This is a genomic window from Pseudomonas sp. NPDC090752 (genome assembly GCF_055584805.1).
In genome coordinates this window covers 224,226-279,140 of record NZ_JBVJLI010000007.1, presented here as the reverse complement: position 1 = coordinate 279,140, position 54,915 = coordinate 224,226, and the positions used below count along the sequence as shown (strand labels likewise).

The 54,915-nt window shown below is 63.7% G+C and carries 55 protein-coding genes (1 of these 55 cut by a window edge); 26 read left to right on the top strand and 29 right to left on the bottom strand.

Features of this window, described 5'->3' with window-relative positions; translation table 11 throughout:
* Positions 1–153: 153 nt before the first annotated feature.
* Positions 154–1,062, top strand: a complete 909-nt coding sequence (locus tag ACZ6YA_RS12660; RefSeq protein WP_465897445.1) for an alpha/beta hydrolase family protein — start codon at positions 154–156, stop codon at positions 1,060–1,062.
* A 24-nt stretch (positions 1,063–1,086) separates the two neighbouring features.
* Here ACZ6YA_RS12660 and ACZ6YA_RS12655 read toward each other — a convergent pair whose 3' ends face one another.
* The 4 genes from ACZ6YA_RS12655 to ACZ6YA_RS12640 form a co-directional block, all read right to left on the bottom strand.
* A complete protein-coding gene (locus ACZ6YA_RS12655; RefSeq protein WP_465897444.1) occupies positions 1,087–1,428 on the bottom strand; it encodes a HopJ type III effector protein in 342 nt (113 codons plus the stop codon).
* Positions 1,421–1,717, bottom strand: a complete 297-nt coding sequence (locus tag ACZ6YA_RS12650) for a DUF1244 domain-containing protein (RefSeq protein ID WP_465897443.1) — start codon at positions 1,715–1,717, stop codon at positions 1,421–1,423. The genes ACZ6YA_RS12655 and ACZ6YA_RS12650 overlap by 8 nt, the downstream gene beginning before the upstream one ends.
* Positions 1,718–1,726: 9 nt before the next feature.
* Complete coding sequence (gene folM / locus ACZ6YA_RS12645) at positions 1,727–2,419, bottom strand: dihydromonapterin reductase (protein WP_465897442.1); 693 nt, start codon at positions 2,417–2,419, stop codon at positions 1,727–1,729.
* A gap of 77 nt (positions 2,420–2,496) precedes the next feature.
* Positions 2,497–3,057, bottom strand: a complete 561-nt coding sequence (locus ACZ6YA_RS12640; protein WP_465897441.1) for an antibiotic biosynthesis monooxygenase — start codon at positions 3,055–3,057, stop codon at positions 2,497–2,499.
* A gap of 218 nt (positions 3,058–3,275) precedes the next feature.
* Here ACZ6YA_RS12640 and ACZ6YA_RS12635 point away from each other — a divergent pair, with 218 nt between their 5' ends.
* Complete coding sequence (locus ACZ6YA_RS12635; RefSeq protein ID WP_465897439.1) at positions 3,276–4,208, top strand: MerR family transcriptional regulator; 933 nt, start codon at positions 3,276–3,278, stop codon at positions 4,206–4,208.
* On the opposite strand, the gene ACZ6YA_RS12630 is transcribed toward ACZ6YA_RS12635, so the two are convergent.
* Together ACZ6YA_RS12630 and ACZ6YA_RS12625 are read right to left on the bottom strand one after the other, a co-directional pair.
* Complete coding sequence (locus tag ACZ6YA_RS12630; RefSeq protein ID WP_465897438.1) at positions 4,193–4,810, bottom strand: hypothetical protein; 618 nt, start codon at positions 4,808–4,810, stop codon at positions 4,193–4,195. The genes ACZ6YA_RS12635 and ACZ6YA_RS12630 overlap by 16 nt on opposite strands.
* Positions 4,811–4,869: 59 nt before the next feature.
* Positions 4,870–5,298 carry a PAS domain S-box protein gene (locus ACZ6YA_RS12625; protein ID WP_465897437.1) on the bottom strand — a complete coding sequence of 143 codons (429 nt, stop codon included), beginning with the start codon at positions 5,296–5,298 and terminating at the stop codon, positions 4,870–4,872.
* Between the two features lie 102 nt (positions 5,299–5,400).
* Here ACZ6YA_RS12625 and ACZ6YA_RS12620 point away from each other — a divergent pair, with 102 nt between their 5' ends.
* From ACZ6YA_RS12620 to ACZ6YA_RS12610, 3 genes are all read left to right on the top strand, one after another.
* Positions 5,401–5,856: a flavodoxin gene (locus ACZ6YA_RS12620; RefSeq protein ID WP_465897436.1), complete on the top strand. Its 456-nt coding sequence runs from the start codon at positions 5,401–5,403 to the stop codon at positions 5,854–5,856.
* A 197-nt stretch (positions 5,857–6,053) separates the two neighbouring features.
* Positions 6,054–6,959, top strand: coding sequence for an alpha/beta fold hydrolase (locus ACZ6YA_RS12615; RefSeq protein WP_465897435.1), 906 nt, complete (start codon positions 6,054–6,056; stop codon positions 6,957–6,959).
* Positions 6,960–7,073: 114 nt separating this feature from the next.
* Complete coding sequence (locus ACZ6YA_RS12610) at positions 7,074–7,988, top strand: SDR family oxidoreductase (RefSeq protein WP_465897434.1); 915 nt, start codon at positions 7,074–7,076, stop codon at positions 7,986–7,988.
* A 229-nt stretch (positions 7,989–8,217) separates the two neighbouring features.
* Here the strand turns inward: ACZ6YA_RS12610 and ACZ6YA_RS12605 are convergent, their stop codons facing one another.
* Positions 8,218–9,000, bottom strand: a complete 783-nt coding sequence (locus ACZ6YA_RS12605) for an IclR family transcriptional regulator (RefSeq protein WP_465897433.1) — start codon at positions 8,998–9,000, stop codon at positions 8,218–8,220.
* A gap of 114 nt (positions 9,001–9,114) precedes the next feature.
* On the opposite strand from ACZ6YA_RS12605, the gene hmgA reads away from it, so the two are divergent.
* From hmgA to maiA, 3 genes are read left to right on the top strand one after another with little or no spacing between them, the layout of a single operon-like run.
* On the top strand, positions 9,115–10,416 hold the full coding sequence (gene hmgA / locus ACZ6YA_RS12600) for a homogentisate 1,2-dioxygenase (RefSeq protein ID WP_465897432.1): 1,302 nt from the start codon (positions 9,115–9,117) through the stop codon (positions 10,414–10,416).
* A 3-nt stretch (positions 10,417–10,419) separates the two neighbouring features.
* Positions 10,420–11,712 (top strand): fumarylacetoacetase, encoded by a 1,293-nt coding sequence (gene fahA / locus ACZ6YA_RS12595; protein WP_465897431.1) that lies wholly within the window; start codon positions 10,420–10,422, stop codon positions 11,710–11,712.
* Between the two features lie 12 nt (positions 11,713–11,724).
* Complete coding sequence (gene maiA / locus ACZ6YA_RS12590) at positions 11,725–12,357, top strand: maleylacetoacetate isomerase (RefSeq protein ID WP_465897430.1); 633 nt, start codon at positions 11,725–11,727, stop codon at positions 12,355–12,357.
* On the opposite strand, the gene ACZ6YA_RS12585 is transcribed toward maiA, so the two are convergent.
* Positions 12,351–13,157, bottom strand: coding sequence for a SirB1 family protein (locus tag ACZ6YA_RS12585; RefSeq protein ID WP_465897429.1), 807 nt, complete (start codon positions 13,155–13,157; stop codon positions 12,351–12,353). The genes maiA and ACZ6YA_RS12585 overlap by 7 nt on opposite strands.
* A gap of 123 nt (positions 13,158–13,280) precedes the next feature.
* Here ACZ6YA_RS12585 and ACZ6YA_RS12580 point away from each other — a divergent pair, with 123 nt between their 5' ends.
* Entirely contained in the window at positions 13,281–14,300 is a 1,020-nt protein-coding gene (locus tag ACZ6YA_RS12580) for a Glu/Leu/Phe/Val dehydrogenase family protein (protein WP_403134656.1), read from the top strand.
* Between the two features lie 147 nt (positions 14,301–14,447).
* On the opposite strand, the gene ACZ6YA_RS12575 is transcribed toward ACZ6YA_RS12580, so the two are convergent.
* Positions 14,448–14,711, bottom strand: coding sequence for a YebG family protein (locus ACZ6YA_RS12575; protein ID WP_465897428.1), 264 nt, complete (start codon positions 14,709–14,711; stop codon positions 14,448–14,450).
* A gap of 226 nt (positions 14,712–14,937) precedes the next feature.
* Between ACZ6YA_RS12575 and ACZ6YA_RS12570 the strand changes: the two genes are divergently transcribed.
* Complete coding sequence (locus ACZ6YA_RS12570) at positions 14,938–15,408, top strand: phosphate-starvation-inducible protein PsiE (RefSeq protein WP_465897427.1); 471 nt, start codon at positions 14,938–14,940, stop codon at positions 15,406–15,408.
* Between the two features lie 113 nt (positions 15,409–15,521).
* Positions 15,522–15,818 (top strand): hypothetical protein, encoded by a 297-nt coding sequence (locus tag ACZ6YA_RS12565; protein WP_465897426.1) that lies wholly within the window; start codon positions 15,522–15,524, stop codon positions 15,816–15,818.
* 3 nt (positions 15,819–15,821) lie between these two features.
* Here the strand turns inward: ACZ6YA_RS12565 and ACZ6YA_RS12560 are convergent, their stop codons facing one another.
* The 5 genes from ACZ6YA_RS12560 to ACZ6YA_RS12540 all read right to left on the bottom strand — a co-directional run bounded on the left by ACZ6YA_RS12560 (position 15,822) and on the right by ACZ6YA_RS12540 (position 20,656).
* Positions 15,822–16,124, bottom strand: a complete 303-nt coding sequence (locus tag ACZ6YA_RS12560) for a DUF3509 domain-containing protein (protein WP_403134665.1) — start codon at positions 16,122–16,124, stop codon at positions 15,822–15,824.
* Positions 16,125–16,248: 124 nt separating this feature from the next.
* Entirely contained in the window at positions 16,249–16,596 is a 348-nt protein-coding gene (locus ACZ6YA_RS12555) for an HPF/RaiA family ribosome-associated protein (RefSeq protein ID WP_016395445.1), read from the bottom strand.
* A 179-nt stretch (positions 16,597–16,775) separates the two neighbouring features.
* Positions 16,776–19,103: a TonB-dependent Fe(3+) dicitrate receptor FecA gene (gene fecA / locus ACZ6YA_RS12550; RefSeq protein WP_465897425.1), complete on the bottom strand. Its 2,328-nt coding sequence runs from the start codon at positions 19,101–19,103 to the stop codon at positions 16,776–16,778.
* Between the two features lie 81 nt (positions 19,104–19,184).
* Complete coding sequence (locus ACZ6YA_RS12545; protein ID WP_465897424.1) at positions 19,185–20,114, bottom strand: FecR domain-containing protein; 930 nt, start codon at positions 20,112–20,114, stop codon at positions 19,185–19,187.
* Entirely contained in the window at positions 20,111–20,656 is a 546-nt protein-coding gene (locus ACZ6YA_RS12540) for a sigma-70 family RNA polymerase sigma factor (RefSeq protein ID WP_465897423.1), read from the bottom strand. The genes ACZ6YA_RS12545 and ACZ6YA_RS12540 overlap by 4 nt, the downstream gene beginning before the upstream one ends.
* A 101-nt stretch (positions 20,657–20,757) precedes the next feature.
* Between ACZ6YA_RS12540 and ACZ6YA_RS12535 the strand changes: the two genes are divergently transcribed.
* The 5 genes from ACZ6YA_RS12535 to ACZ6YA_RS12515 all read left to right on the top strand — a co-directional run bounded on the left by ACZ6YA_RS12535 (position 20,758) and on the right by ACZ6YA_RS12515 (position 26,775).
* Entirely contained in the window at positions 20,758–21,063 is a 306-nt protein-coding gene (locus tag ACZ6YA_RS12535) for a DUF3649 domain-containing protein (RefSeq protein ID WP_465897422.1), read from the top strand.
* Positions 21,060–22,634, top strand: coding sequence for a PepSY-associated TM helix domain-containing protein (locus ACZ6YA_RS12530; RefSeq protein WP_465897421.1), 1,575 nt, complete (start codon positions 21,060–21,062; stop codon positions 22,632–22,634). The genes ACZ6YA_RS12535 and ACZ6YA_RS12530 overlap by 4 nt, the downstream gene beginning before the upstream one ends.
* Positions 22,634–22,960 (top strand): DUF3325 domain-containing protein, encoded by a 327-nt coding sequence (locus ACZ6YA_RS12525; RefSeq protein ID WP_465897420.1) that lies wholly within the window; start codon positions 22,634–22,636, stop codon positions 22,958–22,960. The genes ACZ6YA_RS12530 and ACZ6YA_RS12525 overlap by 1 nt, the downstream gene beginning before the upstream one ends.
* Positions 22,961–22,964: 4 nt before the next feature.
* Positions 22,965–24,200, top strand: coding sequence for a sigma-70 family RNA polymerase sigma factor (locus ACZ6YA_RS12520; RefSeq protein WP_465897419.1), 1,236 nt, complete (start codon positions 22,965–22,967; stop codon positions 24,198–24,200).
* Between the two features lie 184 nt (positions 24,201–24,384).
* The gene (locus ACZ6YA_RS12515; RefSeq protein ID WP_465897417.1) at positions 24,385–26,775 is read left to right on the top strand and encodes a TonB-dependent siderophore receptor; all 2,391 of its coding nucleotides are present in this window, start codon (positions 24,385–24,387) and stop codon (positions 26,773–26,775) included.
* Positions 26,776–26,883: 108 nt separating this feature from the next.
* Here the strand turns inward: ACZ6YA_RS12515 and ACZ6YA_RS12510 are convergent, their stop codons facing one another.
* Entirely contained in the window at positions 26,884–27,759 is an 876-nt protein-coding gene (locus ACZ6YA_RS12510) for a helix-turn-helix domain-containing protein (protein ID WP_465897416.1), read from the bottom strand.
* A gap of 244 nt (positions 27,760–28,003) precedes the next feature.
* Here ACZ6YA_RS12510 and ACZ6YA_RS12505 point away from each other — a divergent pair, with 244 nt between their 5' ends.
* Complete coding sequence (locus ACZ6YA_RS12505; RefSeq protein WP_465897415.1) at positions 28,004–28,900, top strand: DMT family transporter; 897 nt, start codon at positions 28,004–28,006, stop codon at positions 28,898–28,900.
* Here ACZ6YA_RS12505 and ACZ6YA_RS12500 read toward each other — a convergent pair.
* Both ACZ6YA_RS12500 and ACZ6YA_RS12495 read right to left on the bottom strand, forming a co-directional pair.
* Positions 28,897–29,871: a 2-hydroxyacid dehydrogenase gene (locus tag ACZ6YA_RS12500; RefSeq protein WP_465897414.1), complete on the bottom strand. Its 975-nt coding sequence runs from the start codon at positions 29,869–29,871 to the stop codon at positions 28,897–28,899. The genes ACZ6YA_RS12505 and ACZ6YA_RS12500 overlap by 4 nt on opposite strands.
* A 162-nt stretch (positions 29,872–30,033) precedes the next feature.
* A complete protein-coding gene (locus tag ACZ6YA_RS12495) occupies positions 30,034–30,981 on the bottom strand; it encodes a LysR family transcriptional regulator (protein WP_465897413.1) in 948 nt (315 codons plus the stop codon).
* Positions 30,982–31,161: 180 nt separating this feature from the next.
* Between ACZ6YA_RS12495 and ACZ6YA_RS12490 the strand changes: the two genes are divergently transcribed.
* From ACZ6YA_RS12490 to ACZ6YA_RS12475, 4 genes are read left to right on the top strand one after another with little or no spacing between them, the layout of a single operon-like run.
* Positions 31,162–32,691, top strand: a complete 1,530-nt coding sequence (locus ACZ6YA_RS12490; RefSeq protein ID WP_465897412.1) for an efflux transporter outer membrane subunit — start codon at positions 31,162–31,164, stop codon at positions 32,689–32,691.
* The gene (locus ACZ6YA_RS12485; RefSeq protein ID WP_465897411.1) at positions 32,688–34,865 is read left to right on the top strand and encodes an FUSC family protein; all 2,178 of its coding nucleotides are present in this window, start codon (positions 32,688–32,690) and stop codon (positions 34,863–34,865) included. The genes ACZ6YA_RS12490 and ACZ6YA_RS12485 overlap by 4 nt, the downstream gene beginning before the upstream one ends.
* A complete protein-coding gene (locus ACZ6YA_RS12480) occupies positions 34,855–35,055 on the top strand; it encodes a DUF1656 domain-containing protein (protein ID WP_008097766.1) in 201 nt (66 codons plus the stop codon). Before ACZ6YA_RS12485 ends, ACZ6YA_RS12480 begins: the two co-directional genes overlap by 11 nt.
* A gap of 10 nt (positions 35,056–35,065) precedes the next feature.
* On the top strand, positions 35,066–35,926 hold the full coding sequence (locus ACZ6YA_RS12475) for an efflux RND transporter periplasmic adaptor subunit (RefSeq protein ID WP_465897409.1): 861 nt from the start codon (positions 35,066–35,068) through the stop codon (positions 35,924–35,926).
* Between the two features lie 103 nt (positions 35,927–36,029).
* Here ACZ6YA_RS12475 and ACZ6YA_RS12470 read toward each other — a convergent pair whose 3' ends face one another.
* Entirely contained in the window at positions 36,030–36,476 is a 447-nt protein-coding gene (locus ACZ6YA_RS12470; protein ID WP_465897407.1) for a universal stress protein, read from the bottom strand.
* A gap of 255 nt (positions 36,477–36,731) precedes the next feature.
* Here ACZ6YA_RS12470 and ACZ6YA_RS12465 point away from each other — a divergent pair, with 255 nt between their 5' ends.
* The 5 genes from ACZ6YA_RS12465 (at position 36,732) to ACZ6YA_RS12445 (ending at position 42,256) form a co-directional block, all read left to right on the top strand.
* Positions 36,732–37,640 carry a LysR family transcriptional regulator gene (locus ACZ6YA_RS12465; RefSeq protein WP_465897406.1) on the top strand — a complete coding sequence of 303 codons (909 nt, stop codon included), beginning with the start codon at positions 36,732–36,734 and terminating at the stop codon, positions 37,638–37,640.
* Between the two features lie 110 nt (positions 37,641–37,750).
* Positions 37,751–39,292 carry an MFS transporter gene (locus ACZ6YA_RS12460; RefSeq protein WP_465897405.1) on the top strand — a complete coding sequence of 514 codons (1,542 nt, stop codon included), beginning with the start codon at positions 37,751–37,753 and terminating at the stop codon, positions 39,290–39,292.
* A 27-nt stretch (positions 39,293–39,319) separates the two neighbouring features.
* Positions 39,320–40,381, top strand: a complete 1,062-nt coding sequence (locus tag ACZ6YA_RS12455; protein WP_465897404.1) for an HlyD family secretion protein — start codon at positions 39,320–39,322, stop codon at positions 40,379–40,381.
* The gene (locus ACZ6YA_RS12450; protein WP_465897403.1) at positions 40,378–41,829 is read left to right on the top strand and encodes an efflux transporter outer membrane subunit; all 1,452 of its coding nucleotides are present in this window, start codon (positions 40,378–40,380) and stop codon (positions 41,827–41,829) included. Before ACZ6YA_RS12455 ends, ACZ6YA_RS12450 begins: the two co-directional genes overlap by 4 nt.
* 16 nt (positions 41,830–41,845) lie before the next feature.
* Positions 41,846–42,256, top strand: a complete 411-nt coding sequence (locus tag ACZ6YA_RS12445; protein WP_465897402.1) for an SDR family NAD(P)-dependent oxidoreductase — start codon at positions 41,846–41,848, stop codon at positions 42,254–42,256.
* Here ACZ6YA_RS12445 and ACZ6YA_RS12440 read toward each other — a convergent pair.
* From ACZ6YA_RS12440 to algK, 11 genes are all read right to left on the bottom strand, one after another.
* Entirely contained in the window at positions 42,206–43,030 is an 825-nt protein-coding gene (locus ACZ6YA_RS12440) for an SDR family oxidoreductase (RefSeq protein ID WP_465897401.1), read from the bottom strand. The two genes, ACZ6YA_RS12445 and ACZ6YA_RS12440, sit on opposite strands and share 51 nt — an antisense overlap.
* Before the next feature lie 150 nt (positions 43,031–43,180).
* The gene (locus ACZ6YA_RS12435) at positions 43,181–43,645 is read right to left on the bottom strand and encodes a multidrug transporter (protein ID WP_465897400.1); all 465 of its coding nucleotides are present in this window, start codon (positions 43,643–43,645) and stop codon (positions 43,181–43,183) included.
* 96 nt (positions 43,646–43,741) lie between these two features.
* Positions 43,742–45,196: a mannose-1-phosphate guanylyltransferase/mannose-6-phosphate isomerase gene (locus ACZ6YA_RS12430; protein WP_465897468.1), complete on the bottom strand. Its 1,455-nt coding sequence runs from the start codon at positions 45,194–45,196 to the stop codon at positions 43,742–43,744.
* Between the two features lie 38 nt (positions 45,197–45,234).
* A complete protein-coding gene (locus ACZ6YA_RS12425; RefSeq protein ID WP_465897399.1) occupies positions 45,235–45,882 on the bottom strand; it encodes an alginate O-acetyltransferase AlgF in 648 nt (215 codons plus the stop codon).
* 20 nt (positions 45,883–45,902) lie between these two features.
* A complete protein-coding gene (locus ACZ6YA_RS12420) occupies positions 45,903–47,060 on the bottom strand; it encodes an alginate O-acetyltransferase (protein WP_465897398.1) in 1,158 nt (385 codons plus the stop codon).
* Between the two features lie 10 nt (positions 47,061–47,070).
* A complete protein-coding gene (locus ACZ6YA_RS12415; RefSeq protein ID WP_465897397.1) occupies positions 47,071–48,528 on the bottom strand; it encodes an MBOAT family O-acyltransferase in 1,458 nt (485 codons plus the stop codon).
* A 193-nt stretch (positions 48,529–48,721) separates the two neighbouring features.
* Complete coding sequence (locus tag ACZ6YA_RS12410; RefSeq protein ID WP_465897396.1) at positions 48,722–49,825, bottom strand: mannuronate-specific alginate lyase; 1,104 nt, start codon at positions 49,823–49,825, stop codon at positions 48,722–48,724.
* 8 nt (positions 49,826–49,833) lie between these two features.
* The gene (locus tag ACZ6YA_RS12405) at positions 49,834–51,276 is read right to left on the bottom strand and encodes an alginate O-acetyltransferase (RefSeq protein WP_465897395.1); all 1,443 of its coding nucleotides are present in this window, start codon (positions 51,274–51,276) and stop codon (positions 49,834–49,836) included.
* Between the two features lie 13 nt (positions 51,277–51,289).
* Positions 51,290–52,849, bottom strand: coding sequence for a mannuronan 5-epimerase AlgG (gene algG / locus ACZ6YA_RS12400; RefSeq protein WP_465897393.1), 1,560 nt, complete (start codon positions 52,847–52,849; stop codon positions 51,290–51,292).
* A gap of 19 nt (positions 52,850–52,868) precedes the next feature.
* Complete coding sequence (locus tag ACZ6YA_RS12395) at positions 52,869–54,347, bottom strand: alginate export family protein (protein ID WP_465897392.1); 1,479 nt, start codon at positions 54,345–54,347, stop codon at positions 52,869–52,871.
* Positions 54,344–54,915 carry the 3' end of an alginate biosynthesis TPR repeat lipoprotein AlgK gene (gene algK, locus ACZ6YA_RS12390; RefSeq protein ID WP_465897391.1) on the bottom strand. It continues 856 nt past the right edge of the window, so only the last 572 of its 1,428 coding nucleotides appear in the window; its start codon lies off the right edge, out of view; its stop codon occupies positions 54,344–54,346. The genes ACZ6YA_RS12395 and algK overlap by 4 nt, the downstream gene beginning before the upstream one ends.

Sequence of the window (54,915 nt, the reverse complement as noted above, 5' to 3'; positions counted from 1 at the left end):
CCTTCGCGGGCGGTCCGACGCCTCGGCAAGCCCGCTCCCACAGTGGAGTACCTGTGGGAGCGGGCTTGCCGAGGCGTCGGACCGCCCGCGAAGAGGCCAGTACAGACACAAGATTTTTTGCTAGCGTTGGCGCATAACAACAGGAAGCGCGCCATGAGCAGCCTCGCCCAACCGGCCACGCCCTTTCGCCAGACCGCAGCCGACGGTTACAGCCTCGGTGGTTTCTGCTGGCGCCACGCCCAGGCCAACCCCCAGCGCCCGCTGGTGATCATCAACGCTGCCACGTCCGTGCGCTGCCGTTACTACGCCCGCTTTGCCGACTACTTGTTCGCCCAAGGCTGCGACGTCCTTACCTACGACTACCGTGGCATCGGCGAATCCCGGCCACCGTCCTTGCGTGGGTTCCAGGCCTCGTGGAGCGACTGGGGCCGGCTGGATTTCGAGGCCATGCTCGCACACGCCGCGCAGGCGTTTCCTGGCCAAACGGTGGATGTCGTCGGGCACAGCTTTGGCGGTTGCGCCGTAGGGCTGGCGCCTTCAGCGGGGCAGGTCCGGCGGTTAGTGATGGTGGGCGCGCAGTTCGCCTACTGGCGCGATTACGCGGCCGATCAGCGTTGGCGGCTGTTTGGCAAATGGCATGTGGTGATGCCGTTGCTGACCCGTGCATTCGGCTACTTCCCCGGCAAGCGCCTGGGCTGGATGGAAGACACGCCGGCAGGCGTGGTGCAGGACTGGACTGCCCGTACTCCACGCTATGAGCACAGGCCCAGCGGGCAAAGCCTGGAGTGGGTGCCGTTTGCAACGGTGCAGGCTGCAACGCTGGCGATCAGCCTGACCGATGACCCGTTTGGCACGGTGGAAGCTACCGAGCGATTGCTAGCTTATGTGCAGGGTGCCGAGCGTCGGCATCTGCGGATCGCGCCTGTGGATATCTCGGTCGAGGAAATTGGCCACTTCGCGTTCTTCCATGATCGGTTCCGCGACAGCTTGTGGCCGCTTGCGCTGCAGTGGTTGCAACGCGGCAAGTTGGTGGCAGACGGGCCGGGACAGATCATCAGCTGATGGTGCCGGCCCGGCCTGTTGGCATCAGGCGTTGCGCGAAAGCGGCTGCGCGGTGAACTTCACGCCCGCCAGCCCATGCTTGATCAGCGCGCGGATGTTGCCATGGTCAGTGCCTTCTGGCGTAGCCAGCACATCGCGGTAGTGCTCGCCGAAGGCCAGCAGGGCCTCCTGATCGCTCAAACCTTCCAGCAGGGCCAGGCCCAGGGTCTTGCACGAGCCTTCGTTCTGCCCGGCGGCATTTTCCACGCCGCCATTGTTGAAGGCTTGGGGCTGGTAGCTGTAGTTGCCGGTAATGAACGCCAGGGTGTCGGCAAAGGCGTGTTCGCCGCTGGCCAAGCTGGCACGCAGAGTATTCAGATCAGTCACGAGGTTTTCCTTTTTCAAATGCCGCCTGCTGGTCGGCACTGGCTTCTTTCTGGTACTGGGCTTTCCACTCGGCGTAGGGCATGCCATACACCGATTCACGGGCGTCATCCAGGCTGATGTCGACCTGACGCTCGTCGGCCGCGGCCTTGTACCACTTGGACAGGCAGTTGCGGCAGAAACCGGAGAGGTTCATCAGGTCGATGTTCTGCACATCGGTGCGCTTCTGCAGATGGTCGACCAGGCGCCGGAAGGCGGCGGCTTCGAGTTCGAGCTGTTGTTGGGGCGTCATGGGTTTCTCTCAGGTCATGCGATTCTTCAGGTGACGGCCACCGTTGATGACCACCTGGCTGCCGGTGCTGTACTGGCTGGCAAGGAGGTACTTGACCGTCTCGATCAGTGGCCCGGCGCCGGGTTCGAATGGCAGCAGGGCCTTTTGCAGGGTCTGCTGGCGGTAGGCGTCGTCACCCCCTTCCTTGAGGATCAGCAGCCCAGGCAGGATACCGTTGACGTGCACCTTGGGCGCGTATTTTTCGGCGAACGACAGCACCATGTTCTGCAGCGCGGCCTTGGTCGCGGCATAGCCGATATGGCTCTTGCTGCCCCGTGAAGAGGTTTCGTCACAGATGTGGATGATGTCGGCCTTGTCGACCTTGGCCAGTAGATCGCCCAGGGCCAGGTTCAAGTGGTACGGCGCTTCGATGTGCAGGCGGAACATGGTCTCGAGGTTGTCCAGGCCATCGTCCAGCCACAGCGAGGCGTTGTGGATGATCGCGCGCAGCCCGTCGTAGTGCTGCTGAAGATGATCGATCAGTGCCTGGCGGTCGCTCGCCTGGCACAGGTCGGCCTGGAAGTGCACGATGTTCGGATGCGCGGACTGCGGCTGAACACTGCGGCTGGCACTGACCACATTATGGCCGGCCTCTGCCAGTTCAAGGGCCAAGGCCAGCCCGACGCGCTGGCTGGCTCCGGTAACGAGAATTGGGCTATTCATGTGCGGGCGGTCAACTTGTCTTTCCTGTCGTTGCCGTCCAGCATACCCGAACTGATTCCCTCTTGTATGGCCTGCTCTCAACGGCCGCGCAGTGCCGTGCCAGTTGGTGGCGAGGCGTGCAGCCAGCTGGCTAGCAGGCGGGTCGAGAGGGGTATGAACAGGTAGACCATCAGCGGCGTCAGGGCAAGGGTGCTGAGCATCACCCGCAGCACCAAGTCCAGGCCGGCCAGCCAATGGCCGAAAACAACATTGAACAGCAGTGATACCGGGAAGAATGCTAGCCAGATCGCGACAGCCTGCTTCCAACGCGGCGGTTTTTGCACCGTATTGGCGCCGAACCAATCATCTATGCCGCTCACGCGCCTCTCTTTGGGGCGTTCGAACAGGCCGTTGCCGCGCTGCAGCCAGGCCCGGCGCGAGGCGGAATGTTCCCACGCTTGCAGGGTGGGTTCGTCGCTGAAACGGAAGATGATCTGGAATTCATCGCCAGCGCAGGGTGGGGCGAGGATGCCCGAGCCAAGGTAGCCAGGGAAGTCGGTGGCGAGCTGTTCGCCTTCGTGCAGCCAGGCCAGCAGGTCCTGGTAACGGCCATGGGCGGCGCGGCGCGACACCATCAGGGTGACGGGTGGGGTAGACATCGTGTATCTCCTGGCGGCGGGGCTGGCGGATAGCCTGCCCCTTGACTGCGTAACCCGGGGTGATGGGCAACGTAGGCATTCATGCAAGAATCGGACGCGAATTATCGCGTAGGTGCGGTGATTGGCCAATATCTAGTGGTAAATGGTTGCTAACCTTTGACGTATCCCGTCGTAGTAGAATGCGCATTCAATTACCGCGCACAGGTTACTCAGTGCAGATGAACAAACAGGGACGTACTGCTCAAGCCGAGGCAGGGCTGGAACACCAGGACCTTTTTCCGATCCGTGAAGTTTCCCGGCTCACCGGCGTCAATGCCGTTACCTTGCGTGCCTGGGAGCGGCGTTATGGGCTGATCCTGCCTACCCGCACCGACAGCGGCCACCGGCTGTACTCGCAGGCGGATATCGACGATATCCGTCGCATCCTCGGTTGGCTCGAGCGCGGCGTTGCAGTGAGCAAGGTCGGCAGCATCCTGGCCCGCGGCCAGGCCCAAGTGCAGGACACGCTTGCGGGCGATTGCGCTGCCAGCTGGCAAGCGCAAGTGCGCGAGGCGGTGCAACGCTTCGATATCGCCAGCCTGGGCCGGCTGTTCGACCAGGTGTTCGCCGCCGTCAGCCAGGACCAGGTGTTCACTGAGGTGTTCATGCCTGTCTGGCATGACCTGGCGGCGGGGCAGGGGGCGTTCGGCCAGGCCAGTGAATGGCTGTTCCTCGATCAGTTTCTGCGGGCCCGAGTGTTCTCACGCCTGCAACTGGCTCGTGGCGGGCGCACCCGCAGTGTGCTGCTGGCGCCCTTGCCCGGGCAGTGCTTCGAGTTGGAATTGTTGGTTACCGGCCTGCTGCTGTGCAGCGACGATGTCGGGGTAACCTTGTTGATGCCCGGACAGCCGCTGGATGAACTGGCGGTGGTCTGTAGCAGGCTCAGGCCGGATGCCGTGGTGCTGTTCTCCAATCACCTCCCCACTGCCGAACTGGGCAAACGTTTGAGCCGTCTGGCCGTGGCGCTGGAGTGCCCGTTGCTTCTGGCCGGCGAGGCCGCGGAGATGGCCCAGGAGCGTCTGGCGGGCAGTCCGGTAGCCTGTCTCGGCGCGGAGGGTGCCGTGATGCGGTTGCGGTTGCGGCAATACCTCGCCGGTCAGCTCGATACCTGAGCGTGCAGCTCCGGGTGGGCCTGGCGATGGGCTTGAAGGATGTATTCACGCAGCCGTTCGATTTCTTCGTCTGCGCTGCGGCTGAGGTCGTAGGCCGCAAGGTCCGGCCCGATACGCCGGCGTAGCCTGCCGTGAAGGCTAATTGGCGGGATTCCCGCTGGCGCGAAGCGCAGGTCGAAACGCGTGGGCGCTTCCGGCAGGCCGCGGACTTCCAGCAGCGCACCTTTGAACGAAATATCGCGCACGAACAGTCCACTGACCTTGCCCCGTGCATCGAGCAACGCGCTTGGCTGGTCCATCGACAGGCGCCAGGGGCGCAACATCGGGCCGTCTTCGTAGATTTCCGGCGAGCCGATCTGCAGGTGTACGGCGTGGAATTCGTCTTCCACCAGCTGCAACGGGAAACTGATTTGCTGATTGTTGAACTGTGCCTGCAAGGTCACCTGCTCGTTGGCGACCAGGCGGGTCAACAAGGACTGGATGCGATGGTCGCCATTGACCCGTAGGCTCGACACGGGGTCGGCCAGGTTCAATTGCGGGGAATGCTGCATGTCCTGGATGAAATCCAGCTCGTCCTGGGTCAAAAGCGCATCGGCGTGCATGATCGAACTCGGTGGTGACGATTTCTTCAACGGGATTGACCGTGCCGTAGGCGCTTGGTTCAGAGGTGTTCGTCAGAATTTCGACGAGCGTTCAATTCTGCCAGTTCACGTTCCAGCTCGACCTGACGGCTGACGTCCTTCTGGATACCGATGAAATAGGTGCGCTGGTCGGCATCGCTCCTCACCGGGGTGATTGACAGCTCGTTCCAGAATGCACTGCCGTCCTTGCGGTAGTTGCGCAGCACTTCGCGGCACGGGCGGCCCTCGCTCAGGGCCTTGCGGATACGTGCGCGGCCGAGCTGGTCGCGGTCATCGGCCTGCAGGAAGCGGCAGTCCTGGTAAAGGATCTCATCACGGCTGAAGCCGGTCAGGCGTTCGAACGCAGCGTTCACGTAGATCAGGATGGTGTCTTCACCCTCCTGTTCGGCAACGACGATCCCGTCGTTGGACGCGTCGACCATGGATTGCAGCAATTGCGCGTTGATCATGCCCTGGCCTTTCACAGAGGGGGACTTTGGTAGGTGCGGCCTTGTGCCACCGTTGAATGCTAGTATCCTACGTTTTCACTCAGTTTCGGAATCCACTTCCCGATGAAAGTCGCCATTATTTCCGGCTCGGTGTACGGCACCGCCGAAGAAGTCGCCCGCCATGCCGAATCCCTGCTCAAGGCTGCAGGCTTCGAGGCCTGGCACGCGGCACGCGCCACTCAGCAGGACCTCGAAGGTTTTGCCCCTGAAGCGTTGCTGGCAGTGACTTCGACCACTGGCATGGGCGAGCTGCCGGATAACCTCATGCCGCTGTACAGTGCAATTCGCGACACATTGCCTGCCGCCTGGCGCGGTCTGCCGGGGGCGGTGATCGCCCTGGGCGATTCCAGTTATGGCGATACCTACTGCGGTGGCGGTGAGCAGATGCGTGAGCTGTTCGCCGAGCTTGGCGTGCGAGAAGTTCAGCCGATGCTCAAGCTCGATGCCAGCGAAACGGTCACCCCAGAGACCGATGCCGAGCCTTGGCTGGCAGCGTTTGCCCAGGCCTTGAAGGCCTGAGGCGAGCCAGCAGAGTGACCGTTCGTGCCACTGACTCGCTCGGTCATCAAGCTGGCTGGCAACGCAAGTTTCACCGGCATTGCGCCTGACTAGACTCAGCCTCGACATAGAGAGCACATGTATGTGCCGAGGTGACATGCAATGACCGCAGCCTTGCCCTATTCCTCCAATACCCCCTCACTACCGGGACGACTCTGATGCCTTTGGCCGAGATACCATTGTGCGTCTGGCGTACCCGGAGTCAGAGTTTCACATTCCGGGGCCAGAGCATTCGCTACTGGACCGCAGGGCAAGGAGAGCCCCTGCTGCTTCTGCATGGATTCCCAACCGCCAGTTGGGATTGGCATTACCTCTGGACGCCTCTGGCTCAACGCTTTCGGCTAATCGCTTGCGACATGCTCGGCTTCGGCGATTCGGCCAAACCGCTCAACCACACTTACAGTTTGCTGGAGCAGGCTGACCTGCAGCAGGCGCTGCTTGCCCACTTGCAGGTCAGCCAGCCCGTGCACCTGCTGGCGCACGATTACGGTGGCAGCGTGGCCCAGGAACTGCTGGCGCGACACCACGAGCAGCGCGCAGAAATCGCCAGTTGCGTATTCCTCAACAGCGGTTTGATTGCTGAAAGCTGCCGGGTATTGCTTGTGCAGAAGCTGCTGCTTAGCCGCTTGGGCTGGTTGGTGGCGCGGTCTTTCGGGCGCGATGATCTGGTGCGAAATGTCACGCAGGTTTACGGACCGTGCACACACCCCAGCGAGAGTGCGCTGGATGACTTCTGGAGTCTGATTGCGGCCAACGGTGGCACGCGCATCCTGCACAAACTGGTCGGTTTTGTGACCGAGCGCAGGCTGCATCGTGAGCGTTGGGTCGGCGCACTGCAGCGCGAGAGCGTACCGCTACGCTTCATCAATGGCGTGGTCGATCCGCTTTCGGGCGCGCACATGGTAGAGCGCTATCGGCAACTTGTGCCCAACCCCGACACCGTGCAACTGCAAGGCATTGGCCATTACCCGCACACCGAAGCGCCGGTGCAGGTGTTGCGCCACTACCTGGCCTTTCGTGAACAACCGCTGAGCTACCTGCCGCAAAAGGTGGCCTGGTCCTGAACGGGTGACATCGTTCAGCGTTATCGCCTGGCATTCAGCCTGAGTGAACTCCATTGTCCGCCGGCAGGGGCTGGCGGACACTCGACACATTCAACCTGACCTGGAGCCATGAGCATGAGCGAGCCGGTAAGTCTGCAAGACCGTGTGGTGATCATCACGGGGGCCGGTGGTGGCCTGGGCCGCGCCCATGCGCTGCTGTTCGCCGCGCGTGGCGCCAAGGTGGTGGTCAATGACCTTGGCGGTACCACCCAAGGTGAAGGCGCGAGCGCTTCGGCGGCCGATCGGGTAGTGGACGAAATCCGCGCCGCAGGTGGCACGGCGGTCGCCAATCACGATTCGGTCAGCAATGGTGCACGCATCGTTGAACAAGCGCTGGACAGTTTTGGCCGGGTCGATGTGCTGGTGAACAATGCCGGCATCCTGCGCGACAAGTCATTCCTCAAGATGGAAGACAGTGATTGGGATCAGGTCTATCAGGTCCACGTCGAGGGCGCCTACAAAGCCACGCGTGCAGCCTGGCCGCACTTGCGCGAGCAGAATTGGGGAAGGGTGATCTTTACCGCGTCGACCTCTGGCATATACGGCAACTTCGGCCAGGCCAACTATGGCATGGCCAAGTTGGGCTTGTATGGTTTGACACGCACCCTGGCCATCGAAGGGCGCAAGCACGGTGTGCTGGTCAATGCGATTGCGCCAACGGGCGGCACACGCATGACCGAGGGTCTGATTCCGCCGCAAGTGTTCGAGCGCCTCAAGCCGGAGCTGGTCAGCCCGCTGGTGGTTTACCTGGGCAGCGAACAGTGCGAGGACAGCGGCCAGCTGTTCGAGGTGGGCGGCGGCTGGGTTGGCAAGGTGCGCTGGGAGCGCAGCCTGGGTGTCGGCTTCGACCCGCGCGAAGGGTTCACGCCGGAACAGGTGGCGCAGAGCTGGGCGCAGATTGGTGATTTTGCCGAGGCGGTCCATCCGCAAGACAGCTTGCAGGCGTTGCAGCAGATGATGGCGAACCTGCAGAAGTATCCGCTGGGATGACGTTGCACGGGCAATAAAAAAGGCCGCTGCAAAACGCAGCGGCCAATCGAGACGTTAGATCAAGGAGCTTCAAAATCAACGTCGGTGAACCTCGCGGGCCTGAGGGGCGGGGGGGTAGTTGCCCTTCATGCCGGCCAGTGGGTTAAGAATAAGCGCTTGATCCCGTGGGAAAAATAGCCGCTTGTGACATTCACCTTTACGCTTGGGGCAACAGTGCCGCAGTGCCGTTTCAGGGCGCTGGCGAGTAGCCCATGCGCCAGCTGGTGTCCCGCGCCGCTGCCTGCAGGCGCTGCGCCGCTGGACCATGTTCATCGGCATGGAAGATCGATGTCGGCCCCACCACGGTCATCACTGCAGCAATCTGCCCCATCGCATTGAACACCGGCGCCGACAGCGCATCCACCCCTGGCATCAGCAAACCATGGACATGGTGCAAACCCTGCTCGCGGATGCCGGCCAGCAACGTGTCGTAGTCACTGGCGCTGTGCTGCAACACGTTCAGTTCCTTGTCACGCAGCTCAAGGGTTTCACGTTCGGGCAGGTAGGCGGCGAACACCAGCCCGGTGGACGAGCTGAGCAGCGGCAGGACTGAACCGATCTGGGTCACCACCGTGACGGCACGCACGGCAGGCTCGATGCTCACCACCGTCGCACCCTGATTGCCCCACACGGCAATGAAGCAGCTCTCGTTCAGCGCGTCGCGCAGTTGCGACAGCGGCAGCGCCGCGACTTTGAGCACATCGATGCTGCCAAGTGCCGCCAACCCCACCCGCAGTGCCTCACGCCCCAGCCCGTAGTGGTTGGTGGCCGCATCCTGCTCGGCAAAACCACTGGCGATCAGCGCCTGCAAGTATCGGTGCACCTTGCTCGCCGGCATTTGCACATGTTCGGCCAGACGCGACAGCGAAGTGGATGGCGACAGTTCGGCTAGGGCCTTGAGGATATCGGTGCCGACTTCCGCCGAGCGGACCTTCTGCTTGCCGGTGTCGGTGGGGGAGCTGGCTTTGGCCATGGGTAGGACGTTTCCGGATTTTTCGAGTCGCGCCTTTATAGCTTGACGCCTTGCTCGGAGCAAATTACGTTATTCGTAATCTGATTACGATAAAAACAAAATCCGGAGGCATCGATGAACCGCGACGCGTCGCCCGACCTTCAATACCTGAGCGGCTTCGGTAACGAATTCGCCAGCGAAGCATTGTCTGGGGCGCTGCCCGTTGGGCAGAACTCACCGCAGAAGGCTCCCTATGGGCTGTATGCCGAGCTGCTGTCGGGCACGGCGTTCACCATGACGCGCAGCGAGCTTCGCCGTACCTGGCTGTATCGCATCCGCCCGTCGGCCCTGCACCCGCGCTTCGAGCGGCTGGTGCGCCAGCCGCTGTGCGGGCCGCTGGGTGCTGTTACGCCCAATCGCCTGCGCTGGAGCCCGCAACCATTCCCCACCGAACCGACCGACTTTGTCGAAGGCTGGCTGCCGATGGTGGCCAACTCGGCAGCGGAAAAGCCGGCAGGCGTCAGCATCTACATCTATTGCGCCAACCGCTCGATGGAGCGGGTATTCTTCAATGCCGATGGCGAGCTGCTGCTGGTGCCGGAGCAGGGTCGCCTGCGCATCGCCACCGAGCTGGGGGTGATGGAGGTCGAGCCGCTGGAAATTGCGGTGATCCCGCGCGGCATGAAGTTCCGCGTCGAATTGCTCGATGGCCAGGCCCGTGGCTACATCGCCGAGAACCACGGCGCACCGCTGCGCCTGCCCGACCTCGGCCCAATCGGCAGCAACGGTTTGGCCAACCCGCGTGACTTCCTGACGCCAGTGGCGCATTACGAAGCGTCCGATGGCCCGGTTCAACTGGTGCAAAAGTTCCTCGGCGAACACTGGTCCTGTGAGCTGCAACATTCGCCACTGGACGTGGTCGCCTGGCACGGCAGCAACGTGCCCTACAAATATGACCTGCGTCGCTTCAATACCATTGGCACAGTCAGCTTCGATCACCCAGACCCGTCGATCTTCACCGTGCTGACCTCGCCGACCAGCGTGCATGGCCTCGCCAACATGGACTTTGTGATCTTCCCACCGCGCTGGATGGTGGCCGAAAACACCTTCCGGCCTCCGTGGTTCCACCGCAACCTGATGAACGAATTCATGGGCCTGATCAGCGGTGCCTACGATGCCAAGGCCGAAGGTTTCCTGCCGGGCGGCGCCTCGCTGCACGGAGTGATGAGCGCCCACGGGCCCGATGCCGAAACCTGCGAAAAAGCCATTGCCGCCGACCTGGCGCCGCACAAGATCGACAACACCATGGCCTTCATGTTCGAGACCAGCCAGGTACTTCGTCCGAGCCAGAAGGCCCTTGAGTGCCCGCAATTGCAGGCCGACTACGACAGTTGCTGGGCCACCTTGCCGAGCACCTTCAACCCGAACCGGAGATAACCCATGAGCCTGTCCGCCATTGCCCGTAGTTGGGTCGAAACTGCCAATGGGCACCGCGACTTCCCGCTGCAGAACCTGCCGCTGGGCATCTTCAGCCGCCAGGGTGAAGCGCTGCGCTGCGGCGTCGCTATTGGCGATGCGATTCTCGACCTGGAGGCCGTGCTGGCCACCGGGTTGTTCGAGGATCAAGCCAGGACCGCCGTGGAAGCCACCCGTGGTGGCGCACTGAATGCCTTCTTCGCCCTCGGTCGCAATGCTCGCGTGGCCCTGCGGGAGCGGTTGCTGGCGCTGCTGGGCGAACACAGTGAGCACCAGGCTGCACTCAAGGCCGCGTTGTATCCGGCCAGTGATTGCCAACTGCACCTGCCGGCCAAAGTTGGCGACTACACCGATTTCTACGTAGGCATTCAGCACGCCACCAACGTCGGCAAGCTGTTTCGCCCCGACAACCCGCTGCTGCCCAATTACAAGTACGTGCCGATCGGCTACCACGGCCGCGCCTCGACCTTGCGTGCGTCGGGCACCGATGTCCGCCGTCCCAAAGGTCAGACCCTCCCGGCCGGCCATTCTGAACCTAGCTTCGGGCCCTGCGCGCGGTTGGATTACGAACTTGAGCTGGGCATCTGGATCGCCCAGGGCAATGACATGGGCCAGGCGATTCCGATCGCCGAAGCTGACCAACACCTGGCGGGCCTGTGCCTGCTCAACGACTGGTCGGCGCGCGATATCCAGGCCTGGGAGTACCAGCCCCTGGGGCCGTTCCTGTCGAAGAGTTTCATCACCACACTGTCGCCCTGGGTAGTCACTGCCGAAGCGCTGGAGCCGTTCCGCTGCGCCCAGCCAGCGCGCCCCGAGGGAGACCCGCAACCCTTGGCGTATCTGTCGGATGCGCGCGACCAGGCCAATGGCGCTTTCGATATCGAACTGGAAGTGCTGCTGCTCACCGAGCGCATGCGTGAGCAGGGCCTGCCTGCCCATCGTCTGGCGCTGAGCAACACCCTGAACATGTACTGGACCGTGGCGCAGTTGATCACCCACCACAGCGTCAACGGTTGCCAGTTGCAGCCAGGCGACCTGTTCGGCTCGGGCACGCTGTCCGGCGCCACGCCTGATTCCTACGGCAGCCTGCTGGAGATCACCGAGGGCGGCAAGCAGCCGGTGGAACTGGCCAGTGGCGAGGTGCGCAAGTTCCTTGAAGATGGCGACGAGATCATCCTGCGTGCCCGTTGCCAGCGCAATGGCGTGGCCAGCATCGGCTTCGGTGAATGCCGCGGCAAGATCATCGCCGCCAACTGAGGGAGCCCGGCCATGGAGCTGTACACCTATTACCGTTCCACTTCCTCGTACCGTGTACGTATTGCCTTGGCGCTCAAGGGCCTGGATTACCAGGCCCTGCCGGTCAACCTGCTCAAGGGCGAGCAACGTGCCGCTGACTATGTCGAGGTCAACCCGCAGGGCCGGGTGCCAGTCCTGCGCATCGATGAGGGCACGTTGCTGGTGCAGTCACCGGCGATCATCGAGTACCTGGAAGAGGCCTATCCACAGCCTGCCCTATTGCCGGCCGGCGCTGCGGCAAGGGCCAAGGTGCGCGGCGTGGCGGCCATCATCGGTTGCGATATCCATCCGTTGCACAACGTCAGCGTGCTCAACCAGCTACGGCAGTTGGGCCACGACGAGGCACAGGTCAATCAGTGGATCGCTCACTGGGTCGGCCAGGGGCTGGCAGCCGTGGAGCAACTGATCGGTGATGAGGGCTATTGCTTTGGCGAGGATCCGGGTTTGGCGGATGTTTACCTAATCCCCCAGCTGTATGCGGCCGAGCGTTTCAACATCGAGCTTGGCAGCTATCCGCGTATCCAACGGGTGGCGCAGTTGGCCGCTGGGCATCCGGCATTCGCCAAGGCGCACCCCGCCTGCCAGGCGGATACCCCGGCTCAGTGAATCGAACGGTTGGCCAGCGGTAGCTTGCCAATCCGTTCAGACAGCTTCAGGCGCTGCACCGGGTCGTCGGTCAGCAGCAAGGCATGTTCCAGGTCGAAGCGTTCGGCCTGTGGGCAATCCAGGTGTTGATAGAGCGATGCGCGGGTCGTGTAGTCGCTGACCTGCACCGGACCCAACTGCATGACCCGCTCGGCATCGATCAGCGCAGCCAGGTGGTTGTCGTTGCTGATGTGCAACTGGCGCAGGTTGCGCGACAGGCGCTGCAGCATTTGCGTTGGCGTGGCCGTGCGCAGGTGCTCGGCGGTAAGCGGCACATGTGGGCCAAACTGGCGAGCGAGCAGCTCGCGGCAATCATTGGGGTACAAGCGCCGGCCGCCGCAAGGGTCGAGCAGGTGATCGGCGCCGGGCACCCGCAGCAAGAAATGGCCAGGAAACGCCACCCCTTCCAGTGGAATGGAGAGGCACCGAGCCAGTTCCAGGGTCATGATCGCCAGTGCAAGCGGCTGGCCGCGTCGGCGTTGCAGCACTTTGTCCATCAGTGCCGCCTGCGGGCGCAGGGGATGATATTCATCCTGCTGGAAACCCAGCGTGTTCAATTGGCGAAGCAGGGGCTGGGCCAGTTCGCCCACGGGTAGCATGGGCAGGCTGGCACTGATCTCAGCGTACAAGTGCTGCAAGATGACAAGGCTGGCAGCGGGCTCGACTTTCCGATCGTGCTCTACGGCTATCCACAAGGTAGCTTCCAGCAGGGCGACCGGCTCGCGTTCCAGGCAGGCCAGGCAGGCTTGGCGTGGGTTCATCGGGGTATCTCCACATGCTTGAGTAATAGCTGTGGCGCCGTGATTCGTCCAGTGGTCCGGTTGCCCGGTGCTGTGTAAGCCGATGCCTATACTAGAGAAAGCACCTCGCAGGGGAGCCCGCCGATGTTCGCGCTGATGCAAAGCACCCGCACCCAGTCGCTGCACCTGTTCACCGATCCAAAAACGGGCCTCAAGGCTGTGGTGGCTATTCACAGCGAGATCCGAGGGCCGGCATTGGGTGGTTGTCGCTACCTGCCCTATGCCGACGATGAAAGCGCCATGGCCGATGCCATTCGCTTGGCTCAAGGGATGAGCTACAAGGCGGCCCTGGCCGGGTTGGCGTTGGGCGGTGGCAAGGCGGTGATCATGCGCAACCCGCATGTAGAAAACCGCGCGGCGCTGTTCGAGGCGTTTGGCCGCTTCATCGACACCCTGCAGGGGCGCTTCATCATCGCCGTGGACAGCGGCACCTCGACCCTGGACATGGACTGCATTGCCCAGAGCACGCCGCATGTGACCAGCACCACGGCCTCGGGTGACCCATCGCCACATGCGGCCATGGGCGTGTTCGCCGGCATTCGAGCGACTTGTCTCGCCCGCTTGGGTAACAGTGACCTCAAAGGCTTGCGCGTGGCGGTACAGGGCCTGGGCAACGTCGGATATGCCTTGGCCGAACAACTCTATGCGGCAGGTGCCGAGCTGCTGGTCAGTGACCTGGACCCTGGGCGGGTACGGCTGGCGGTCGAGCAGTTCAATGCTCACCCGGTGACCAACGACGCGTTGATCAGCACCCCCTGCGATATCTTCGCGCCGTGCGGTGTGGGGCCGGTGCTCAATGGCCAGACGGTGATGCAGTTGCGCTGTGCGGCGGTAGCCGGCGCGGCCAACAACCAGCTGACCACCTTGCAGGTGGCTGACCAGTTGGAGTCACGGGGGATTCTTTACGCGCCGGATTACGTGATCAATGCCGGTGGTTTGATCTACGTGGCGATGAAACACCGTGGTGAAGAGTTGAGCACCATCACCGGGCAACTGGCGCGGATACCGGAGCGGCTGACCGAAGTATTTGCCCACGCCCAGGCCGAGAAGCGCTCGCCGGCAAGGGTTGCGCAAATGCTGGCGGAGCGGTTGCTATATGGATGAACAACTGACCGCCGATCTGTGAAGGCAACTGCCTGTCCCATGCTCTAGAAGCTGGCACAATCACAGTGGGAGCGGCTTCAACCGCGAACAACGGCGAAGCCGGTGCCATCCACCGATTCGCGGCTAAAGCCGCTCCCACAGTGGCACTTACTCTGCAGCGCCACCTTCCAGCAATTCTGCCAACGCATCCGGTTGGCTCTTGAACGCCCGTGCGAACACGTCACGGTTCTTGGCCATATAGATACCCGCTTCCTCGACCTGTTGCTCGCTCATTGAAGGCACCGCCTTCTGCAACACCTCGGCCAGGCGCTCGGCCAGTTCGAGCATCTTGTCGTGACGATCTGCTTCGGCCTTATCCATGAACAAGCGCTCCGGGTCGCGGCTGCTGCGGTACACCACTTCGACGGCCATTCATCACCTCTGTGCCTTTTTGCGGTTGGTTGATAGATCACTGTATGCGCATACAGTAATGGCATCGCACCTCAGGTGCAAGCCTTGCCGCAAAAAAGCTTAGCTCACAGGTGCCTTGCGGCAATCGGTCGCCTTCCAAGACAGGGGCATGGCCCTTTAACTGCATGGCACAAACGTCACAGCGGTGACGCATCATCCTTCAGGTCGTATCGGGGAGCTGGAAATCGTGAACATCAAATGGGCGGATAAATTGCGCAGGGGCCTGCACGGCTCGGCCGACTCGCTGGGCAATCTGTGTGTCGAGGCATTCCACTACCTCGCCCTGTTCGGCATTGGCGCGATCACCGCCTATGCGGCAGTGATGACCTTCCTGGACATGCTGGGCAAGGGCGGGATAAGTGTCGATGACATCCTGCTACTGTTCATCTACCTGGAGCTCGGGGCGATGGTCGGCATCTACTTCAAGACCAACCACATGCCGATTCGCTTTCTCCTGTACGTGGCGATCACTGCGCTGACACGCCTGCTGATCGGTGATGTCTCGCACCACAAGGCGCCGGATGAAGGGTTGTTGTACCTGTGCGGCGGCATCCTGCTTTTGGCATTCTCGATCCTGGTGGTGCGTTATGCCTCCTACCGCTACCCGTCGACCAAGGTGCTGGATGCCAATGGCAAGGAAGTTGAAGACGGCAAATGAGGTGCTATCTATTTAGTGCCGTTGCCTGCCTGCCGAGGCGTTGAATCCTCGCCGGCGCTCAATAAACGTCGTGATATAGGGTCACGATTATCGGGCGCCTCAGGAGAACAACAATGAGCATTACCGCCGAAAATGTGCATGCCCACCTCAAGAAAGCGCTGATCCTCGACCCCGATAAGGTGCATCTCACCGAAGTTGCCGATGTCATCGAATACAGGGTGGTGCGTAGCAACACGCTGGTCGAAGAGTCTCTGCACTGGTTGAAGCGGAAGGAGGAACCCACCTACGACCAAGGTCTGGTTGGGATGTTTCATGCCCCCGGCACCTTCGACCCCGCTCACCGCGTGGCGGGTTTGCGCCTCTCGACCTTGGAGCGTGAAATCGGGCGGATGTTGAGCTCCCTGGGCTGATCGTCAGTTGGCCACGCCGACTGCCGTGAACGGCCGAGCATCAGGGGCCGTTTTACGGGTCAGCGCGGCCAGCACCTGCAGGGGGTTCTGCCCCAACTCGATGGCCAGGCCCAGGCGAATGCTGTCGATGACTCGCTGCAGGCGCACCGGGTCGTTGCGCTGGGCCTGGCTGATCAGGCGCTTGGCGACCACGCCAGCATCGTCCGAAAGGGTCAGCATGATGCTGCCGTCCAAACGTTCGATGCTCAGGTTGACCCGGTACTCGGGGGCGAAGGCGGCGCTGATCTGCTCGAATGGATTGTTCATGTTCAATATTCTGCAAAGATTGATTGCAGGAGTTGACCCGCTAATTGCCAGGTTTGTTCAGGCCATTGATCAGTACAAACGAAAACGCCCGGCACATGGCCGGGCGTTGTTGTTCACAGGTGAATCAGGCGTCGGGATCGCTCAGCTCCAGCACGCCGCGCTTGCTGCGCAGTTTGCCGTAAAAGTGTTCCAGCGCATTGTTCAGCTTGCTGGCAGCCCCGTCGACCGCCTGGTCCAGCGAGGTGGCGGTGTGGGTCACGGAAATCGGTTGGTGGCCTTTCGGGCGAGCCTCCATCTGGCAGCGTTTGTCATGCGGCCCGGGCTTGGCGCCGTTCTCGTCGCGCAGGTGCACCTCGATGCGGGTGAGGTCTTCCTCGTAACGTTCGAGTGTGGCTTCCAGCGTACTGCGGACCCACTCGTTGAGACGGATGTTGCCTTCGATATGGTTGCTGCTGTTGACCTGGATTTGCATGATTCAATCCTTATTCAGCTTGCTCGCATGGAGGCGTGCCTAGGCCCTTGAAGCCCTTGGAAAAGCTTCGCCTCTTGACTCTAAGGTCAGGCAACCGCAGAACGAATTCAACCCCTTCTTGAAAATAAATTTCTTGTAGCAAATCCATTTGAAGGGCCGCGACGCGGCCCGCTATTCGATCAGAACTCAACCGACGTCTGCACGAACAAGGTGCGTGGTTCACCCACGTACTTGCCCTTGTTATTGTCATCGAACGAGCGCGTGTAGTACTCGCGGTTGAACAAGTTCTTCACCCCCACCGCGACCTTCAGGTTCGACAGTTGGGGGCCGAAATCATACCCGGCACGGCTGCTGACCAGCATGTAGCCCGGGATGCGCCCGGTGCTGCCGTCGGCGCTTTCGGCGCTGGTGTTGGCATTGTCCGCGTACTGGCTGCTCTGGAAGCTGGCATCCAGGTTCAACTGCCACGGCCCGTCGGTATACCCCACGCCCAGGTTGCCCTTGTGGCGCGACGAGAACGGCACCTGATTGCCTTTGTTCGGCCCATCTTCGCGAATGGTCGCGTTAACGAAGGCATAACTGGCGTGCACATCAACGCCTGCCAGCGCCGGGCTTAGTCCATCGAGTGCGTAGCGTACGCTGGTCTCGATGCCCTGGTGGCGGGTCTCGCCGCGGGCGATCACCGAGTCGTTGGTCTGGTTGCTCTCATATTGGTTATCGAAGTTGATCAGGAACGCGCCGATTTCGGCCTGCAGGTCGCCGTTGTCGTAGCGGGTGCCGATTTCCCAGGTGCGGGCTTTTTCAGGCTTCACCTCACCGCTGGTCACGCGGTTGGGCATCTGGCTGTACTGCACGCTGCCGAACGAACCTTCGGTGTTGGCATAGAGGTTCCAGCGGTCGGTCAGGTGGTACATCACATTCAGCGCGGGCAGGGCGGTGTTGTAGCTGCCCTGGTAGCGCTGGCCGCTAAGATTGTTGTTCTGCGCCGAATCGATCATCTCGTAGCGCACACCTGGAGTAACCGTCCAGCGGCCGATGTCGATGCGGTCATCCAGGTAGATGGCATGGGCTTCGGTGCTGCCACGGGTATCGCGGTCGTTGCGGCTGGCGGTGGTCGGCAGGTTGCCGTTGACCGGTTCACGGAAGCGCAGCTCGTGGCCGGCCTCGTTGATGTAGCGGTAGCCAATGCCCAGTTCGTGCCAGCTCTGGCCAAGTGCGAGGCCTTGCGAGAAGCGCGTTTCGATGCCGCGCACCCAGTATTCGCGGGGCGACAGCGAAACGAAGTTGCCCTGGTCCAGGTAGCCGCTGCGCAGGGTTTTGGTGAAGAAGCTGTTAACACTGAACTGGCGGTCGTCCTGTTTGTAGTCGTAGCCAAGGTTGACCAGTGTGCGGCGGCCCCAGAACTTGTCTTTCAAGCGCGTCGACTGGTAAGGGTCGGCGTCGAAGTCGGCGGTGCTCAGGCCACCTGGCATGTCGGCCTCACCCTCGTAGTACTGAGCCATGGCGTGCAGGCTGTTGGCCTCGTCCAGCTTCAGCTTGCCTTTGAGGATCAGGTCATCGATCTGGGTGTCGCTGTGCTCGCGCCAGTCGCCGCCGCGCACGCCGGAGTAGAGCAGGGCGCCGCCGAGGCCGTTGTCGTTGGTGCCGCCGACCAGCAGGTTGGCGCTGTTCTTGAACCCGTCATGGCTGGACGACGGGCTGATCTGGTTCTGCATGGCGGCCTTGAAGGTCGCCTGTTCGGGAATGGCGCGGGTCACGAAGTTGACGATGCCGCCGACGTTCTGCGGGCCATAGCGCACGGCACCGCCGCCGCGCACCACGTCCACCGCATCCATGTTGCCCATGCTGATTGGCGCCAGCGACAGTTGCGGTTGGCCATAGGGTGCAAAGGGCACTGGAATGCCGTCCATCAGCACCGTCGAACGCGAGGCCAGGCGCGGGTTGAGGCCGCGAATGCCGAAGTTCAGTGCCAGGTCATGACTGCCGGTGCCGTTGTTGTCCGGAGCGTTGACGCCCGGCATGCGGTTGAGCACTTCGCGGGCGGTGGTGGCGCCATTGCGTTCGAACTCTTCACGGCGCACCACGTCGCGGGCACCGGGGTGCTCGAAAACGTTGTCCTGTTGCGCTTCGCCCAGCCAGTCGCCGACCACGGTCGAAGCGCCGAGCTCCACGGTAGCCCCAGGCCGCGCGGCATCTACCGGTTGCAGGCTGAAGGCATTGTCGGCCTCCTGCTTTGCCTGCAGGCCGCTGCCACGCAGCAGGGCGTCGAGGCCCTGGGCCACGTCGTACTGGCCGTCCAGGCCTTGGCTGCTGATGCCCTGAGTCAGTTGCGAGCCGAACGAGATCAGCGCGCCACTCTCGCGACCGAACTGGTTCAGGGCGTCTTCCAGCGAGCCGGCGGCGATGTGGTAGTTGCGTGCCTCGGCGGCGTGCAGGGCCGGCGTGGCAAGGCCGAGACTGGTAGCGAGCAGCAGGGCGTGGACGAGAGGCGTGGGGCGCTGGGGCATCGAGAAGGGTCCTGTAAAAAGGGGTTCTGCCTTCTCTGTCACCCGAGGTTCAGGAAATGGCTCAGGTGATTGACATTATTTTCAACTGACCCGCGCTTCGAGCGTGACCCAGTAGCGGGTAAAGCGCCGCACGCGTACCGGCAGGGCCACTTCCAGCATCTGCAGAATCCGCTCACTGTCATCCAGCGGATACGAGCCGGACACCCGCAGGTCGGCCACCCGTTCGCTGCAGCCCAGCTGCCCCTGGCGATAACGCCCAAGCTCGGCGAGAAAGTCGGTCAGGCGCATCTGCGACGCCACCAGCATGCCGTCGACCCAGGCGCCGCTGTTGCGGTCCAGCGGGGCGATGGCCCGCCAGCCTTGTGCAGTAAAGCGCGCGCGCTGCCCGGCCAGCAGCGGTTGGCCGGCGAAACTGGCCTGGCCACTGAACACCGACACCAGGCTGAAGCCCTCGAACTCGCGCACGTTGAAACGGCCGCTGTCCAGGCGCAAAGCCCCTTCAGCGGTGCGCAGCAGCAAGGGGCGCGTGTCGCGGGCCACGTCCAGCGCCAGCTCACCTTCGAGCAGCCGTACCACGCGTTGCTGGCCATCAAAGCGTACATCGGCGGCGCTGCGGGTATTGAGTTGCAGCAGGCTGCCGTCGTCCAGCTGCATGCGCCGGCGCTGGCCAACCGGGCTGCGATAGTCGGCCATCAGGCCTGGCAAAGAGTTATGGGAGTTCAGTCCCATGCCAGCGGCGCTGGCCACGCCCACCAGCAGCAACGCCTTGAGCGCTCGGCGGCGTGCGGGGGAGGGTGGCGCCTGCAACGTCGCATGCACCACCGGTGAGCTGACGCCGCGCAAGCGCTGGTTGACCTGCTGGATATGTGCCCAGGCCCGTTGATGTTCGTGATCAGCCAGCAGCCAGTGTTGCAGCGCCTGTTGCTGGGTGTCGTCGAAGTCGTCGCCCTGGGACTCGATCAGCCAGTGCACGGCCTGCTCGGCCACCTGGGAAGAAAACGACGTATTCACAGGGCGAAGTAGCAGCGCAAGGCCGCCTTGTTCAGGTAACGCTTGACCGTGGCCAGCGATATCCCCAGCTCGCGAGCGATTTCGCCCTGGCCAAGGCCATCGACCTGCGCCAGCAGGAATGCGCGTTTGACCAGGGGCGGCAGGCCGTCGAGCAGGCGGTCGAGCTCCAGAAGGGTCTCGAAGATGATCGCCTTCTGTTCTTCGCTCGGTGCCACGTTTTCAGGGGCTTGCGCCAGCGCGTCCAGGTAGGCGCGCTCGAGTTCCTGGCGACGGAAATGGTTGCACAGCACACGCTTGGCCACGGTGGCCAGAAACGCACGGGGCTCGATCAGTTGCGGCGCCTCGCGTGCTTGCAGCAGGCGCAGGTAGGTGTCCTGGGCCAGGTCGGCGGCACTCTGCGGGCAGCCCAGGCGACGGCGCAACCAGCCGGTCAGCCAGCTGTGATGGGCGTGGTAAAGGCCTTCGACCGTACATGAAAGGGCGCTGGGCACCGTGATACTCCGGCGCCAAGTCGCGCAACTGGTAGTAAGAATTGTTCGCATTGTAGTGACATGCGTATTGCTCGGCAACTGACCTTTCAGACTTTGCTTATGAGAATTGAAATCATTACTATTGCATCCCCGAGTTTCCCCGGACCTCCGCCATGAAGCGCAATGCCGCCGGCCTTTCCCTCAGCTACCGCCTGGGCGTGACCTCACGCAGCCTGGCCGCGCTGCTGGGCGGCTACCTGTTGGCGTCCATGGCCAGTGTCTGCATCGCCCTGCTGGCACCCTTGCCGCAGGTCGACGCGGCCATGACCGGCATGATGTTGTCGTTCGTCTTCTACCTGTTGGCCTTTCTCTGGTGCTTCGCCTGCCGCAGCGCATGGCGTGCCTGGCTCGGCGTGTTGCTGCCAAGCCTGCTGCTGGGTTTGGTCAACGGGCTCGCCTACTGGATGAAAAACCCATGAAGGAAGGTTTCCGTCAGGCGATGGCCTGGTTGCACACCTGGACCGGGCTGATTTTTGGCTGGTTGTTGTTCGCCATCTTCCTGACCGGCACGCTGTCGTACTTCAAGGAAGAGATCAGCCACTGGACGCAGCCGGAAGTCCGCCGCCATGCCCTCGACCCCGTGGCCAGCCTGGGCTTGGCCCAGCGTTACCTGGAGGCCAACGCCGGGCATTCCGCGACCTGGATGATCCGCCTGCCCAGCGAACGCGAGGCCGCGTTGAGCGTGGGCTGGCGTGACCCCGATGGCGGCCGGCGCGGTTTTGTCAGCAAGAAGCTCGATGCGCAGACCGGGCAGCCGGTCGAGGCCCGCGACAGCCGCGGCGGCGAGTTCTTCTACCGGTTCCACTTCCAGCTTGAAATGCCTCACCCCTGGGGGCGCTGGTTGTCGACCTTCTGCGCCTTCATCATGCTCCTCGGCCTGATCACCGGGATCATCACTCACAAGAAGATCTTCAAGGAGTTCTTCACCTTTCGCCCTGGCAAGGGCCAGCGTTCGTGGCTCGACGGGCATAACGCCATCGGCGTGCTGGTGCTGCCGTTCCACCTGATGATCAGCTACAGCAGCCTGGTGATCTTCATGTACATGGTGATGCCGGCCAGCATCATGGCCAGCTATGGCGGCAATACCAACGGCTATTTCAACGACCTGTTCGGCCGGGACGACGTGCCCAAGGTAGCTAACGTCGCGGCGCCATTGGTGCCGTTGGCCAGCCTGTACGCCAAGGTGCAGGAACAGGTGCCGGGCGCGCGCATGGGCTACATCCAGGTGCACAACCCGGGCGACCTCAACGCCCGCGTCAGCTTCGCCCAGGCGTCGGCCGACAATGTCGCCTACAAGCGCAGCGCCAACTGGATGTTCGACGGCAGCAGCGGTGAGCTGCTGAGCCAGGGCGCCCCGGAAACGGCTGCGATGATGACCTCGTTCACCATCGTCGGCCTGCACATGGGCAATTTCGCCGGGCCGTGGCTGCGCTGGCTGTACTTCGTGTTCGGCGTGGCGGGCACTGCGGTGATTGGTACGGGCCTGGTGATGTGGCTGGGCAAGCGCCAGCTCAAGCATGCAAAAAGTGAACGTATGCCAGGCGAACTGCGCCTGGTCGAAGTGCTCAACATCGCCAGCATGAGTGGCTTGCTGCTGGCCGTGGCCGGGTTCTTCTGGGCCAATCGGCTGCTGCCGGCGGCAATGCAAGGGCGGGCCGACTGGGAGGTGAACACGTTCTTCGTGGTCTGGCTGCTGTCGTTGGCGCACGCGGTGCTGCGCCCAGGGCGTCGGGCCTGGGGCGAGCAACTGGGGCTGGGGGCGCTGGCCTTCGCCGCGCTGCCGTTGCTCAACGCAGTGGCGACCGGGCAGGGGCTGAATCATTCCGTGCTGGACGGCGACTGGGCCATGGCTGGCTTCGACCTGACGGCGCTGGGCACTGGCCTGTTCCTGGCCTGGGCCGCAGGCAAGATGCTGCGCGTGCCCAAGCCGGTGGCCAAGCGCGCACCACGGGCGCCCAAGGCGACGGCTGAAACCGTCGAGGTGAACTGATGTTGAGCATTGCCCTGATCGGTTACGCCGGGTTCGCCGCCTTGTGCTTGGCGATGGACAAACATTTCAGCGACCTGCTCGGGCGCAAACCTGCACCTGGACAATTGCGTGGTCTGCGCCTGGCGGGCTGGCTGTTGCTGCTGGTGTCGCTGGTGTTGTCGGTGCACCAGCGCGGCTGGGCCCATGGCCTGGTGGAATGGATCGCGGTGCTGATGGCCGGGGTGACCTTGTGGGTGTTCGGACTGCCTTACCAGCCGCGCCTGTTGCTGGGGCTGGCGGCGATCAGCGTGGTAGTGGGCCCGCTGCTGGCCGTGTTGGCCGGGTGACGCCTTGATCGAGCCCGACAGCGACAGTAGCCGCGCACGTTTCGTCCAGGTGTTCCTGGCCCAGCGTGCGCGCATGGAGGCGCTGGTCAGCCGCCGGGTCGGCTGTCGTGCTACGGCATCAGACCTGGTGCAGGAGCTGTTCCTGCGCTTTTGGCGCCGCCCCGCGGTCAAGGTCGAGGCACTGGATACCTACCTGCTGCGCTGTGCTGGCAACCTGGCCATCGATCATCTGCGCAGCGAAGGTAGCCGCGCACGCATCGCCCAAGCGTCGCTGCCGTTGGATCCAACAGGCTCGGCCCAGGCACCGGAACAGGCGCTGGAAGTCGACCATGACCTGCAGCGCATCGAAGCTGCACTGCATGCCTTGCCCGAGCGTACCCGGCAGATCTTTTTGCTCAACCGCCTTCACGGGTTGAAGTACGGCGAAATCGCCAATGCCCTGCAACTGTCCCAGAGCACCGTGGAAAAGCACATGATGCGTGCCCTCGAAGCGTGCAAGGCGGGTGTTGCCGAACCGAGACCCTCGCACTGGCGCCGTGCCCTGGGCACTGCAGCGTGCCTGGTGCTGGCCATAGGCGTTGCCGGGGGCTGGCGTCCCGGATACTGGCTGCAGGACCTGCAGGCCGATTTCAGCAGCCGCGACACGATTCACCAGGTGACGCTGGCAGACCAATCGCAGGTAACCCTGGATGCGGGGAGCGCTATCGCGGTCGACTTCCAGCAAGGCGAGCGCCATGTGCGGCTGCTGCATGGCGCTGCATTCTTCAAGGTGACGCACACCGGTGAGCCGTTCGTGGTGGAGGCTGCCGGTGGCCAAGTGCGGGTGCTCGGCACCGAATTCGAAGTGCGCGATCAGGCACACGGCGCACAAGTCACCGTGCGCAGCGGGCGCGTGGCGGTCACCTCGGCACAGGGGCAGGCGCCCCGTGAGCTGACGGCCAATCAGCAACTGGCGTATGCCGAAGGGCTTGCGGGAGAAACCCTGAGCGTGAACGGCGATAGCCGTATGGCCTGGCGCCAAGGTTGGCTCAATTACGACCAGGTGCCGTTGGCGCAGGTGGTCGAGGATCTGCGGCGATATTACCCAGGGCGGATCGTATTGCTGGGTGATGAGTTGGGGCAGCGCAAGGTCAGCGGCAGCTTCCCGGTAGATGAGCCGCTCATGGCGTTGGATTCGCTTGGGAAGGTGATGGGTTTCTCCCGGCACACCGTTCTTGGGCGTTTCACAGTTATTCGGTAGTTGCTGGTGCTGGCCTCTTCGCGGGCAAGCCCGCTCCCACAAGTACAGCGCGGGCTTGCCCGCGAAGAGGCCGGTACAGGGAAAATTAATTCAAAAAACGGATGAGGTAACAGGACGTGGCATCCGTGTAATGGGTGGAAGTGCGATTCATTCGCAGTCACAACCCTCTCACAGGTCAGCGTCCATGAAGTTCACCCCGCGTTGCGTCCCCCTCTGGCTCGGCTTCTCTGCGCTTGCGGCCATCACCGTGGCTCCTGCGGTACTGGCCGCCGAGCAGTTGCAGCTGCATACCTTCGCCCAGCCCAGCCAACCCTTGGCCCAAGCGCTCAACGCCTTCAGCCGCGCCTCGGGACAAAGCGTGGTCTACACCCTCGAACTGCCCGCGGTGCAGGCACCGGCCCTCAATGGTAGTTTCAGCGCCGAGCGGGCCCTGCAACAGTTGCTGGGCAACGCCGGCCTGAGCTGGCGCCGCGTCGACGCTCGCACCCTGACCCTCGAACCGCTGGACACCTCCGGCGCCCTCAACCTGCAGGCCACCCCGGTGAACGCGCAGATGGACGCCTACAGCTACCAGCCTCCCGCCAGCGCCTCGATCATGCGTGGCCAGGGCCCAACTCCGGACATCCCCCAGGCCATTAACGTGGTCCCGGCCCAGGTGATCCGCGACCAGGCCCCGCGCAATCTCGATGACGCGCTGGCCAACGTCAGCGGCATCACTCAGGGCAACAACTTCGGTGGCACCTCCGACACCGTGATGAAGCGGGGTTTTGGCGACAACCGCGACGGCTCGATCATGCGTGATGGCATGCCGATCGTGCAGGGCCGCAGCCTCAACGCCAGCACCGAGCGGGTAGAAGTGCTCAAGGGCCCAGCCTCGCTGCTGTACGGCATCCAGGACCCGGGCGGGGTGATCAACGTGGTGAGCAAGCGCCCGCAACTTCAACAGTACAACGCCCTGACCCTGCGTGGCTCGACCTACGGCAGCGGCAAGAACGGCAGTGGCGGCGGCTTCGACAGCACCGGCGCGCTGGGCGACAGCAAGCTCGCCTACCGCTTGATCGTCGACCATGAGGACGAAGACTACTGGCGCAACTATGGCGTGCACCGCGAGTCGCTGGTGGCGCCGTCGCTGGCCTGGCTGGGCGAGGACACCCAGGTGGTGCTGGCCTACGAGCACCGCGAGTTTCTCTACCCGTTCGACCGCGGCACGGCATTCGGCCGCAACGGCCACCCGTTGGACATCCCGGCCACGCGCCGCCTGGATGAGCCCTTCAACGACATGGAAGGCCGTTCCGACCTCTATCGCCTGGAGGTCGATCATCAACTGGCCGACGACTGGAAACTGCACTTCGGCTACAGCTTCAACCGCGAGACCTACGACGCCAGCCAGGTGCGCGTGACCGGCGTCAACGAAGCCAAGGGCACGCTGACACGCAGCATCGACGGCACCCACAACGCCATGAGCCGCGACCAGTTCGCCACCTTGAGCCTCAATGGCAACGTCGAACTGGCCGGGATGCAGCATGACCTGCTGTTCGGCGTCGACCACGAAGACCGCAAGGTCTTTCGCGGCGACCTGATCCGCCAGACCGCCACGTCCACCTTCAGCTATGTGAACCCGGTCTACGGCCAGGAAGTGGAAGGCAGCACGGTGCGCGCCAGCGACAGCGACCAGACCGACAAGCTGCGTACCGATGCGCTGTTCGTGCAGGACGCGCTGCACCTGGACGACCACTGGATCCTGGTGGCCGGTGCGCGCTTCCAGCAGTACGACCAGTACGCCGGCCGTGGCCGTCCGTTCACGGCCAATACCGACAGCAACGGCCAGGCCTGGGTGCCGCATGCCGGCATCGTTTACAAGGTCGATGATCAGTTGTCGTTCTACGGCAGCTACAGCGAGTCGTTCAAGCCCAACTCCAGCATTGCCCCGCTGACCGGTGGCGTGGTGCTGGATGGCTCGGTCGCGCCCGAAGAGGGCAAGTCGTGGGAACTGGGGGCCAAGCTCGACATGCCAGGCAGCCTGACTGGCACCCTGGCGCTGTTCGACATCACCAAGCGTAATGTGCTGGTGGCCAACTTCGATACCGGCACCGGCGAGACCGTGTACAGCAATGCCGGCGAGGTTAATTCACGGGGTGTGGAGCTGGATTTGACCGGACAGCTCAGCGAGCGCTGGAGCCTGATCGGCAGCTATGCCTTCACCGACGCCAAGGTCACCAAGGACCCGGACCTTGAAGGCAACCGCCTGCAGAACGTGGCCAGGCACAGCGGTTCGTTGTCGGCCGTGTATGACTTCGGCAGCCTGTTCGGTGGCGACCGCCTGCGCTTCGGCGCGGGAGCGCGGTATGTCGGCGAGCGCGCGGGTAACGCGACCAACACCTTCGACCTGCCGAGCTATACCGTCGCCGATGCCTTTGCCACGTACGAAACCAAGCTCGACGAACACAATGTGCGTTTGCAGCTCAACGTGAAGAACCTGTTCGACAAGGTCTACTACAGCTCGGCGGTGAACCAGTACTTTGCCGCGATTGGCGATGCGCGGCAGGTGAGCCTTTCCAGCACCTTCGAGTTCTGAAGTATCGGGGCTGCTTTGCAGCCCTTCGCGGGCAAGCCCGCTCCCACAGGAAAGGTGCACTCCCTGTGAGAGCGGGCTTGCCCGCGAAGGGGCGCAAAGCGGCCCAAATCAAGCGCTGAACGCTGCGCGATAATCGCCAGGCGTGGCACCGAGTGCCTGGCGAAAGCGGTTGCTGAAATGGCTGGCACTGGCAAACCCGCACAGCAGGGCAACTTCACCCAGCGGCAGCTGGCCAAGGCGCAGCAACTGACACGCACGGTGCAACCGCCGAGCCAGTAAGTACTGGTGTGGTGGCAGGCCGAAACTTACGCGGAACATGCGTGCGAAGTGATATTCGGACAGATTGCAGCGCACGGCCAGCTCACCGAGGGTAACGGGCTGGTCGAGGTGCGCCTCGATGTACTCGACCAACTGCCGACGCAGGTTCGGCGCCAACCCGCTTTTCAGGCGCAGACCTTGGCGCAGGCCCACCTGGCTGAGCACCGCGTGATCGACGATTTCGTGCGCCAGGCTGCTGGCCAGCAAGCGCTCGCCGGGCTCATCCCAGTCCAGACTGATCAATTGGCGAAAGCGCAGCGACTGCTGCGGATCGTCGAGAAAGGTCGCCTCCTGCAGCTGTAATTCCCGTGGCTCGCGGTCGAGCAGACGCACGCAACCCAGGGCGAACTGCGCCTCGCTGATATACAGGTGCGCCAGGCGGATCGAGCCGTTGACCACCCAGTTCGACTCGTGGCCAGCCGGCATGATGCACAGCTTGTTCGGCGCGCCCTTGTCGGCCGGGCGCTGGCGGCGGAAGGTGCCAGTGCCGTCGGCGATGTAGCACGACAGGGTGTGGTGGCTGGGTGCCTGGTAATCACGGGCATCGTCACGGTTGCGCCACAGCGCCGCTGCCAGGCCATCACCCAGGTGCGCGCTCAGCTCCAGCTTCGCATGGGGCGAGGCGTGCATGGCGTTGAACACTTGCAACTGGTTGAGTGGGGTCATGGGCATTTCCTCTGATGGCCATCGTACTGCGCTTGCGCTGTGCTGACAGTAGCCTTGAAGGGAAAAGCGCAAGTTTGTGCAAGCGGCTGACGGTGGTCTGAGAGAACACTGATGGCCCTGGCGAGGGCTGCGCCCTCGATTCGCGGGACAAGCCCGCTCCCACTGGCGCAACGCTGTCTGTGGGAGCGGGCTTGCCCCGCGAAGCGCCGGGCACCGACATTGAAAGGCCCAAGGAACCGCCGCCATGAACCTGTCACTCTACCTGCTCACAGTCATGATCTGGGGCACAACCTGGATTGCCCTGAAACTACAGCTGGGCGTGGTCGCCATCCCGGTCTCGATCGTCTACCGCTTCGCCCTGGCCGGCTTGATCCTGTTTGTCATCCTCCTGCTCAGCCGCCGCCTGCAACCGATGAACCGGCGGGGCCACCTGATCTGCCTGGCCCAGGGCTTGTGCCTGTTCTGTGTCAACTTCATGTGCTTCCTCACCGCCAGCCAATGGATCGCCAGCGGCCTGATCGCCGTGGTGTTTTCTACCGCGACGTTGTGGAATGCACTGAACGCACGGGTGTTCTTCGGCCAGAGGATCGCCAGCAACGTGCTCGGTGGTGGCGCACTCGGCCTGCTGGGGCTGGGCCTGTTGTTCTGGCCAGAGCTGTCGGACCATGCGGCCAGCCGCGAAACGCTCTTCGGCCTTGGCTTGGCGCTGCTCGGCACGCTGTGCTTCTCAGCCGGTAACATGCTTTCCGCCATGCAGCAGAAAGCCGGGCTCAAACCGATGACCACCAACGCCTGGGGCATGGCCTACGGCGCTTCGATGTTGGGACTGTATTGCCTGGTCAGCGGTATCCCGTTCGACATGGAGTGGAACACCCGTTACATCGGCTCGCTGATGTATCTGGTGATTCCAGGCTCAGTGATCGGCTTCACCGCCTACCTGACCCTGGTCGGGCGCATGGGGCCGGAGCGTGCGGCCTATTGCACGGTGCTGTTTCCGCTGGTGGCGTTGAATGTGTCGGCGTTTGCCGAAGGCTACCAATGGACGGCCCCAGCGTTGCTGGGGCTCGTCGCGGTGATGGCGGGGAATGTGCTGGTGTTTCGCAAGCCAAGGGTCAAGCCTGCGGTGATTCTGGCGCGTTAGCCCTTCCACACCTGCGGGTTCACCAGGTCCTGCGGCCGCTCACCCAGCAGTGCCGCACGCAGGTTGTCGATCGCCCGGTTGGCCATGGCTTCGCGGGTTTCGGCGGTGGCCGAGCCAATGTGCGGCAGGGTCAGTGCGTTAGGCAGCTTGAACAGCGGCGAGTCGCTTAGCGGTTCCTTCTCGTACACATCCAGGCCGGCGCCGCGAAGGGTGCCATTCTGCAGGGCCTCGATCAGTGCCGTTTCGTCGACCACCGGGCCACGGGCGATGTTGATCAGGAAGGCGCTCGGCTTCATCAGCTTCAGCTCACGCGTGCCGATCAGCTTGCGCGTGGCATCGGACAGCGGCACCACGATGCAGACGAAATCGGCTTCGGCCAGCAGTTGCTCAAGGCTGCGATACTGCGCACCCAGCTCCTGTTCCAACGCCGTCTTGCGGCTGTTGCCAGCGTAGACAATCGACATGTTGAAACCGAAGCGGCCACGGCGGGCGATGGCCGCGCCGATGTTGCCCAGGCCGACGATGCCCAGCGTCTTGCCGTGCACATCGCTGCCGAACTGCGCCGGGCCGACGGTGGCCTGCCACTGGCCAGCCTTGGTCCAGGCGTCCAGCTCGGCGGTGCGCCGCGCGCAACCCATGATCAGCGAGAAGCCAAGGTCCGCAGTGCTCTCGGTGAGCACGTCGGGGGTGTTGGTCAGGGCGATGCCACGCTCGTTGAAATAGTCGACGTCATAGTTGTCGTAGCCGACCGATACGCTCGACACCACTTCAAGCTTTGCCGCCCCTTCAAGTTGCGCACGGCCAAGCTTGCGGCCGACGCCGATCAGGCCGTGGGCGTCGGGCAACGCTTCGTTGAACTGGGCACTGATGTCGCCGAGTTTCGGGTTCGGCACGATCACGTTGAAGTCTTGCTGCAGGCGCTCGGCCATGGCCGGGGTAATGCGGCTGAAGGCCAGGACGGTCTTTTTCATCGGGCAACTTCTCAGGGCGGTGGTGGGTCAGTTGCAGCCCTTTCGCGGGCAAGCCCGCTCCCACAGGAATTGCGCACACCCTGTGGGAGCGGGCTTGCCCGCGAAAAGGCCGTCATTGATTAGCAACCTACCATTGTCCACCGCCCCAATGCAGCAGCTTTTTCAGTTGGCGATCAGCAACTCGTGGGTTTTCAGGTCCGCCTCATGGGCGGCGAGAATTTCCGGCAGCGAGTTGCGCAAGTACTCGACCCAGGTCTTGATCTTGGCATCCAGGTACTGGCGCGATGGGTAGATCGCATACAGGTTCAGCTCCTGCAGGCGGTAGTCCGGCATCACCCGTACCAGGCTGCCGTCACGCAGGCCATCGATGGCCGAGTAGATCGGCAGCACGCCCATGCCCATGCCGCAGCGGATCGCCGTCTTCATCGCGTCGGCCGAATTGACCTGGAACGGCGAGCTGGTGATGTTGACCAGTTCCTGGCCTTCCGGGCCGTCGAACAGCCACTTTTCCAGCGGGATTACCGGGCTGACCATGCGCAGGCAGGCGTGCTGCAGCAGGTCGACCGGCTTGTGCGCGAAGCCGTTTTTAGCCACGTAGTCGGGCGAGGCGCAGACGATGCTGTAGGTGATGCCCAGGCGCTGCGACACGAAACCCGAGTCTGGCAGTTCAGTGGCCAGCACGATGGATACGTCGTAGCCTTCGTCGAGCAGGTCAGGCACGCGGTTGGCCATGGTCAGGTCGAAGGTCACGTCCGGGTGCGATTCACGGTAACGGGCAATGGCATCGACCACAAAATGCTGGCCGACCCCGGTCATCGAATGCACTTTCAGTTGCCCGGCAGGCCGGGCGTGGGCGTCGCTGGCCTCGGCTTCGGCCTCCTCGACGTAGGTGAGGATCTGTTCGCAGCGCATCAGGTAACGCTTGCCTGCTTCGGTCAGGGCGATGCGTCGAGTCGTGCGGTTGAGCAGCCGGGTTTGCAGATGGGCTTCCAGGTTGGAGACCGCCCGCGACACGTTCGCGGTGGTCGTATCCAGTTGTGCCGCGGCGGCAGTGAAACTGCCGAGTTGGGCTACGCAACTGAAAGCACGCATGTTTTGCAGGGTGTCCATGGGTCACTCTCAAGCTAGAGGACAAAATTGTGTCACGAAGTTACTTAAAAGTGCCTTCGACCAAAGGCGGATTATCGCTGTTTCGGTAACAAAGATTCGCAGGAATCTGCGCTTATCGCCAGTGCGACGGCCCCCTAGAATTGCTCGGCCCCTCCACCTCTTCCTCGGGAAATCGCAGCTGTGCCGCGTCGCATCATCAGAACGCTTCAAGCGTTCAGTGCCTGTGCCCTTAGCCTCACCTTGAGCGGCTGTATCGGAACCTGGGGTATTGCCCCGCAAAGCAAGACGCTGCCAGCCAATACCTTGACCACTGACGCGGCCATTCGCCAAGCCGCCACCGACGCCCACTGGCCCGACCAGCAATGGTGGCACGCCTATGGCGACCCGCAACTGGACCATTGGCTTGCATTGGCCGTGGCCGGCAGCCCGAGCCTGGCCATGGCGGCGGCGCGAGTGCGCGAAGCCAAGGCCATGGCCGGCGTGATCGAATCGGCAGAAAACCTCCAGGCCAACGGCCAGGCGGCACTCAAGCGCCACAACTGGCCAGAAGATCAATTCTACGGCCCCGGCGACCTGTCAGGTGCCAACACCTGGGACAACAACGCCGCCATCGGCTTCAGCTATGCCCTCGATCTTTGGGGCGGCGAACGCAACGCCAGCGAACAGGCGGTGGACCAGGCGCACATGAGCGTCGCCGAGGCCCGCCAGGCGCGGTTGGAGTTGCAGAACAACGTGGTGCGCGCCTACATCCAGCTGAGCTTGCACTTTGCCCAGCGCGACATCGTCAAGGCCGAGCTCGAGCAGCAAGAGCAGATCCTGGCCCTGGCCAAGCGCCGCCTCGATGGCGGCATCGGCACCCATTTCGAGGTCAGCCAGGCCGAAGCGCCGCTGCCTGAAACCCACCGCCAGCTCGACAGCCTCGACGAAGAAATTGCCCTGACCCGCAACCAGCTGGCGGCGCTGGCAGGGAAAGGGCCAGGGGAGGGCGCGCAGCTCCAGCGCCCCAGCCTGACCCTCGCAGCCCCGCTGAAGCTACCGTCGACACTGCCGGCCGAACTGGTCGGCCAGCGCCCCGACGTGGTCGCCAGCCGCTGGCAGGTGGCCGCCCAGGCGCGGGGTATCGACGTCGCCCACGCCGGCTTCTTCCCCAATGTCGACCTGGTCGGCAGCCTCGGCTTCATGGCCACGGGGGGCGGGCCGCTGGAATTCCTCAGCGGACGCAAGTTCAACTACAACGTGGGGCCGGCCATCAGCCTGCCGATCTTCGACGGCGGCCGGTTACGCTCGCAATTGGGCGTTGCCGCAGCGGGTTATGACGTGGCCGTGGCGCGATACAACCAGACAGTGATCGGCGCGCTGAAGAACATTTCCGATCAGTTGATCCGTCGGGAGTCGATGAAGGAGCAGTCGCATTTCGCCGCCGAATCGGTGGCCGCCGCCCAGAAAACCTACGACATCGCCATGGTCGCCTTCCAGCGTGGTCTTACCGATTACCTCAACGTACTCAACGCGCAGACTTTGCTATTCCGTCAGCAACAGGTGCAACAGCGGGTTCAGGCTGCGCGCCTGGTCGCCCATGCCGAGCTGGTGACCGCGTTGGGGGGTGGCTTGCAGGCCGGTGAGGACGTACCGGAAGAAGAACGCCAGGCCGTACCGAAAACGCCGGCCACGCTGGCCATCTTCGACCGTAAAGCGGACCACGCCGAATGAGCACGTCAAGCCTGCCGCTGCGCTGGCTGTACAGCCTGGAGTGGCGCCGGGGCTTCTTCGCCTGGGCGCGCACCGATGGGGTGACCTGGGTCTACATCTTCAAAGTGCTGGCCGCCGCGTTCATCACCCTGTGGCTGGCCATGCGCCTGGAATTGCCGCAACCGCGCACGGCGATGATCACCGTGTTCATCGTCATGCAGCCGCAAAGCGGCCACGTGTTCGCCAAGAGTTTCTATCGGGTGCTCGGCACGCTGGCCGGTTCGGCGATGATGGTGGCGCTGATCGCGATCTTCCCGCAGAACACCGAGCTGTTCCTGCCCAGCCTGGCGCTGTGGGTGGGCCTGTGCTCGGCGGGTGCCATGCGCTACCGCACCTTCCGCGCCTATGGCTTCGTGCTGGCCGGCTACACGGCGGCGATGATCGGCCTGCCGGTGCTGCAGCACCCTGACCAGGCATTCATGGCGGCCGTGTGGCGGGTGCTGGAGATTGCCCTGGGGATTCTCGTGTCGACCTTCGTCAGCGCCGCAATCCTGCCGCAATCGGCCAGCGCCGCCATGCGCAACGCGTTGTACCAGCGCTTTGGCGTGTTCGCCGGGGTAGTGGTCGAGGCGCTGCGCGGTGACAGTCAGCGTGACCGTTTCGAAACCAGCAACGTGCGCTTCATCGCCGAGGCGGTGGGCCTTGAAAGCCTGCGCAACGTCACCGCCTTCGAAGACCCGCACATGCGCAGGCGCAGTGGCCGCCTGGTGCGCATGAACAGCGAGTTCATGGCCATCACCACGCGCTTCAACGCCTTGCACCGCTTGCTCGAACGCTTGCGCGCGCGCGGCCCGCTGCAGATCGTCGGGGCCATCGAGCCAGGCCTGAACACCTTGGTCGAGCTGCTTCAGCCCTATGTCGGCCGGGCTTTGACCGACGCCGATGCATTGCGCCTGACGCTGGAACTGGCGGCCTACAAAGAGGGCCTGCAGGCGCAGGTCCGTGGCCTGCGTACCGAGTACCTGCAAAGCGAGCCCAGCGAGTCTGACCTGCTCGACTTCCACACCGCCTTCGAGCTGCTCTACCGTTTCGTCGACGAGATGTACAGCTACGCCGAAACCCACGCCTCGCTGGCGGCGCACAAGCACGAACGCGAGCAGTGGGACGAGCCCTACGTGGCCCAGACCAGCTGGCTGGTGTCGCTGGCCGCTGGGGTGCGCGCCTCGGCGGTGCTGTTGCTGCTCGGCAGCTACTGGCTGCTCAGCGACTGGCCCAGCGGCGCGATGATGACCCTGATTGCCACGGTAACCGTGGGCCTCTCGGCGGCATCGCCCAACCCCAAACGGATGTCGTTCCAGATGGCCTGCGGCACGGCAATCGGCGCGTTCATCGGCTTCTTCGAAACCTTCTTCGTGTTCCCCTGGATCGACGGTTTTCCGTTGCTGTGCATGGTGCTGGCGCCGGTGTTCGTGCTCGGCGCGTTCCTGTCCTCGCGGCCGGCCTACGCGGGTTACGGTATTGGCCTGCTGGTGTTCTTCGCCATCGGTTCGGTGCCCAACAACCTGACCGTGTACGACCCCTACACCTTCATCAATGACTACATCGGCATGGTCATCGGCATGTTCGTCTGCGCCGCCGCGGGGGCAATCGTCCTGCCGCCGAACAGCCGCTGGCTGTGGAGCCGCCTGGAGCAGGAGCTGCGCGAGCAGGTGCTGTTCGCCATCAGCGGGCGCCTGCGTGGCCTCGGCTCAGCCTTCGAAAGCCGCACCCGCGACCTGCTGCACCAAGCCTATGGCCTGGCCGCTGGCAAACCGCAGGTGCAGAGCACGCTGATGGGCTGGATGTTCACCGTGTTGGAGATCGGCCACGCGATCATCGAACTGCGCAAGGAACAGGCCCGTGCGCCGATCCACCCGGCCTATGCCGAGTCGCAGCCATGGCGCCAGGCAATCCGCGTCATGGGCCGAGCCCTGGCGCGGTTGTTCCTGCAGCCCAGCGTCAGCAACCACGAACGCGCGCTGGTGGCGGTGGATCACGCCATCAGCCGCGTGCAGGCCACCGACGAACCCTTTGCCCGGCACTTCGACACCTCGGTGCTGCGGCGCGCGCAGAGCTACCTGCACTTCATCCGCTCCTCCCTGCTCGACCCACAGTCGCCATTGGCACCGGCGAAAGGACTGCACCATGCCCCGTGAGATCGCCTTCCATGGCGTGTACATGCCCACCATGACCTTGATGTTCCTGTTCGCCCTGGGCCTGGCCTGGGGCCTGGACCGCTTCATCGCCAGCCATGATGGCTATCGCTTCTTCTGGCACCCGGCGCTGCTGCGCCTTTCCCTGTTCGTCTGCCTGTTCGGCGCCCTGGCGCTGTCGCTCTACTGGTGAGAAACCTTCGATGAAAAAGTTCTTCAGCCTGATCGCCACCTTGCTGGTGCTGACCGCTGCCGTGGTGATCGGTCGCCAGTTGTGGCTGCACTACATGACCACGCCGTGGACCCGCGACGGCCGCGTGCGCGCCGACATCATCAACGTCGCCGCCGACGTGCCGGGCTATGTGGTAGAAGTACCGGTCAAGGATAACCAGCGGGTGAGGAAGGGCGACCTGCTGATCCAGATCGACCCTGAGCATTATCGGCTGGCGGTCGACCAGGCCAAGGCCATGGTTGCCTCCCGCAAGGCGACCTGGGAGATGCGCAAGGTCAACGCAAGGCGCCGCGCCGACATGGACAACCTGGTGATCTCCAAGGAAAACCGCGACGACGCCAGCAACATCGCCAATTCCGCTTTGGCCGATTACCAACAGGCCCAGGCTGAATTGGCGGCGGCCGAGTTGAACCTCAAGCGCACGCATATCGTCGCCACGGTCGATGGTTATGTGACCAACCTGAATATCCACAAGGGTGACTACGCGCGAACCGGTGAGGCGGTGATGGCGGTGGTCGATGAAAACTCGTTCTGGGTGTACGGCTTCTTCGAGGAAACCAAGCTGCCGCATGTGAAGGTCGGCGACCAGGCCGAGCTGCAGATGATGAGCGGCGAGCGCATCAAGGGGCATGTGGAGAGCATCGCCCGGGGCATCTACGACCGCGACAACCCGCAGAGCCGCGAGCTGATCGCCGATGTGAACCCGACCTTCAACTGGGTGCGTTTGGCGCAGCGGGTGCCGGTGCGGATTCATATCGATGAAGTGCCGGACGGGTTTTTGCTGGCGGCGGGGACGACGTGTACGGTGGTGGTGAAGCCGGGCATGCCTTGAGAGGTGTTTAGACTGTGAGATCGAGCGCCGCCCGCGCGGCGCTCGATCTTAAGACCGCTGCAAGCCTTACGACATGCACTTGTCAGCCACACCGCCAAGCAATCTACGCAGCCCCCACCAACACCGGCACCTGAACCCGATCAATCACCTTCGCGCTGATCGACGGATCCAGCAACCGCCCCAGCCGCGACAGATGCCGGTGGCCCATGATAATCAGCTCGCACCGCAGCTCTTGCGCCTTGCCAACGATGGCCTCGACCGGTTGCCCGGCAACCATGCAGCCTTGGCTGGTGAAGCCGGCCTGTTGCAGAGTCTGAACGGCCTCCGCTACGGCGCGGTCACCCAGGCGCTGTTCCTCGCATGCAGCGGGGTATTCCTCCAGTTCTTCGGGGGTGTAAGGAGCGGGTTTGTCGTGCACGGCAAAGGTCGAGTCAATGGCCAGCAGCACGTGCAGTTCGTGTTCATCGGGGCGGCAGTAGCGGCGGGCGAGATTGAGCAGGGCGGTTGAGGCAGGGGAGGCGTCGATGGCGATCAGGACGGGGCTGGGCATGCGGGATCCTTGCTGAAGCTGGCTATTCGATCGACTGCACTGGCCTCTTCGCGGGGCAAGCCCGCTCCCACAGGAATCCCCACACACCATGTGGGAGCGGGCTTGCCCCGCGAAGAGGCCAGTGCAGCCACTGCATCACTTATGGCCCATCCCAGCTTCAAGATAAATGCCGCATCACGCACGACCGCATTGCGCCTGGCGCAATCATCCGACCTGTTAATATCGCCATTCCCACAACCGCCACGGAAATCGGCCATGCATCTCCCGGACATGAACCTGCTCGTCGCCCTCGACGCCCTGCTCGATGAAGGCAGCGTGGTCGGCGCAGCGCAGCGCATGAACCTGAGCCCGGCGGCGATGAGCCGCACGCTGGGGCGCATTCGCGATGCCCTCGGCGACCCGATCCTGGTGCGCGCCGGCCGTGGCCTGGTGCCGACGCCGCGGGCGTTGGCATTGCGCGAGCAGGTGGCAGCGCTGGTGGAGCAGGCCGGTGAGGTGTTCCGTAGTGCTGATGACGTCGACCTGCCCAAGCTCGACCGGGCCTTCAACATTCGCACCAACGACCTGTTCATCGCTCTCTACGGCGCCATGCTGTTGCGCCGCCTGCACGAGCAGGCACCACGCACGGTGCTGCGCTTCGTGCCGGAGAGCCCCGGTGGCGATGACGACAGCGTGCTGCGCGACGGGCGCACCGACCTGATCATCAGCTCGACCGTCGACCTGGGTCCGGAGATCAAGGTGCAGAGCCTGTTCCAGACCTATTACGTAGGCCTGGCGCGGCGCGATCACCCGATCTTCGATCAGCCGATCACCCCGCAAAGTTTCGCCAGTTATCCACAGATCAGCGTGTCCCGCCGTGGCCGCGCCAATGGGCCGATCGATGTCGAACTGGCCAACTTCAAGGTGCAGCGGCGTGTGGCGCTGATCACCCCGAGCTTCCATTCGGCGCTGTTCTCGCTACCGGACTCGGACCTGATCCTGCCGATGCCGGCCAACATCCTCAACAGCGTGCACAAGCTGGGCTTGCCGTTGCGCTCGTTCGAGATCCCGGTGCCGCTGGAGCGGGTGACGGTGCTCCAGGCATGGCATCCACGGTTTCACAATGACCCGGCGCACCGCTGGTTGCGGCAGACCTTGAAGGCCTGCTGCAGTGTCGATCCCTGATGTCGATTGCGTTTGATGCAACTTAAAACTGCCGATAAGTCAGTTTTCGTCAGCATTCGACCTTCATAGACTTGTTCCAGCTGAAATTTTGTTGCTGGAGATGTCTGCGCATGAGTTCCCTATCCGCCCCTGCTGCCGCGATCGCCGTCGCCCCCACGCCGGCCGCTCCTGCGCAGACAGCGTTCGGCCTGCGGGTGGTGGTCGGGCTGTTCGGCGTGCTGCTGGCGGTGCTGTGCGCCGGCCTCAACGAATCGGTGACGAAGATTTCCCTGGCGGATATCCGCGGCGCGATGGGCATTGGTGCCGACGAGGGCGCCTGGCTGCTGGCGGTGTACAGCGCCGCCTCGGTCTCGGCCATGGCCTTCGCGCCGTGGCTGGCCACCACCTTTTCGCTGCGCCGTTTCACCCTCTGCGCGGTCGGCTTGTTTGCTGTGCTCGGCCTGTTGCAGCCGTTTGCCCCCAACCTGCACAGCTTGATGCTGCTGCGCATTCTTCAAGGCTTTGCCTCCGGCGCCTTGCCGCCGATGCTGATGAGTGTGGCGCTGCGCTTTCTGCCGCCGGGTATCAAGGTCTACGGCCTGGCTTGTTACGCCCTGACCGCGACCTTCGGGCCCAACCTGGGCACGCCGCTGGCGGGCTTGTGGACCGAGTACGTGGGTTGGCAGTGGGCGTTCTGGCAGATCATCCTGCCCTCGGCCCTGGCCATGTTCTGTGTCGGCTGGGGCCTGCCGCAGGATCCGCTGCGCCTGGAGCGCTTCAAGCAGTTCGACTGGCGCGGCGTGCTGCTTGGCCTGCCGGCGATCAGTTGCATCGTCCTCGGCCTGTCGCTGGGTGACCGCTGGGGCTGGTTCGACTCGCCGCTTATCTGCTGGCTGCTGGGCGGTGGCGTGCTGCTGCTGGTGCTGTTCATGTACAACGAGTGGTCCGAGCCGCTGCCGTTTTTCCAGTTACGCATGCTGTCGCGGCGCAACCTGAGTTTCGCCCTGGTGACCCTGGCCGGCGTGCTGATCGTGTTATCGGGCGTCGCCAGCATTCCATCGGCGTATCTCGCGCAGATCCAGGGTTATCGCCCGGCGCAAACCAGTCCGCTGATGATGCTGGTGGCCATGCCGCAGCTGATCGCCCTGCCGCTTACAGCCGCGCTGTGCAACCTGCGTGCGGTGGACTGCCGCTGGGTGCTGGCCACGGGGCTGGCGATGCTGGCGGTGTCGTGCATCGGCAGCAGCTTGCTGACCAGCGAATGGATCCGTGGCGACTTCTACCCGTTCTACCTGCTGCAGGTATTCGGCCAGCCGATGGCGGTATTGCCGCTGCTGATGCTGTCCACCAACGGCATGACCCCGCAGGAAGGCCCGTTCGCCTCCAGCTGGTTCAACACCGTCAAAGGTCTGGCCGCAGTTGTTGCCGGTGGCCTGCTGGACGTCCTCGGCACCTTGCGCCGACATTTTCATTCCAACCACCTGGTGGACAGCCTGGGCAACGCCCCGCTGGTCGATGACAGCACGGCGGGCCTGGCCAAGCGCATCCATGACCAGGCGCTGGTGCTGACCTCGGCCGACCTCTACCTGGTCATGGCCTGCATCGCCGTGGCGCTGATTTGCCTGATTCCCTTCGTGCCTACCCGGGTCTATCCGCCGCGCGCGGTGGCCTGAACCCTGGATGAATTCGAGACACTGAACATGACCAACCCACGCAAAACCCTCTTGATCGGCTCGGTACTGGCCGTGGCTGTGCTGGCCGGCATCGTCGGCCCCTGGATGCTGGGCAGTGACCACCGGCAAAGCACCAATGACGCCTATGTGATTGCTGATTACACCGTGGTCGCGCCCAAGGTGGCGGGGTTCATCAAGGAGGTGCTGGTGGAGGACAACCAGCAGGTCCAGGCCGGCCAGTTGTTGGCGACCATCGACGCGCGTGACTACCAGGCCGCGCTCGACGCTGCCCAGGCCCAGTTGCTGGTGGCCAAGGCGCAGAGCGCCGATGCCCGCGCCACCCTGGAGCGCCAGGCGGCGTTGATCGCCCAGGCCGAGGCGGCAGTGAAGGCGGCCCAGGCCGAAGCCTCGTTCGCCGACCATGAGGTCAACCGCTACAGCCGCCTTGCCGAGCAGGGCGCCGGCACCGTACAGAATGCCCAGCAGGCGCGCAGCCGGGTCGACCAGGCCCGTGCACGGCTGGCCAACACCCAGGCGGCGCTGGTGGCCACGCGTAAGCAGGTGGACATTCTCAGCGCCCAGGTGGCCAGCGCCGATGGCCAGTTGAAGCGGGCCGAAGCGGGCCTGGAAAAGGCTCAGCTGGACTTGTCCTACACCCGCATCACCGCGCCGGTAGACGGCATGGTCGGTGAGCGTGCGCTGCGCGTGGGCGCTTTCGTCAACCCGGGCGCGCGCCTGCTGTCGGTGGTGCCGTTGCAGCATGCCTACGTGGTCGGCAACTTCCAGGAAACCCAGCTGACCCACGTGCAGCCGGGCCAGCCAGTGAGCATCAGCGTTGATACCTTCTCTGGCGAAACCCTCAAGGGCCATGTCGAAAGCATCGCGCCGGCCACCGGCGTGACCTTCGCCGCCGTCAAACCGGACAACGCCACCGGCAACTTCACCAAGGTGGTGCAGCGCATCCCGGTGAAGATCGTCTTCGATGATGGCCAGCCACTGCTGGAGCGTCTGCGGGTGGGCATGTCGGTGGAGGCGACCATCGACACCCACGATGACAAGCTCGCCGGCAAAGAGGTGAGTGCACGATGAAACCGGCAATGCGCTTGAGCCCCCTGCTGCTGGCCGTGCTCATGGCGGGTTGCACGCTGGGTCCCGATTTCCAGCGTCCTGACAGCCAGGCACCCCAGCAATGGGCGCCGCTGCAAGGTGAGGCGGCAGCCAGCCAGCCGCAGGCCGAACCGCTGGAGCTGCGCTGGTGGGAGACCTTTCACGATGCCCGCCTGAGCGCGCTGATCCAGCAGGTGGCCGAGCGCAATCTCGACCTGCAGATCGCCAGCGCCCGGTTGCTGCAAAGCCGCGCATTGCGCAGCACGGTCGCGGCAGATGAAACACCATCGGTCGATGTGAACGCCGGTTACAGCCGCGCCCGCAACAGCGCCGAAGGCCTGAGCGACCCGTCCGGCAAGGCCGGCAAATCGGCGTTCAACCTGTGGCAGGGCGACCTGGTCGCCGGTTGGGAGCTGGACCTCTGGGGCCGCGTGCGGCGTCAGGTGGAGGCCGCCGACGCCACGGTGGAAGTGGCCGAGAACGATCGACGCGGGGTGCTGCTGGCACTGTTGTCGGAAACGGCCGGCAACTACATCCAGCTGCGCGCCGTACAGCACACTATTGATGTCACTCGCGACAACCTCAAGGTGGCTCAGCACAGCCTGAAGCTGTCCCAGGACCGCCAGGCCGAAGGGGTCGCCACTCGCCTTGACGTGGCCCAGGCCAGCGCCCAGGTCGCCTCGATCGAAGCGCGCCTGCCAAGCCTGGAGGCGCGCCGCGATGACCTGATCAACGCCCTCAGCCTGCTGGCGGCCGAGCCGCCGCGCAGCCTGCAGGCGCAGTTGCTGGAGGGCGGCGGGTTGCCTGCGCCGCAGCAGCAGTTCGCGATTGGTCTGCCGTCCGAGCTGGCCGAGCGCAGGCCTGACATCCGCCAGGCCGAGGCGCGCCTGCATGCGGCCACGGCCAGCATTGGCGTGGCCAAGGCGGACTTCTACCCGAGCATCCGCTTGTCTGGCAGTGTCGGCTTCCAGGCCATGCAGCTGTCGGACTTCGGCGCCTGGGACGCGCGTCGCTTCGCCTTCGGCCCACAGCTGTCGTTGCCGATCTTCGAAGGCGGCCGGCTCAAGGGCACGCTTGAACTGCGTGAGGCGCAGCAGCAGGAAGCGGCGCTCAACTACCGCAAGGTGGTACTCGGTGCCTGGCATGAGATCGACGATGTACTGCGCCTGTACAACGCCAGCCAGCTGCGCCGCGATCACCTGGCCGAAGCGGTGCGGCAGAACCGCATCGCCCTGGAAACCGCCCAGCGCCAGTACGTGGAAGGCGCGGTGGACTTTCTCAATGTACTGACCGTGCAGGGCGCCCTGCTGGCCAGCGAAGAGCAGTGGATCGACAGCTCGGCGGCAGTGTCGCAGGCGCTGGTCGGGTTGTACAAAGCGCTGGGCGGCGGTTGGCAGGCGTTCGATGAACAGCCGGCGAAGAAGGCCTGAGCAAAGGGAGGCAGCCATGCACCTCGCCCTCAATGGCAAGCGCGCACTGATCAGCGGCTCTATGGCTGGGCAGGGCCTGGCCACGGCCATCGAGCTGGCCGAGGCCGGCGCTGAGGTGGTCCTCAACGACCGCACCCCGGCGCTGGTCGACGCTGCGCTGAAAACCGTGCGTGAATGTTTGCCCTGGGCGCGGATCATCGGCGTCGTTGCCGACCTGGGCACCGAGCAGGGCGTGCAGGCCTTGCTGGAGCAGGTGCCGCACACCGATATTCTGGTCAACAACGTGGCGCTTAGCGTTGCCCAGCGGCTGGAGCGTCATTACGCCCGGGGCATGGCCGAGCGCAAGTGGGGACAGGTGATCGATCTGTACAGTGCGTCAGAGCGGTCGCAGCAGCCCGAAGCGTTTTCGCAGTACCCAGTCCAGTAACCGCCGGGGCAGGCAACGGGCAAGCAACGGCAACGCCGTGCTGCCATTGCCCAGCCGCACAAGCGATGGCACAGGCGATTTGCGTGTAGCGCTCAGCAAGCCTTGGGCGAACTCCGCCGCTGAGGTGGGCCGGTCTTGCGACGCGCGGGCGCGCGCGTGGATATGCTCACGCAGCGGCCACCACGGCGAGGCAGGCGCGACCACTTGGTCGGCCTGGCGCTGGGCATTGCTGGCGAATTGCGAGGCGATCGCTCCCGGTTGCACTTCCATCACCTGAACGGCGAACGGCGCGAGCTCCAGGCGCAGGGCATCACTCAAGGCGTGCACGGCGGCCTTGGAGGCGCAGTAGGCGCCAGCGAATGGCGTGACCAGCACACCCGAAACACTGCCGATGTTCACCACCAGCCCGCGTGCGCGGCGCAGTAGCGGGAACAGTGCGCGGGTTACGCCAATCATGGCGAAGACGTTGGTTTCGAACTGTTGGCGCATGGCTTCCACGCCGCCGTCGAGCAGCGGGCCCATGGCGCCGTAGCCGGCGTTGTTGATCAGGATGTCGAGGCGGCCCTGGCGTGCTTCCAGTTCCTCGGCCAGGCGCGCCAGGGCTTCGCTGTCGTTGACGTCCAGTTGCCGGGCAGTGAAGCCGGCGGCGGCCAGTTGCTCGACGTCTTCGGTTTTACGGGCGGTGGCCCAGACGTCGTGGCCGGCATCGCGGAAGGCTTCGGCCAGGGCGCGGCCGATGCCGCTGGAACAACCGGTGATGAGGACGGTGGGCATGTGAGAGGGCCTTGGGGTCTGAGAGGTGTGTAGTCTGTGCCGGCCTCTTCGCGGGCAAGCCCGCTCCCACAAGTACCCCATTGCTCTTGGGTACAGCGGTGTTCCTGTGGGAGCGGGCTTGCCCGAGAAAGGGTCGTGACAGACTCTGGATTAGTTGGCGAATGTACCCTGCAGATGCTCGGCGCGAAACTCCAGTGTTTGCGGCCGATAGCCAGAGCGCAGTGGCGGCAATGGCAGGCAATCCTTCCACTCGGCCCCCGGCTGCAATTCACCCGGCCCACGATAACGCGGCGCGCTGTAGGTGTTCTCAGCAAGGTTCACGCTATCGCCCGGCGCGTAAGCGCCGACCCGCCAACGCAGTTCGGTCAGCGGCGCCTTGTTGCCGTTCTTCATGTGCACTTGCAGTGTGCGATCGGCAGGGCATTGTTCGGGGGCGTAGGTCAGACGCAGGTCCAGACGAGCCAGTTGCGAGGCTTCGCGGCTGTCTTGCCAGGCCACGAAGACGGCGACCAGTCCCAGACCGCAAACAGCGGCCAGCGAAATCGGCAGGGCTTTGGCCGGGTAACGCAGCAGCAATACCAGCCAGGTGAGGATGAGCAAGGCGCCGATGATCATGGTGTGTACAGCCCTTGGTTGCGCAGGGTCTGACCATCGTAGCCGGAAATGGCGGAGGGCTCAAAAGCGGGGCCGCAATGCGGCCCCCGGGTTCATTTACTGCGCGATGGTTTTCACCGATACGCCACGCTCGACCGGCGTGGACGTACGCCCATACACATCTTCGAAGCGCTCGATATCATCCTCGCCCAGGTAGCTCCCGGACTGCACTTCGATGATTTCCAGCGGGATCTTGCCTGGGTTGCGCAGGCGGTGGATCGAGGCGATCGGGATGTAGGTCGACTGGTTCTCGGTGAGCAGGAACACGTTTTCGTCACAGGTCACCTCAGCGGTGCCGGACACCACGATCCAGTGCTCGGCACGGTGGTGGTGCATCTGCAGTGACAGGCTGGCGCCCGGTTTGACAGTGATGTGCTTGACCTGGAAGCGGCCGCCCATGTCCACCGAATCGTACGAGCCCCATGGGCGATACACTTCCAGGTGGTTCTGGGTTTCGCTGCGGCCTTGCTCGTCGAGGGTCTTGACCATCTGCTTGACGCCCTGGACCTTGTCCTTGTGGGCAATCATCATCGCGTCCTTGGTTTCGACCACGACGATGTTTTCCAGGCCGATCACCGACACCAGCTTGCCGTTGCCATGGATCATGCAGTTGCGGCTGTCCTGCACCACCACATCACCCTTGGTGACGTTGCCGTCAGCGTCCTTCTCGTGCACGTCCCACAGCGACGACCAGCAACCCACGTCGCTCCAGCCGGCCGACATCGGCACCACGCAGGCGCGCTGGGTCTTTTCCATCACCGCGTAATCGATGGAGTTGTCCGGGCAGCAGGCGAAGGTGGCTTCGTCGATGCTCAGCACATCGCCGTCCTCCTGGCTGCGCTCCAGGGCCAGCACACAGGTGTCGTAGATGTCGGCGTCGTGTTTTTTCAGCTCTTCGAGGAAGCGGCTGGCGCGGAACAGGAACATGCCGCTGTTCCAGAAGTAGCCACCAGCCTGGACGAATTCGGCGGCGCGCTTTTCGTCGGGTTTCTCGACGAACTGGGCGACCCGCGCCACACCTTCAGGCAGCAGGGCGTCCTGGCTGGAGCGGATGTAACCGTAGCCGGTCTCAGGCTTGGTCGCCGGCACGCCGAACAGCACCATCTCGCCACGCTCGGCGGCCACGGTGGCCAGGGCCAGGGCGCGTTGCAGGGCTTTCTGATCGTCGATCACATGGTCGGCCGGCAGCACCAGCATCAGGTCATCACGGCCTTCGTTGACCAGCTTCATGGCGGTCATGGCCACCGCTGGGGCGGTGTTGCGGCCGAAGGGCTCCATCAGGATGCCCTGGGTTTCCAGCTTCAGCGCTGCAAGCTGTTCCTGGACGATGAACTTGTGGTCCTTGTTGCAGACCACGATCGGCGTGTCCATGCCTTCGAACACCAGGCGTTCGAGGGTCTGCTGGAACAGTGTGTGTTCACCGGTCAGGGCCAGGAACTGCTTTGGGAACTGCTTGCGCGACAGGGGCCACAGACGCGAACCGCTACCACCAGAAAGAATTACCGGGATCATCATGTTTCTCCAATAAGGTCGTTAAAGAGGCAGGGGGATCAGTTGCTGGTCACGGGGCGAGTTACCCACACCGGCGACAAGGTGCTGCCGGAACCCGTTACGTACAGCACGGCAGCTTCGCCACGCTCCAGGGCGACCGGTTTCAGGTCGCTGACTTTCTTGTTGCCTTCGAACAAGGCCAGGTTGACCTTGACCGGATTGATTTCACGCTCGCCGCGCCCTTTGGTAGCGACCGACGGCACCACTTCAGTCTTGCCGTCAGCGGTCTTGAGGGTCACGGCCTGGTCGCTGAGGTTCTGCACCCGCACCAGGGCCTTCTGCTTGTTCTTGAACGGTGGTTCTTCGATTAGCTGCGGGTTGCCGCTGCCGTTGTTGACCAGGGTGTAGTACTTGTCCGAGGCCAGCTTGACCGGCACGCTCTTGCCGCCCACCTGGGCGGTGTAGTCACCGCCTGGCAGGAAGCTGAAATCGCTGCTGGCCTGGGCACCGACCTGCTTGATCTGGGTGTTGCCAACGCTGGCCGCAGCCGGAGCGCTGGCAGCGTTGAACAGACGCACGAAGGTCGAGCCTTTCGGTGCGCTCGGGCCGTACAGCGCAGCATCGGCGCCGGCGAAGGCCTGCATGGAAGCGAGAGACAGGCCGGCCGCGAGGGTGAGGGCTTTGGCAATGGAAGTCTTGGTAGTCATGTGCATTTCCTCTCTATCGATCAGTGATTCGTCCGGGTGGACGACAAGGCCAGGTTTTCTTCGGATTTACGTGAGTTTTTCAGCTGCGCGATCCACTGCGGATCGAAGCTGCTGAGGTCGTTTTTCATGGGCAGATAACGTTCGGGGAATTCCCACACCACCACCTGTGGCGCGGCGTTCTTGAAGGCATCGCTTTGCAGGTACTTGAGCATCGGCAGCAGCGGGCCATGGCCGTCTTCGGCGTAGTTGGCGACGTCGCTGCGCAGGGCCTGCTGCAGGGCGCCGAGGAAGTTCCAGTGCGGGTTGGCGCTGTAGCTGGTGCCCACCAGCGCGACCGGGATCTGACTGTCGGCAAACAGCGCATCGCCGGCTTCGCCTTCGGCCTCGACCGGATGCGTGGTGCGTTGCTGCAGGTTGTCCGGGCTCGGCAACAGGTTGCTGAACAGTGGGTCGAGCGGCAGGAAGTTGGTCAGGTCGCCTTTGTACGGCGCGGTATTGCCGGCCTCGGTGATGAAGGTCTGCGGGGCGCCGTTGAGCAGGCTCTGGCGGCTGACCGCTTCGGCCAGGGCTTGTGCGGCGACTTCGGCGCCCATGGGCGTCCAGTGGGTGTCGGTGCGCAGGAAGACCTGGCCGCGTGCCTTGGCCTGCTCCATGGGCGCCATCAGGTCCGGGGCGAACACGTTGGCCTGGCGGGCCTGGGCGTGGAACTGGTTGTACAGGTCGTCATGCAGGCTGGCGGGCAGCTCCTTGCCGACGTATTCCGAGTACACCCGCGCCTTGGCCGGGACGATCGCCAGCACCAGCTGGCTGCCGTGCTGCTGCAGGGTGTCGCGCACGCCACGGATCAGCGCCAGGTTTTCCTGCATCAACTGCTCGGCGCCGGCGGTGGGCTTGAACTCCTCGTCGCTGAACAGCCACTGGTCACGGCCCAGCACCACACCTGGGCGGCCTTCGTTGAACAGCTTGAAGTCCAGCGCGGCCCAGAGGTTGGTGCCCAGGCGCTTGATTGGGAATTCAGCGTCGTAATGGGTCTCGGCGGCTTTGGCCAGCTTGCCGTTGAGCAGGGTCATCGGCTCGGTGCGCTGGAAGCTTTGCAGGCCACCGGTGGACCAGGCGCCCATGCCGACCAGCAGGCCGAGGAACGACAAGGAATAAGTGATGCGTAATGTCCGGGTCATGTCATCTACCTCAGAACTGGAAGTACAGGAACGGCGAGTAGCTTTGCGCCGAAAGCTTGAGGATCGAGGCGACGAACAGCAGCAGGATCAGGGCGCGGGTCATCACCCGGGTCCAGTCCAGGCCGATCGAACCGTCGGCGTTGACCTGCACCGGGGTTGCCTTGGGCGTCGGCTTGGCGTTGCGGTAGAAGTCGCGCAGGCCGAAGAACGCCAGGGTGAGGTAGGCGATGACCAAGGTGGCCACCTGCAGCCCGGTGAGCTGGGAACGGTTGAGCTCGGACAGCTGCCACTCACCAAAGCTGAACATGGCGCCGTACATGCGGGCGGCGACGTGCAGGTTTTCGGCGCGGAAGATCACCCAGCCGACGACGACCAGCAGGAAGGTGAAGGCCCATTTGATCGGGTTGAAGCGCTGCGGATTGGTGTCCAGGCCCAGCGCCCGCTCGATCGCCAGCCACATGCCGTGCCAGGCGCCCCAGATGATGTAAGTGAAGTTGGCGCCGTGCCACAGGCCGCCCAGCAGCATGGTCAGGAACAGGTTGCGGTAGGTGTTGAAGGTGCCTTTGCGGTTGCCGCCCAGGGTGATGTACAGGTAGTCGCGCAGCCAGGTCGACAGGCTGATGTGCCAGCGCCGCCAGAACTCGGTGATCGATTGGCTGATGTACGGCTGCTTGAAGTTCTCCATGAAGCGGAAGCCCATCATCAGACCTAAGCCGATGGCCATGTCGCTGTAGCCGCTGAAGTCGAAGTACAGCTGCGCGGTGTAGGCCAGGGCGCCGAGCCAGGCGTCACCGGTGGTGGGGTTCTGCAGGGCGAAGCAATGGTCGGCGACCACCGCCAGGGTGTCGGCGATGAACACTTTCTTGATGAAGCCCTGCATGAAGCGGGTGCAGCCTTCGGAGAACTTGTCCAGGGTGTGGGTGCGGTTGTTGAACTGGTCGACCAGGTCCTTGAAGCGCAGCACGGGGCCGGCGATCAGGTGCGGGAAGATCGCCACGAACGCCGCGAAGTCGATCAGGTTGCGGGTGGCCGGGGTGTCGCCGCGGTACACGTCGATGATGTAGCTGATCGACTCGAAGATGTAGAACGAAATACCGATCGGCAGCAGCACGTGGGTCAGGATGAACGGCTCCAGGCCGAACGAGCTGATGATCGCGTTGAGGCTGTCGACGCCGAAGTTGGCGTACTTGAAGTAGCCGAGGATCGCCAGGTCCACACCGACGCCCAGCAGCAGCCAGCGCTGGGCCGGTTTGGTGCGCACGCCGGCGGCGCCGACTTTCAGGCCGATCCAGTAGTTCCACAGGGTCACGCCGGCGAACAGGGCGAGGAAGTCCACCCGCCACCAGGCGTAGAAGATGTAGCTGGCGACCAGCAGCAGCAGGTTGCGATAGCGTTGCCCGCTCAGGTAGTACAGGCCGAGGAATATCGGCAAGAACAGGAACAGGAACACGTTGGACGAGAAGACCATCCCGGTTCTCCTAAATTGTTCACAGCATCCAGGGCAAAGCGCCCCCCAAACCCCCCAGTGCAATACTGAAGAGCAACTCATTTCCCTGTGGGAGCGGGCTTGCCCGCGAAGCAGACACCGCGGTGCCTGGCAAGGGCTTCGCCCTTGTTCGCGGGCAAGCCCGCTCCCACAGAGATCACCCCCACATGGGGTGTTACTTCTTGTTCGCCGCGCCTGGGTCATAGACCCGGGTCACGTTGCCGCCCAGCCTGAAGCTGTCGAACGGCTGCATGTCCTGCTTGCGCTCCAGCGTGTCGCCGACGCACTGATACAGCGCGCACCAGGGTTCGAGCCAGGCGTACTTGCTGTCGACCTTGAGGTCTTTCATGTCCTGTTTTTCACCGGCACGTTCCGCGAAGTGGCGTGGGTCGCGGGCGCCGTACAGCACGCCTTCGCCCAGGCGCTGCAGGGCGAAGTTGTTCTCGCTGCGCAGGTCCACGTCGTTGGCCTTGGCGAAGCTGGCGATCATCGCCAGCGGCGGCAGGGCGTAGTTGTGGTAGGCCAGGGCGCGCTGCTTGCGCTTGACTTCGTTGGGCAGGAAGCCCTGCGAGTCGACCTGGTTGGCGCCGACCTTGTATTCCTTCACCGCCCAGTCGAACAGGTCGCGGCGGTCGGTGGCCACGGCGGTGGCCATCACCGACCAGGCCGCCCAGTAGCTGTGGTTGTTGATCTTCGCCAGCGGCAGGTTGCTCCAGTCGCGCACGGTCTGTTCGGCGAGGCGGGCGAACCATTTCTCGATCAGCTCGGCTTCAGCCTGGTGCGCGGCCAGCGGCTGCGAATTGGAAAACTTCAGGCGCAACCACGAACCGCTCATGCTGCCCAGCGCCCATTTGCGCATGGACTTGCCGGTGTGGTTGTAGTTGCTCGACATCAGCGCATCGGCGCGGGCCCAGGTGCCCAGCCAGGTCAGGGTGCAGTCGAGCTGCGCCGGGCGGCCGTCGCGCATGTACTGGTTGACCATCTTGGCCACGCCACGCTCCAGGCTGGTGATGTCCTTGGTGGAGTCGCGGAAGGCCTTTTCCGAATCCTCATTCAGGGTCGCCCGCGCCCTGTCCGAACCTTCGTACTTGCTGCGAAACTGCAGCGCGCCGGTGTACGGCTTGGGCGGTGCGTCGCAGCGGAAGTTACCGTCGCTGGTCTTGAGCTTTTCGATCCCCTCGTAGTAACCCTGGGGCGGCACCAGCGCGGCATGCGCGGCACCCCCGAACAGGGCCAGAACGAGCAGGGCGGGGCGGAAGAGTCGCTGGGTCTGGGTCATGGGTCGCCTCACTGGCCGGCTTGCGCGGTGTGCGCGGGCACGGCGAAGTTGTTGCGTTTGCAGAGCTTGGCCTCGACCTTCTGGGTGCCTTCCTGCGGCCCCTGGACCTCGAAGGCCAAGATGTTCTGGCTGGCCCAGTCTTCGTCTTCGCGCATCTGGAAGACGAAGCGGCCGTCGGTGTCGGAGGTGGTCGGTTTCTCCAACTTGATGTCCTCGTGGCGACCGTTGAGGTACCAGAGGGTTGCCTGCAGCACCTTCACCGAAGGGTCCTCGAACTTGACGTCCATCTGCAGGTTGCGGTTGATCAGGTCCTTGATCACGCCGCCTTTGCCGTTGACCATCAGTTCGTTCTTGCCGGGTTTGAGCGTGGTGCTGGCGCTCATCAGTGCCGGGCGTGCGTCACAGCCATCATCGAGCAGGCCGAGGATCTGCCGCCAGATGGTTTCCTGGTCCAGGCGGTACAGCGGCGAGAATTCCCAGATGAGGATCTTCGGCGGGTTGTTCTGGAACTCTTCGCTGCCCAGGTACTGGATCATCGAGCCTTCCAGGCCGCCACCGGGGAAGGCGACGTTGAGCACATCGGCACCGATGTACTGTTCGAGGAAGCCCGAGAAGTTGTAGTTCTTGCCGCTGTGGCTGGTGCCGACCAGGGTGATCTGCGCGTTGCCGGCGTCACCGAACAAGTCGTCGCCACCGCCGCTCGAGCCTTTCGGTTCGGTGGCGAACTGGTCCATGTACTGCACCGCGTAGCTGGTGTTGCACAGCTGGCCAGCGACGTTGTGCAGGGTGCCGGTCTTGCCCATGCGCCCAGACTTCTGGGTTTCGAATTCCTTGCGCGGGACACCTTCGAAGGCTGGCATTTTATGCACGGTGTCGGCCACGATCTTGGCCGCGCGTTCGGCGCCGTAAGGCGTCCAGTGCTGGTCGCCGCGAAAGTAGAAGTCCTTGCCTTGGTCGGCGGCGGCCAACTGCTCGTTGGTCAGCGGCGACAGGTCGGGCACGTTGTAGCCCATGCTGGCAAAGCGCTTGAGCATGGCCTGGTAGTTGCCCAGGGCCTTCTGGTAATCGAAGGCGGCTTTTTCCGCCGGCTTGAGCATGTTGCGGTTCACCAGGCCGCGGGTCGGCTGGTAGACCACGACCAGTTCCACGCCACGCTTCTTGAACGCGTCGTGCACCTGCTGCAGGCGCTTGTAGCCGGCCGGCGTGGTGTTGAACTCGGTGCGCAGGTCTTCGCGGGTACGGAACAGCCAGTCGCCCTGGGCCTGCACCAGCGTGGTGAAGTTCTGCTGGTAGCGCGTGGTGTAGCGGCTGGCGTCATGCGCCTCGGGGCACAGCTGGCAGCAAGGCTCGGCGGTGAAGGCCGGGGCCTTCACCTCATCGGCGCGCACGCCCTGGCTGATGGCCAGGAGGGCGGCGGAGAGGCCCAGCAGTTTGATCAGGTGTGGAGTCATGGTCTGGGCTTCCTTAATCGATCATTTCGGTCTGGCGTTCGACCGGGTCGATCAGCACGGCCTTCTGCTGGCGTACCAGCAGGTCGAGGATTTCGTCCTGGCGCTCGCCGAGGATGCCGTTGAGGCTGATGCCGTTGGCTTTGCGCGGGGCGAGCATGGAGACCTTGTACAGCTCGACCGACAGCGGCGAGTCGATCGACAGCGGCCCGGAGCCGTTGGCCGCCAGTTCACCGCCGACCACGATCAGCGAGACCTTGGTGTCGAACGGGTCGAGGTCGATGTCGCGGTCGGTGTCGGACAGGTCCTTGATGTGCCCGTACACGCCGACCAGGCCGTTGGCCATGGCGATGTTGTCGTACAGGCGGATGTTCACGCTGTTGCGCACGCGGATGCCGTGGCGGCGGTTGTTGATCAGCTTGTTGCCCCAGATCAGGTTGTCGCCGCTTTCGTACAAGGTGATGCCGTCGGTGTGGTTGCGGTAGATCTCGTTGTAGGCGATCAGGTTGTTGACGCTGTTACGGTCGATCACCACGCCCGAGAGCTTGTTGTCGTAGCTCTTGTTGTTGATGATCCAGCTGTCGTTGACCTCACGCGAGACGATGATGCCGTGCTTCTTCTTGGTGCCGTGGACCGTGTTGCCGGCGATGATCAGGCGGTGCGATCGGTCGTGCGGGTCGATGCCGTAGACGATGTTGTCGCGGTAGGTGCTGTCCTTGACCACGAAGTCCTGCGTCTCGTAGCAGTAGAAGCCGTACCACATGTCGCTGAATTCCGAGCCGATGATCCAGCCGGTGGGTTCCGGGCGGCCCATGCGCTTGGCCATGTTCGGCGTGTACTGCGAGATGCTCACGCCGTACGACTTGGACTTGGCATAACCGAAGCTGGCCATCTTGGTATTGACGATGTAGGTCTCGGTGCCGCCCCACGACAGCAGGAACGGGCGGAATTCCTTGGGCGAGCGGAAGGTCGCCGGGCCGTTGTCCTTCTCGCGCCAGCCAGTGACCTGGGTGTCGCTGACGAACAGCTTGCCGTCGTTGACCAGGAACGCACCGCCTTCCTGGGACAGGCGCAGTTGCTTGACCTTGCCGTTGATCTCGAGGATGCCCTTCTGCCCGACCACGATCGGCAGGCGCGCCAGGTACACACCTGGCTCTACTTCGCTGAGGTACTGCTTGGGCACTTTCTTGCTCAGCTCGACCAGGTCGACATGGCCGTCATCGACGAAGATCGCCTGGGGAATACCGTGCTGGCGCTGCACCCACTCGGCGGCTTTGTTGTCACCGCCGATGAATTCCTTGAGCGACTCTTCCTGCAGCATGCGGCGCACACTGACCTTGCCCTTGTGGCGGCGGTCGATCTTCTTCTGCACGGCTTCAGCGGTGTAGCCGCTGAGGTCGGGCAGCTTGGGCGGCTCCATGTGCAGCGGCTCGATCGGTGCGCTGGCCACGGTGTAGGTCTTGGCCTGCTGCAGTTCCTTGGCGATCACTGCAGGTTCTGCAGCGACGGCCAGGCCTGAGGTCAACAGCAAGGCGCTGGCCAGGAGGCTGTGACGGATGTGCGGGTGAAGGTTCATAGCAGGTCCTCTCCCGGCCTCAGAAGCGCCAGATCACGTCGACGAAGGCGCGGTGCATGTACGAGTCCGCTTCCTTGCCATAGGCATCGCCCGGCTTGAACACACCGGCGCGCAGGCGCACCAGCGCGGACGGCTCGTCGATCGCCTGGCTCATCGAGGCCGGCAGCAGGCCTTGCTTGAAGTACTTGGTGACGACCACGTCCATTTCCTGGCCGAGGTCTTTTTCACCGTTGACCAGCGGGCGGCTCACGCCGTTGTCGTTGACCGCTGCGTTGATGCCACTGGAGCCGATGTTCTGCTCACCATCGACGCGCCAGAACTTGTGGTAGATCAGGCTGGCGTCGTAGTCGTCGCGCAGCTGCCAGGAGGCGAACAGGGTGGCCGCCTGCAGGTTGCCGAGCTCGCCACGGAAGGCTTCGCCGAAGCGGTGCACGCGCGAGCGGGTGCCGGTGAAGTTGGAGCGGTTGCTCTCAAGGCCGGTCTGCTCGAAGTTGTTCGAGCCGTCGTCGCCACCGCCGCCGCTGCCACGGGCGTAGGCCGCGCCCACTTGCCACTGTGGGTCCAGGCGCAGGCGGATGCCGAGGTCGGTGGCCCAGGCATTGACGTCGCCGCTCTGCTTGCCGGTGGCCACCTGGTCGTCGCCGACCTGCTGGCTGCTCAACGTGTCGCGATCACCGGTCAGCCAGGTCAGGCTGCCCCAGTAGTTGACGGTGTGGTCGTTGCGCCAGTTGTAGGCATCACTGTTGGCTTCCAGGCCCAGCCAGGTGAGGTCGCCGGTGCGCGTCTTGTCGAGCGCGTCGATGGTTTCGCCCGGGCTTTTCAGGCTGCCGCCATCATGGGTGTGGTGCGCACGCACGCCGACCCAGTGGCCGGGGGTCCATTGCGTGGCGACGTTACCGTAGAGGTGGGTGCGGTCCTTGTCTTCCGGGGCCAGCTCGGTGAGGTCGGTGCGGTATTCGCTGAAGCGCTGGGCCACGCCCAGGTCGGCCCTGAGCAGGGTGGTGTCGAAGGTCCAGTTCAGCGCTTCGATGTTGGTGTCACGCCACATGCCGTCGTCGCTGCGCAGGCGCTGGCGGCCCAGGCGCAGCTGCTCGCCAGGGTACTGGGTGAGGCCGCTGTAGCCGACCCAGAACTCGCGCATGGCCAGGTAGTTCTTGTCTGGCGTGCGACCGTGGTCGCTGGTGTCGGTGGTGGTGCCGTCGTCGTTCTGGCGCAGGGTATCGGTTTCGATGGTGTCGGTGGCGGCAACCGCCTGGCCCATGGCGTAGGCGCTCCAGTTGCCGCGCTCGCCGTACACCCATGGGCGCAGGTCGAGGCCCAGGCCGTTGACGTCACCACCGGGGCGGGTGCCGAGGTCGCGGTCGTCTTCAGACTGGCCGGTGATCTTCACGTCCATGCCGAAGTTCTTCTGCGCGGTGATGTCGGCCAGGGTCGGGCACGACCACAGCAGGGCGAAGGTGAGGCCAATGCCGGCTTTCACGAAGGGGTTGAGCGTCATAGCATGTCCTCACCGTCTACAGCAGAATTCTGGTCTTGCAGGGCATCGATGGTCAGGCTGCGGCGGCCCACCTGGGCCATGTTGCCGCGCGCCTGTTTTTCCTGCGCCAGCAGGTCTTGGGCCTGGTTGCGCTGTTCGGGCGTGAGTTGTTGATCAAGTTGCTGCACCAGTTCGGTCGACTGCGGCGTCGGGTAGACCTGCGACAGCTGAGCGAAGACCCAGGCGTTGGTTGGCTCGGGGCGGATGCCATGGCCTTCGCTGAACAACTGGGCGAGGGCATAGTCGGCGCTGTTCTGGCCGCCACGGGCGGCAGTGAGCAGGTGGTCGACGGCCTTCTGCGGCTCGACGTCGCCCAGGTAGCCGCGGCGGTACAGCTGGCCGAGGTAGTAGTCGGCGCTGATCTCGCCGGCATCGGCGGCGGCCTGCAGGTGCAGCTCGGCCTTTTCGGCATCGGCCGGGACGGCGTTACCTTCGTAGTAGAGGCGGCCCAGCAGCAGGTCGGCGCGTGGCTGCTCGGCTTCGCGGCCCTTGTCGATGTAGGCCATCAACTGGTCGGTGTCGCCCAGCT

Coding starts and splice junctions, on each gene's coding strand:
- folM (WP_465897442.1), bottom strand. CDS start 2,419: ATGAATAGCCCAATTCTCGTTACCGGAGCCAGCCAGCGCGTCGGGCTG.
- ACZ6YA_RS12605 (WP_465897433.1), bottom strand. CDS start 9,000: ATGGCCAAAGCCAGCTCCCCCACCGACACCGGCAAGCAGAAGGTCCGC.
- ACZ6YA_RS12580 (WP_403134656.1), top strand. CDS start 13,281: ATGTTCGCGCTGATGCAAAGCACCCGCACCCAGTCGCTGCACCTGTTC.
- ACZ6YA_RS12480 (WP_008097766.1), top strand. CDS start 34,855: ATGCCCCGTGAGATCGCCTTCCATGGCGTGTACATGCCCACCATGACC.
- ACZ6YA_RS12635 (WP_465897439.1), top strand. CDS start 3,276: ATGAACAAACAGGGACGTACTGCTCAAGCCGAGGCAGGGCTGGAACAC.
- ACZ6YA_RS12465 (WP_465897406.1), top strand. CDS start 36,732: ATGCATCTCCCGGACATGAACCTGCTCGTCGCCCTCGACGCCCTGCTC.
- ACZ6YA_RS12585 (WP_465897429.1), bottom strand. CDS start 13,157: ATGAACCCACGCCAAGCCTGCCTGGCCTGCCTGGAACGCGAGCCGGTC.
- ACZ6YA_RS12625 (WP_465897437.1), bottom strand. CDS start 5,298: ATGATCAACGCGCAATTGCTGCAATCCATGGTCGACGCGTCCAACGAC.
- ACZ6YA_RS12510 (WP_465897416.1), bottom strand. CDS start 27,759: ATGACCCCACTCAACCAGTTGCAAGTGTTCAACGCCATGCACGCCTCG.
- ACZ6YA_RS12560 (WP_403134665.1), bottom strand. CDS start 16,124: ATGAACAATCCATTCGAGCAGATCAGCGCCGCCTTCGCCCCCGAGTAC.
- hmgA (WP_465897432.1), top strand. CDS start 9,115: ATGAACCGCGACGCGTCGCCCGACCTTCAATACCTGAGCGGCTTCGGT.
- ACZ6YA_RS12460 (WP_465897405.1), top strand. CDS start 37,751: ATGAGTTCCCTATCCGCCCCTGCTGCCGCGATCGCCGTCGCCCCCACG.
- ACZ6YA_RS12565 (WP_465897426.1), top strand. CDS start 15,522: ATGAGCATTACCGCCGAAAATGTGCATGCCCACCTCAAGAAAGCGCTG.
- ACZ6YA_RS12475 (WP_465897409.1), top strand. CDS start 35,066: ATGAAAAAGTTCTTCAGCCTGATCGCCACCTTGCTGGTGCTGACCGCT.
- ACZ6YA_RS12495 (WP_465897413.1), bottom strand. CDS start 30,981: ATGGACACCCTGCAAAACATGCGTGCTTTCAGTTGCGTAGCCCAACTC.
- ACZ6YA_RS12515 (WP_465897417.1), top strand. CDS start 24,385: ATGAAGTTCACCCCGCGTTGCGTCCCCCTCTGGCTCGGCTTCTCTGCG.
- ACZ6YA_RS12450 (WP_465897403.1), top strand. CDS start 40,378: ATGAAACCGGCAATGCGCTTGAGCCCCCTGCTGCTGGCCGTGCTCATG.
- ACZ6YA_RS12405 (WP_465897395.1), bottom strand. CDS start 51,276: ATGACTCCACACCTGATCAAACTGCTGGGCCTCTCCGCCGCCCTCCTG.
- ACZ6YA_RS12630 (WP_465897438.1), bottom strand. CDS start 4,810: ATGCACGCCGATGCGCTTTTGACCCAGGACGAGCTGGATTTCATCCAG.
- ACZ6YA_RS12620 (WP_465897436.1), top strand. CDS start 5,401: ATGAAAGTCGCCATTATTTCCGGCTCGGTGTACGGCACCGCCGAAGAA.
- ACZ6YA_RS12435 (WP_465897400.1), bottom strand. CDS start 43,645: ATGATCATCGGCGCCTTGCTCATCCTCACCTGGCTGGTATTGCTGCTG.
- ACZ6YA_RS12640 (WP_465897441.1), bottom strand. CDS start 3,057: ATGTCTACCCCACCCGTCACCCTGATGGTGTCGCGCCGCGCCGCCCAT.
- ACZ6YA_RS12420 (WP_465897398.1), bottom strand. CDS start 47,060: ATGACCCGGACATTACGCATCACTTATTCCTTGTCGTTCCTCGGCCTG.
- ACZ6YA_RS12410 (WP_465897396.1), bottom strand. CDS start 49,825: ATGACCCAGACCCAGCGACTCTTCCGCCCCGCCCTGCTCGTTCTGGCC.
- ACZ6YA_RS12535 (WP_465897422.1), top strand. CDS start 20,758: ATGAAGCGCAATGCCGCCGGCCTTTCCCTCAGCTACCGCCTGGGCGTG.
- algG (WP_465897393.1), bottom strand. CDS start 52,849: ATGAACCTTCACCCGCACATCCGTCACAGCCTCCTGGCCAGCGCCTTG.
- ACZ6YA_RS12470 (WP_465897407.1), bottom strand. CDS start 36,476: ATGCCCAGCCCCGTCCTGATCGCCATCGACGCCTCCCCTGCCTCAACC.
- ACZ6YA_RS12555 (WP_016395445.1), bottom strand. CDS start 16,596: ATGCAAATCCAGGTCAACAGCAGCAACCATATCGAAGGCAACATCCGT.
- ACZ6YA_RS12540 (WP_465897423.1), bottom strand. CDS start 20,656: ATGCGAACAATTCTTACTACCAGTTGCGCGACTTGGCGCCGGAGTATC.
- ACZ6YA_RS12525 (WP_465897420.1), top strand. CDS start 22,634: ATGTTGAGCATTGCCCTGATCGGTTACGCCGGGTTCGCCGCCTTGTGC.
- ACZ6YA_RS12660 (WP_465897445.1), top strand. CDS start 154: ATGAGCAGCCTCGCCCAACCGGCCACGCCCTTTCGCCAGACCGCAGCC.
- ACZ6YA_RS12415 (WP_465897397.1), bottom strand. CDS start 48,528: ATGGTCTTCTCGTCCAACGTGTTCCTGTTCCTGTTCTTGCCGATATTC.
- ACZ6YA_RS12575 (WP_465897428.1), bottom strand. CDS start 14,711: ATGGCCGTCGAAGTGGTGTACCGCAGCAGCCGCGACCCGGAGCGCTTG.
- ACZ6YA_RS12455 (WP_465897404.1), top strand. CDS start 39,320: ATGACCAACCCACGCAAAACCCTCTTGATCGGCTCGGTACTGGCCGTG.
- ACZ6YA_RS12445 (WP_465897402.1), top strand. CDS start 41,846: ATGCACCTCGCCCTCAATGGCAAGCGCGCACTGATCAGCGGCTCTATG.
- ACZ6YA_RS12425 (WP_465897399.1), bottom strand. CDS start 45,882: ATGACTACCAAGACTTCCATTGCCAAAGCCCTCACCCTCGCGGCCGGC.
- ACZ6YA_RS12650 (WP_465897443.1), bottom strand. CDS start 1,717: ATGACGCCCCAACAACAGCTCGAACTCGAAGCCGCCGCCTTCCGGCGC.
- ACZ6YA_RS12395 (WP_465897392.1), bottom strand. CDS start 54,347: ATGACGCTCAACCCCTTCGTGAAAGCCGGCATTGGCCTCACCTTCGCC.
- ACZ6YA_RS12500 (WP_465897414.1), bottom strand. CDS start 29,871: ATGAAAAAGACCGTCCTGGCCTTCAGCCGCATTACCCCGGCCATGGCC.
- ACZ6YA_RS12485 (WP_465897411.1), top strand. CDS start 32,688: ATGAGCACGTCAAGCCTGCCGCTGCGCTGGCTGTACAGCCTGGAGTGG.
- fecA (WP_465897425.1), bottom strand. CDS start 19,103: ATGCCCCAGCGCCCCACGCCTCTCGTCCACGCCCTGCTGCTCGCTACC.
- ACZ6YA_RS12615 (WP_465897435.1), top strand. CDS start 6,054: ATGCCTTTGGCCGAGATACCATTGTGCGTCTGGCGTACCCGGAGTCAG.
- ACZ6YA_RS12505 (WP_465897415.1), top strand. CDS start 28,004: ATGAACCTGTCACTCTACCTGCTCACAGTCATGATCTGGGGCACAACC.
- fahA (WP_465897431.1), top strand. CDS start 10,420: ATGAGCCTGTCCGCCATTGCCCGTAGTTGGGTCGAAACTGCCAATGGG.
- ACZ6YA_RS12430 (WP_465897468.1), bottom strand. CDS start 45,196: ATGATCCCGGTAATTCTTTCTGGTGGTAGCGGTTCGCGTCTGTGGCCC.
- ACZ6YA_RS12440 (WP_465897401.1), bottom strand. CDS start 43,030: ATGCCCACCGTCCTCATCACCGGTTGTTCCAGCGGCATCGGCCGCGCC.
- ACZ6YA_RS12530 (WP_465897421.1), top strand. CDS start 21,060: ATGAAGGAAGGTTTCCGTCAGGCGATGGCCTGGTTGCACACCTGGACC.
- maiA (WP_465897430.1), top strand. CDS start 11,725: ATGGAGCTGTACACCTATTACCGTTCCACTTCCTCGTACCGTGTACGT.
- ACZ6YA_RS12610 (WP_465897434.1), top strand. CDS start 7,074: ATGAGCGAGCCGGTAAGTCTGCAAGACCGTGTGGTGATCATCACGGGG.